54 protein-coding genes and 2 tRNA genes (1 of these 56 running past the window's edge) are annotated in these 57,671 nt (G+C 33.1%); 21 read left to right on the plus strand and 35 right to left on the minus strand.

Annotated features, from left to right (window positions below; genetic code table 11):
- The first annotated feature begins 44 nt into the window (after positions 1–44).
- Positions 45–890, plus strand: coding sequence for a DUF2911 domain-containing protein (locus tag ACXGSQ_RS09840; RefSeq protein WP_458626026.1), 846 nt, complete (start codon positions 45–47; stop codon positions 888–890).
- 144 nt (positions 891–1,034) lie between these two features.
- Here ACXGSQ_RS09840 and ACXGSQ_RS09845 read toward each other — a convergent pair whose 3' ends face one another.
- The 12 genes from ACXGSQ_RS09845 to ACXGSQ_RS09900 form a co-directional block, all read right to left on the minus strand.
- Positions 1,035–2,012, minus strand: a complete 978-nt coding sequence (locus ACXGSQ_RS09845; protein WP_458626027.1) for a Gfo/Idh/MocA family protein — start codon at positions 2,010–2,012, stop codon at positions 1,035–1,037.
- Complete coding sequence (locus ACXGSQ_RS09850; RefSeq protein ID WP_458626028.1) at positions 2,002–3,819, minus strand: sodium:solute symporter family protein; 1,818 nt, start codon at positions 3,817–3,819, stop codon at positions 2,002–2,004. Before ACXGSQ_RS09850 ends, ACXGSQ_RS09845 begins: the two co-directional genes overlap by 11 nt.
- 143 nt (positions 3,820–3,962) lie before the next feature.
- Positions 3,963–6,482 (minus strand): PIG-L family deacetylase, encoded by a 2,520-nt coding sequence (locus ACXGSQ_RS09855; protein WP_458626029.1) that lies wholly within the window; start codon positions 6,480–6,482, stop codon positions 3,963–3,965.
- Positions 6,483–6,633: 151 nt separating this feature from the next.
- Positions 6,634–7,857 (minus strand): DUF4272 domain-containing protein, encoded by a 1,224-nt coding sequence (locus tag ACXGSQ_RS09860; RefSeq protein ID WP_458626030.1) that lies wholly within the window; start codon positions 7,855–7,857, stop codon positions 6,634–6,636.
- A gap of 56 nt (positions 7,858–7,913) precedes the next feature.
- A complete protein-coding gene (corA, locus tag ACXGSQ_RS09865) occupies positions 7,914–8,993 on the minus strand; it encodes a magnesium/cobalt transporter CorA (RefSeq protein ID WP_458626031.1) in 1,080 nt (359 codons plus the stop codon).
- A 3-nt stretch (positions 8,994–8,996) separates the two neighbouring features.
- Positions 8,997–9,530: a mechanosensitive ion channel domain-containing protein gene (locus ACXGSQ_RS09870; protein ID WP_458626032.1), complete on the minus strand. Its 534-nt coding sequence runs from the start codon at positions 9,528–9,530 to the stop codon at positions 8,997–8,999.
- Between the two features lie 47 nt (positions 9,531–9,577).
- Complete coding sequence (locus ACXGSQ_RS09875; protein WP_458626033.1) at positions 9,578–10,522, minus strand: septum formation inhibitor Maf; 945 nt, start codon at positions 10,520–10,522, stop codon at positions 9,578–9,580.
- Positions 10,523–10,592: 70 nt separating this feature from the next.
- On the minus strand, positions 10,593–11,186 hold the full coding sequence (locus ACXGSQ_RS09880) for a Maf-like protein (RefSeq protein ID WP_458626034.1): 594 nt from the start codon (positions 11,184–11,186) through the stop codon (positions 10,593–10,595).
- Between the two features lie 2 nt (positions 11,187–11,188).
- A complete protein-coding gene (locus tag ACXGSQ_RS09885) occupies positions 11,189–12,115 on the minus strand; it encodes a geranylgeranylglycerol-phosphate geranylgeranyltransferase (protein ID WP_458626035.1) in 927 nt (308 codons plus the stop codon).
- Between the two features lie 7 nt (positions 12,116–12,122).
- Positions 12,123–12,434, minus strand: coding sequence for a hypothetical protein (locus ACXGSQ_RS09890; protein ID WP_458626036.1), 312 nt, complete (start codon positions 12,432–12,434; stop codon positions 12,123–12,125).
- A gap of 44 nt (positions 12,435–12,478) precedes the next feature.
- A complete protein-coding gene (locus tag ACXGSQ_RS09895; protein WP_458626037.1) occupies positions 12,479–13,012 on the minus strand; it encodes a KdsC family phosphatase in 534 nt (177 codons plus the stop codon).
- Between the two features lie 3 nt (positions 13,013–13,015).
- A complete protein-coding gene (locus ACXGSQ_RS09900) occupies positions 13,016–13,798 on the minus strand; it encodes a Rossmann-like and DUF2520 domain-containing protein (protein WP_458626038.1) in 783 nt (260 codons plus the stop codon).
- A 115-nt stretch (positions 13,799–13,913) separates the two neighbouring features.
- Between ACXGSQ_RS09900 and ACXGSQ_RS09905 the strand changes: the two genes are divergently transcribed.
- From ACXGSQ_RS09905 to ACXGSQ_RS09920, 4 genes are all read left to right on the plus strand, one after another.
- A complete protein-coding gene (locus ACXGSQ_RS09905; RefSeq protein ID WP_458626039.1) occupies positions 13,914–14,303 on the plus strand; it encodes a group III truncated hemoglobin in 390 nt (129 codons plus the stop codon).
- Positions 14,304–14,359: 56 nt separating this feature from the next.
- Positions 14,360–14,809: a large conductance mechanosensitive channel protein MscL gene (mscL, locus tag ACXGSQ_RS09910; protein ID WP_458626040.1), complete on the plus strand. Its 450-nt coding sequence runs from the start codon at positions 14,360–14,362 to the stop codon at positions 14,807–14,809.
- A 101-nt stretch (positions 14,810–14,910) separates the two neighbouring features.
- Entirely contained in the window at positions 14,911–18,105 is a 3,195-nt protein-coding gene (locus ACXGSQ_RS09915; RefSeq protein WP_458626041.1) for a cytochrome c biogenesis protein, read from the plus strand.
- A gap of 125 nt (positions 18,106–18,230) precedes the next feature.
- Positions 18,231–19,382, plus strand: coding sequence for a trans-sulfuration enzyme family protein (locus ACXGSQ_RS09920; RefSeq protein ID WP_458626042.1), 1,152 nt, complete (start codon positions 18,231–18,233; stop codon positions 19,380–19,382).
- 113 nt (positions 19,383–19,495) lie between these two features.
- On the opposite strand, the gene pckA is transcribed toward ACXGSQ_RS09920, so the two are convergent.
- Positions 19,496–21,106: a phosphoenolpyruvate carboxykinase (ATP) gene (gene pckA / locus ACXGSQ_RS09925; protein ID WP_458626043.1), complete on the minus strand. Its 1,611-nt coding sequence runs from the start codon at positions 21,104–21,106 to the stop codon at positions 19,496–19,498.
- A gap of 405 nt (positions 21,107–21,511) precedes the next feature.
- Here pckA and bshB1 point away from each other — a divergent pair, with 405 nt between their 5' ends.
- Both bshB1 and ACXGSQ_RS09935 read left to right on the plus strand, forming a co-directional pair.
- Complete coding sequence (gene bshB1, locus ACXGSQ_RS09930) at positions 21,512–22,234, plus strand: bacillithiol biosynthesis deacetylase BshB1 (RefSeq protein ID WP_458626044.1); 723 nt, start codon at positions 21,512–21,514, stop codon at positions 22,232–22,234.
- 59 nt (positions 22,235–22,293) lie between these two features.
- Positions 22,294–22,369: transfer RNA gene (locus tag ACXGSQ_RS09935), tRNA-His, on the plus strand.
- A gap of 221 nt (positions 22,370–22,590) precedes the next feature.
- Here the strand turns inward: ACXGSQ_RS09935 and ACXGSQ_RS09940 are convergent.
- From ACXGSQ_RS09940 to ACXGSQ_RS09955, 4 genes are all read right to left on the minus strand, one after another.
- Positions 22,591–24,171, minus strand: a complete 1,581-nt coding sequence (locus tag ACXGSQ_RS09940; protein WP_458626045.1) for a M28 family peptidase — start codon at positions 24,169–24,171, stop codon at positions 22,591–22,593.
- A 133-nt stretch (positions 24,172–24,304) separates the two neighbouring features.
- Positions 24,305–25,336 carry a M28 family metallopeptidase gene (locus tag ACXGSQ_RS09945; RefSeq protein WP_458626046.1) on the minus strand — a complete coding sequence of 344 codons (1,032 nt, stop codon included), beginning with the start codon at positions 25,334–25,336 and terminating at the stop codon, positions 24,305–24,307.
- A 68-nt stretch (positions 25,337–25,404) separates the two neighbouring features.
- Positions 25,405–25,740, minus strand: a complete 336-nt coding sequence (locus ACXGSQ_RS09950; RefSeq protein ID WP_458626047.1) for an FUSC family protein — start codon at positions 25,738–25,740, stop codon at positions 25,405–25,407.
- Positions 25,741–25,903: 163 nt separating this feature from the next.
- Positions 25,904–26,710, minus strand: a complete 807-nt coding sequence (locus ACXGSQ_RS09955; RefSeq protein ID WP_458626048.1) for an AraC family transcriptional regulator — start codon at positions 26,708–26,710, stop codon at positions 25,904–25,906.
- A 179-nt stretch (positions 26,711–26,889) separates the two neighbouring features.
- Here ACXGSQ_RS09955 and ACXGSQ_RS09960 point away from each other — a divergent pair, with 179 nt between their 5' ends.
- Together ACXGSQ_RS09960 and ACXGSQ_RS09965 are read left to right on the plus strand one after the other, a co-directional pair.
- The gene (locus ACXGSQ_RS09960) at positions 26,890–28,392 is read left to right on the plus strand and encodes a succinate CoA transferase (protein ID WP_458626049.1); all 1,503 of its coding nucleotides are present in this window, start codon (positions 26,890–26,892) and stop codon (positions 28,390–28,392) included.
- 125 nt (positions 28,393–28,517) lie between these two features.
- A tRNA-Ser gene (locus tag ACXGSQ_RS09965) sits at positions 28,518–28,602 on the plus strand.
- A gap of 149 nt (positions 28,603–28,751) precedes the next feature.
- On the opposite strand, the gene ACXGSQ_RS09970 is transcribed toward ACXGSQ_RS09965, so the two are convergent.
- From ACXGSQ_RS09970 to ACXGSQ_RS09985, 4 genes are read right to left on the minus strand one after another with little or no spacing between them, the layout of a single operon-like run.
- Positions 28,752–29,933 (minus strand): ABC transporter permease, encoded by a 1,182-nt coding sequence (locus tag ACXGSQ_RS09970; protein ID WP_458626050.1) that lies wholly within the window; start codon positions 29,931–29,933, stop codon positions 28,752–28,754.
- Positions 29,930–31,111 (minus strand): ABC transporter permease, encoded by a 1,182-nt coding sequence (locus ACXGSQ_RS09975; protein ID WP_458626051.1) that lies wholly within the window; start codon positions 31,109–31,111, stop codon positions 29,930–29,932. The genes ACXGSQ_RS09970 and ACXGSQ_RS09975 overlap by 4 nt, the downstream gene beginning before the upstream one ends.
- A 12-nt stretch (positions 31,112–31,123) precedes the next feature.
- Positions 31,124–32,098, minus strand: a complete 975-nt coding sequence (locus ACXGSQ_RS09980) for an HlyD family secretion protein (RefSeq protein WP_458626052.1) — start codon at positions 32,096–32,098, stop codon at positions 31,124–31,126.
- Positions 32,099–32,103: 5 nt separating this feature from the next.
- On the minus strand, positions 32,104–33,582 hold the full coding sequence (locus ACXGSQ_RS09985; RefSeq protein ID WP_458626053.1) for a TolC family protein: 1,479 nt from the start codon (positions 33,580–33,582) through the stop codon (positions 32,104–32,106).
- Positions 33,583–33,831: 249 nt separating this feature from the next.
- On the opposite strand from ACXGSQ_RS09985, the gene ACXGSQ_RS09990 reads away from it, so the two are divergent.
- The 7 genes from ACXGSQ_RS09990 to cls all read left to right on the plus strand — a co-directional run bounded on the left by ACXGSQ_RS09990 (position 33,832) and on the right by cls (position 42,390).
- The gene (locus ACXGSQ_RS09990; RefSeq protein ID WP_458626054.1) at positions 33,832–34,611 is read left to right on the plus strand and encodes a patatin-like phospholipase family protein; all 780 of its coding nucleotides are present in this window, start codon (positions 33,832–33,834) and stop codon (positions 34,609–34,611) included.
- A gap of 13 nt (positions 34,612–34,624) precedes the next feature.
- On the plus strand, positions 34,625–35,683 hold the full coding sequence (locus tag ACXGSQ_RS09995) for a mechanosensitive ion channel family protein (protein WP_458626055.1): 1,059 nt from the start codon (positions 34,625–34,627) through the stop codon (positions 35,681–35,683).
- Positions 35,684–35,728: 45 nt separating this feature from the next.
- A complete protein-coding gene (locus ACXGSQ_RS10000; RefSeq protein WP_458626056.1) occupies positions 35,729–38,584 on the plus strand; it encodes a PAS domain-containing protein in 2,856 nt (951 codons plus the stop codon).
- Between the two features lies 1 nt (position 38,585).
- Positions 38,586–39,650, plus strand: a complete 1,065-nt coding sequence (locus tag ACXGSQ_RS10005; protein ID WP_458626057.1) for a response regulator — start codon at positions 38,586–38,588, stop codon at positions 39,648–39,650.
- A 124-nt stretch (positions 39,651–39,774) separates the two neighbouring features.
- A complete protein-coding gene (locus tag ACXGSQ_RS10010; RefSeq protein ID WP_458626058.1) occupies positions 39,775–40,269 on the plus strand; it encodes a hypothetical protein in 495 nt (164 codons plus the stop codon).
- A 31-nt stretch (positions 40,270–40,300) separates the two neighbouring features.
- On the plus strand, positions 40,301–40,906 hold the full coding sequence (locus ACXGSQ_RS10015; RefSeq protein WP_458626059.1) for a DUF6134 family protein: 606 nt from the start codon (positions 40,301–40,303) through the stop codon (positions 40,904–40,906).
- Between the two features lie 41 nt (positions 40,907–40,947).
- A complete protein-coding gene (gene cls, locus ACXGSQ_RS10020; protein WP_458626060.1) occupies positions 40,948–42,390 on the plus strand; it encodes a cardiolipin synthase in 1,443 nt (480 codons plus the stop codon).
- Positions 42,391–42,428: 38 nt separating this feature from the next.
- Here the strand turns inward: cls and ACXGSQ_RS10025 are convergent, their stop codons facing one another.
- From ACXGSQ_RS10025 to ACXGSQ_RS10035, 3 genes are read right to left on the minus strand one after another with little or no spacing between them, the layout of a single operon-like run.
- Positions 42,429–42,662 carry a DUF6327 family protein gene (locus ACXGSQ_RS10025; RefSeq protein WP_458626061.1) on the minus strand — a complete coding sequence of 78 codons (234 nt, stop codon included), beginning with the start codon at positions 42,660–42,662 and terminating at the stop codon, positions 42,429–42,431.
- Positions 42,649–43,008 carry a hypothetical protein gene (locus ACXGSQ_RS10030; RefSeq protein WP_458626062.1) on the minus strand — a complete coding sequence of 120 codons (360 nt, stop codon included), beginning with the start codon at positions 43,006–43,008 and terminating at the stop codon, positions 42,649–42,651. The genes ACXGSQ_RS10025 and ACXGSQ_RS10030 overlap by 14 nt, the downstream gene beginning before the upstream one ends.
- A gap of 2 nt (positions 43,009–43,010) precedes the next feature.
- Complete coding sequence (locus ACXGSQ_RS10035) at positions 43,011–43,343, minus strand: YtxH domain-containing protein (RefSeq protein ID WP_458626063.1); 333 nt, start codon at positions 43,341–43,343, stop codon at positions 43,011–43,013.
- 405 nt (positions 43,344–43,748) lie between these two features.
- On the opposite strand from ACXGSQ_RS10035, the gene ACXGSQ_RS10040 reads away from it, so the two are divergent.
- The 5 genes from ACXGSQ_RS10040 (at position 43,749) to ACXGSQ_RS10060 (ending at position 45,799) form a co-directional block, all read left to right on the plus strand.
- A complete protein-coding gene (locus ACXGSQ_RS10040) occupies positions 43,749–44,195 on the plus strand; it encodes a hypothetical protein (RefSeq protein ID WP_458626064.1) in 447 nt (148 codons plus the stop codon).
- Positions 44,153–44,518 carry an RNA polymerase sigma factor gene (locus ACXGSQ_RS10045; RefSeq protein ID WP_458626065.1) on the plus strand — a complete coding sequence of 122 codons (366 nt, stop codon included), beginning with the start codon at positions 44,153–44,155 and terminating at the stop codon, positions 44,516–44,518. Before ACXGSQ_RS10040 ends, ACXGSQ_RS10045 begins: the two co-directional genes overlap by 43 nt.
- A 27-nt stretch (positions 44,519–44,545) precedes the next feature.
- Positions 44,546–44,953 carry a hypothetical protein gene (locus ACXGSQ_RS10050; protein ID WP_458626066.1) on the plus strand — a complete coding sequence of 136 codons (408 nt, stop codon included), beginning with the start codon at positions 44,546–44,548 and terminating at the stop codon, positions 44,951–44,953.
- Positions 44,954–45,105: 152 nt separating this feature from the next.
- Positions 45,106–45,405 carry a thioredoxin gene (gene trxA, locus ACXGSQ_RS10055; protein WP_458626067.1) on the plus strand — a complete coding sequence of 100 codons (300 nt, stop codon included), beginning with the start codon at positions 45,106–45,108 and terminating at the stop codon, positions 45,403–45,405.
- Positions 45,406–45,448: 43 nt separating this feature from the next.
- Positions 45,449–45,799: a hypothetical protein gene (locus tag ACXGSQ_RS10060; RefSeq protein WP_458626068.1), complete on the plus strand. Its 351-nt coding sequence runs from the start codon at positions 45,449–45,451 to the stop codon at positions 45,797–45,799.
- A gap of 18 nt (positions 45,800–45,817) precedes the next feature.
- Here the strand turns inward: ACXGSQ_RS10060 and ACXGSQ_RS10065 are convergent, their stop codons facing one another.
- The 11 genes from ACXGSQ_RS10065 to ACXGSQ_RS10115 all read right to left on the minus strand — a co-directional run.
- The gene (locus ACXGSQ_RS10065; protein WP_458626069.1) at positions 45,818–46,585 is read right to left on the minus strand and encodes an exodeoxyribonuclease III; all 768 of its coding nucleotides are present in this window, start codon (positions 46,583–46,585) and stop codon (positions 45,818–45,820) included.
- Positions 46,586–46,597: 12 nt separating this feature from the next.
- Complete coding sequence (locus tag ACXGSQ_RS10070; RefSeq protein WP_458626070.1) at positions 46,598–47,254, minus strand: BON domain-containing protein; 657 nt, start codon at positions 47,252–47,254, stop codon at positions 46,598–46,600.
- A gap of 59 nt (positions 47,255–47,313) precedes the next feature.
- Complete coding sequence (locus ACXGSQ_RS10075) at positions 47,314–49,842, minus strand: cation-translocating P-type ATPase (RefSeq protein ID WP_458626071.1); 2,529 nt, start codon at positions 49,840–49,842, stop codon at positions 47,314–47,316.
- Positions 49,843–49,910: 68 nt separating this feature from the next.
- Positions 49,911–51,671, minus strand: coding sequence for an APC family permease (locus tag ACXGSQ_RS10080; protein WP_458626072.1), 1,761 nt, complete (start codon positions 51,669–51,671; stop codon positions 49,911–49,913).
- A 90-nt stretch (positions 51,672–51,761) separates the two neighbouring features.
- On the minus strand, positions 51,762–52,658 hold the full coding sequence (locus tag ACXGSQ_RS10085) for a 3-hydroxyacyl-CoA dehydrogenase (protein WP_458626073.1): 897 nt from the start codon (positions 52,656–52,658) through the stop codon (positions 51,762–51,764).
- A 159-nt stretch (positions 52,659–52,817) separates the two neighbouring features.
- A complete protein-coding gene (locus ACXGSQ_RS10090; RefSeq protein WP_458626074.1) occupies positions 52,818–53,471 on the minus strand; it encodes a BON domain-containing protein in 654 nt (217 codons plus the stop codon).
- 193 nt (positions 53,472–53,664) lie between these two features.
- A complete protein-coding gene (locus ACXGSQ_RS10095) occupies positions 53,665–54,318 on the minus strand; it encodes a BON domain-containing protein (protein WP_458626075.1) in 654 nt (217 codons plus the stop codon).
- A gap of 117 nt (positions 54,319–54,435) precedes the next feature.
- The gene (locus tag ACXGSQ_RS10100) at positions 54,436–55,731 is read right to left on the minus strand and encodes an MgtC/SapB family protein (RefSeq protein ID WP_458626076.1); all 1,296 of its coding nucleotides are present in this window, start codon (positions 55,729–55,731) and stop codon (positions 54,436–54,438) included.
- Positions 55,728–56,345: a DUF2238 domain-containing protein gene (locus ACXGSQ_RS10105; protein ID WP_458626077.1), complete on the minus strand. Its 618-nt coding sequence runs from the start codon at positions 56,343–56,345 to the stop codon at positions 55,728–55,730. The genes ACXGSQ_RS10100 and ACXGSQ_RS10105 overlap by 4 nt, the downstream gene beginning before the upstream one ends.
- Positions 56,346–56,567: 222 nt before the next feature.
- Positions 56,568–57,044, minus strand: a complete 477-nt coding sequence (locus ACXGSQ_RS10110) for a Dps family protein (protein WP_458626078.1) — start codon at positions 57,042–57,044, stop codon at positions 56,568–56,570.
- A gap of 191 nt (positions 57,045–57,235) precedes the next feature.
- A protein-coding gene (locus ACXGSQ_RS10115) for an NAD(P)/FAD-dependent oxidoreductase (RefSeq protein ID WP_458626079.1) crosses the window boundary here: on the minus strand, positions 57,236–57,671 show its 3' portion. Its footprint extends 830 nt past the window's final position; 436 of the gene's 1,266 nt are visible here — the last part of the coding sequence; the start codon falls outside the window, past its right edge — the gene reads right to left on this strand; its stop codon occupies positions 57,236–57,238.

Raw genomic sequence — 57,671 nt, forward strand, 5'->3', positions numbered from 1 at the left:
TGTAATTTTACAACAGTTAAAAACAAACACTAACACTATAAAAAATGAAGAAATTAGTACTTTTTACATTTGCTTTAACTTTAATGTTTTCGGTAAATGCACAAATTGAAACACCACAACCTAGTCCTTTTACAAAAATTGAACAAGTCGTTGGTTTAACAGATGTTACTTTAGAATATTCTCGTCCAAGCATGAATGGGAGAACTATTTTTGGAGACCTAGTGCCTTATGGAAAATTATGGAGAGCAGGTGCCAATAAAAATACAATGATTACATTTAGTGATGATGTGGTTGTTGCTGGTAATACTTTAAAAGCAGGTGCTTATGCTATTTTTATTACACCTTCAGAAAAATCTTGGGAAGTTATCTTCTATAATGATACTAATAATTGGGGAGCACCAAAAATGATTGATGCGTCTAAAGTAGCTGCTAAAGTAAATGTTGAGACGATGGCATTACCAATGAATGTAGAAACGTTTACAATTACTTTTGACAATTTAAAAAGTGGTTCTGCAGAATTAGGTTTTATCTGGGAGAATACTATGGCTAATTTAAAATTTGAAGTCCCAACGGCTAAAAAAGTTACAGCTGCTATTGACAAAGTAATGGCAGGACCATCTGCTAACGATTATTACGCTGCAGCAGTTTATAACTTATCTGAAGGAAAAGATTTAGAACAAGCTAAAGAATGGATGGATAAGGCGATGGCTATGACTAAAGATCCTAAGTTTTACCAATTGAGAAAACAATCGTTATTGTATGCTGCTCTTGGAGATAAAAAGAAAGCGATTGCTACTGCTAAAGCATCATTGGCTAAATCAGAAAAAGCAGGTAATGCAGATTACGTAAAAATGAATAAAGATTCTCTAAAAGAATGGGGAGCTAAATAAAACAGAACTATCAGAATGTTTTGGTATTCTGATTTACAATAGAAAGCGCAACTCATTGAGTTGTGCTTTTTTTATGAATACATATTTAGTTTCGCATGAAGAATTACGTTTACTAAATCGATTGTAATTACAAACGTGTAGCTTTTAAAAATAGTTTAAACCAATCAATGCTCTTATGGCATCTAAAGTACGAATGAGTTGTTTGCTTTTTTCAAAAGTCATTAGGTCACTTTCTGTCTTTCCCTTTCTAATCAATTGATTAAAATGTTCAATCTCGTAACTGTAGCCAATGGTCTTATTATTGAAGGTTTTTAATTCTGAATGCCCATTATTATCTATTAATGTTACTGATGACGGTTCGTGAAAACGCCTATTAATCTTTATGATTCCATTTTCGCAATGGAAAATAGCTTCGGTATTAGTTTCCGCTAAGAGTGTGCTTTTTAGATGTGCTTTAGCTGAATTATAATGAAATGTAATATCGCATTTTGAATCAGCTCCAGAAGAAAAGAATTCAGCTGTCGCTTCTATAGATTCAGGTTGTCCTAATGTTGAGAGTGCCGCAAATACAGGATAAATTCCGATATCTAATAAGCTACCTCCTCCAACAGACTTATCAAACACTCTAGAGGTTTCGTTATATGGAGGGTGAAATCCAAAATCAGCTTCAAGTAGTAGTACCTCCCCAAAATGTTTGTTTTTAATCAGTTCTAAAACATACTGATAATGTGGAAGGAAAAGCGTCCACAAGGCTTCCATTAGAAGCGTGTTTTTTTCTTTTGAGAGTTGAATCATCTCTTCAACCTCTTGAAGATGCATTGCAAAAGGTTTTTCACATAACACCGCTTTATTGTGGTTTAAGCCTAAGATGGTATGTGCTTTATGAAAACTGTGAGGTGTCGCTATATAGATGGCATCAATGTTAGCATCATTGACTAAATCTTCATAACTTCCATAGGCGATATCAGCATTAAATTCTTTTCTAAAAAATTTTGCTTTTTCAAGATTTCTAGATGCAATGGCATAGAGGTTTGAATTTGTAACGGTATTTAAATCCGTTGCAAATTTCGAGGCGATTTTACCAGCCCCAATAACGCCCCAATTAATTATATTAGACTTCAATTTGCACTTTTTTAGGCAACACTAATTGTAATAGGTTAGCGATACAAATGACGACTACACAACCAAATAAATTCAGCCATAAGTAAGGCATCCAATCATACCACCAGCCAATAACAACAATGACTTGCGTGATGAGAGCTCCGATAAAAACGGCATTACCTTTTATGTATTTAAAGAAGAATGCAAGCAGAAAGATACCTAAAACATTTCCGTAGAAAATAGATCCTATAATATTTACCAGCTGAATTAAATTCTCGGCAAGGTCTGCAAAACAGGCAATAATTATAGCAATAATACCCCAACCAAACGTAAACCATTTAGTCATCTTTACCATATGTTGTTCTCCTTTATCTTCTTTTAAATTTCTACCATATAAATCGATGGACGTAATTGTTGCTAAAGCATTAATTTCTGATGCTGTTGAAGACATGGCAGCAGATAAAATGACAGCGAGTAATAAACCTATAAGTCCAGTGGGTAAATTGTTTAAAATAAACCTAATAAACATATAATCTCTGTCATTGGTCTGTGTGTCCTTTGCTGCATCTTTATATAATGAGGAGAGTGCTGCTGATTGCGTTAAATAAGCTTCACTTTCGGGGTTTGCTTTTAGGGTATCAACCTCATTTTTTAATTTAGTATATGCTTCTTTGTATTCTGCGTCAACAGCGTTTTTGATTAAAAATTTTGATTCTAAACGGTATGTTTTTTCAATACTATCTAGTGTGAAAAGCGCTTTTTTAGCATTAGGATCTTCACTTTTTGAATAGGCCAAACTGAGGCTTTGCTTTTCAGAGAATAGCTTACTTTGTTTGTCTTGTAGCATTCTGTATTCATCTCCATATTCTGAGGCTAAAACCGTTTGAGTTGAAGCATCTATAAAGTTTAATGGCGATGGATTAAATTGATAAAAGACAAATACCATAACACCAACAAGCAAAATGAAAAATTGCATAGGCACTTTTAATAAACCATTAAAGAGTAAGCCCATTTGCATTTCTTTCATGGATTTACCAGAAAGGTAGCGTTGTACTTGGCTTTGGTCTGTACCAAAATAAGAGAGCATTAAAAAGGTTCCGCCAATAAGACCTGTCCAAACGGTATATCGATTTTCTAAATCGAATGAAAAGTCTAAAACCTTCATTTTGCCAGTAGCACCAGCAATATCAATAGCATCGATAAAAGAAACTTCTTCTGGAATTAGGCTAATAATGATAAATAATGCAGCCAACATCCCTGCAAAAATGACAAACATTTGTTGTTTTTGTGTAACGGTCACAGCCTTTGTACCTCCAGAAACAGTGTAAATAATAACTAATACACCAATAACGATGTTGAGTGTTACAATGTTCCAACCTAGAACAACAGAAAGGATGATCGCTGGAGCGAAAATGGTAATTCCTGCGGCCAATCCACGCTGAATTAAAAAAAGTATGGCGGTTAAACTTCGGGTTTTAAGATCGAAACGATTTTCTAAAAATTCGTAGGCAGTATAAACTTTAAGTCGATGGTATAGTGGAATAAAAACCAAGCAAATAATAACCATGGCAATTGGAAGTCCAAAATAAAATTGAACAAAACCCATACCATCAGAAAATGCTTGACCTGTAGTAGAAAGAAAGGTTATAGCACTAGCTTGTGTTGCCATTACCGATAGACCAATGGTCCACCATTTTGTAGAGTTTCCCCCTTTAATATAATCTTCGGCGTTATTACGGCCTCTCGTTTTCCAAGTTCCGTAACCAACAATTACCGCGAGTGTTGCTATTAAAACGGTCCAGTCAATCCAATCTAAAGTTTGTGGCATGCTAAGCGAATATAGTAGTTATGAAATAAAACAAAATAATATAAATAGCATTGGCTACTAAAACAGCAGTATACATTTTGTTCCATTTTTGCTTAGGTTGCATCTGATTTTGGCTGTCCATGTTTATTCGTTTTTAGTTGTCGTTAGTTTTTTAACTGAGAAGGAGCTTCTTTACCTGCGGAAAGCAAATTAGCAAAGAGTCGGTATGCACCAGAGACTCCTGCCGGAAATTCTCTAAAGAAACTGAGACCTGTGTAAATATAGTTGCCTTTGCCGTATTTAGCGACGAGTAGGGCGCCTTCTTTTGAATTTTCACCTTTATCGTTTGAAGCGAGTAGTGGAGTAAACTCTTTAGACCATTTATTAGGAAAATATAAGCCGCGTTCTTGTACCCAACCTTCAAAATCTTTACTTTCAATTTTATTTGGGAAATTTAAGAGGGGATGATTTGGCTCTAAAATTCTTACAAGCGCATTTTCATCAGTCACTCTATCTCTAGATAGTTCTAATTTATAAGGGGCTAAATCATCGACTTTAATACCGCGATTGGTATTATATTGTATGACTAAATTCCCGCCATTTTTTACATAATCTAACAAGAATTTTTGTTTGAATTTTAAGTCTTCAACAATATTATAAGCTCTAATACCAACAACAATAGCATCAAAATTAGATAAGTTTTCTGGTGAAATTTGTTCAGGGTTAATAATGGTAACGTTATAGCCAATTTGTCTCAAACTTTCCGGAACAACATCTCCAGCACCTTCTATATAACCTATGTTATTACCTCGTTTTTCAATATTCAATCTAACCACCTTGCTTTCGCTTGGCATTAAAACGGTTTGAAAAGGAATGTGTGCATAATCGATTTCTATGAGTTCGTCGGTATAAAATTCACCATCAATATTCACCATTGGTGTAATTAATCCTTCGCTTTGGTTTTTTGGAGGTATAACTGTAAATACCACTTTTTGAATATCATCTTTATTAGCGATTTCAACTTTTTGCTTTTCTGGATAGACACTCCAACCTTTAGGATATGCCATTTGTACATAACCTTCAATATTATTCTTTCCAGCTTTAACAGTAACTTCAATTTCTTTTTGTTGGTCGTTTTCAAAGATGAAAACCTTATCACTTATACTTGCTGAAACTATTGGAATAATTTCGAAAGGTCTATATAATTCGCCTTTATCTGGTTTAGAATAACGATAAATTACAGGTTTTCTAATGCTTAAAGGTGTGCCTTCAATCATTAAGTTAAAATCAACAAAAACGGCTCTTGGTGTTTCTGGTAAACCGATTAAATTTTGGTTTTCCACATTATACATGCCTAAGGTGCTTTTTTTGTTTAGCCAATATGGTGTGGTGTAATTTTTGTTGTTTGAAATTGTTATGCTTTCTTCAAAGTTTAGCTTTTGGTTTGAAGCTAAAGTTATATTTTTAGTAATGCCTCTTTCTAATGTTGAAAGGCTATAAGAGACCAATTTAATATTGGCATTGCTTCGGTTTAAAACTTCCATATCTAACGTTACATTAGAATTTGGTGCTGCATTTGGGGTTTTAGCTGAAACTTCGAGGTACAATCCAGAGCAAGCTTCGATAATTGTTTTTAATTCTTTTGTTTTAACGGTTTTCCAGTGCTCGTCTTTTACATTTTGAAGCAATTTATAAGCTTCTAAAAGTTGTGGTAAATGCGATGATGGGTTTTTAAAATTAAAATTTTCTTCTACGGTTTTTAGAATTGCTCCTATAGCTTTTCCGCCTTCAATTCTATTCCAAGAAATATCAATACCAGCAAAAACATCATTACTATTATTTAAAGGTTCTCCTTTTAAAAATTCAATGTATTCTTGTTGAGAACCACGTTGTGATAAACGGCCAAAGCCCTGACATAAATGTTGACTACTTGCCAAAGCTGCCACTTCGTTATTAGACATGCCTTTGCTTGGGTAGTATACACCAACATCTAGGTTGAGCATATTACTCTTGTCTAATTTATCAAATTTTTCTTGACTACCATAACGCCACCAAGAGGTGTTGTAGAATAAGCGTTTAGGTTGCCACGTTTGGGTTAATTCTAATTGTGAGGTGTATTTAGAAGCATCATTTGCCATGTCAAAAGCTTCCATACTTAACATGGCCGATGTGGTATGATGGCCATGTGTTGTTCCTGGTGTTCTGTGGTCAAAGCGATTAATGATAACATCGGGTTTAAATTCACGAATAGCCCAAACAACATCAGCGAGGACTTCGTCTTTATTCCAGATTTCTAAAGTTTCGTCTGGATGTTTAGAATATCCAAAATCATTAGCTCTAGTAAAACGTTGTTCCCCACCATCAACACGTCTGGCAGCTAGTAATTCTTGAGTTCTTATAACTCCCAAAAGTTCTCGGATTTCTGGACCAATTAAGTTTTGTCCTCCATCTCCTCGAGTTAAGGATAAATAGGCTGTACGAGCTTTAACTTCATTAGACATGTACGAAATTAAACGCGTATTTTCATCATCAGGATGTGCTGCGATATACAAGACGGATCCTAGAACGTTGAGTTTTTGAACGGCTTCGTAAATTTCTGAAGAATTGTATTTTTTGGGTTGTTGCGCTTGTAGTGAAACAATGGAGCTTATAAAAAGCAATAGACAAAGTCTAAGTTGGTACATGAGGCTATTAGTTAGTTGTGTTTCAAATATAGAAAAGTTAGTAGGTTCTGAACTTTGTTTTAGATTTTTTTAACGTTGCGATTTAGATACTAACGCTTTTGATACAAACGGTGATAAATGTCTCAATAATGAATCCTGTAGACTTTAATTTTTAGGTGTCACATGTTACATCATCCCAATCAGAACTCATGTAGTTAATGAGCCAATTGAGTGCATAATGTCTTTCATAGACAATTCCGCTATGAATTTCTGTAATTTCTTTACCGTTTATTCTAGCATCTACACAAGCCCAATCCATTCTGTAGTAGAGGTCATTAGCGTTTAGTATTTCGGTTTTACTTCTAACCTCTGTTTGTGCATTAATAAAGTTGTTTGGATTTTTATCTGAACCAATTGGGTAGTTTTCGAATGGAATATTGTTTAAATCGGCCATCTGATTTGGGAAACCAAGATCGTCTACAATTTTTAATGCCCACATTAAGGTCCAAATGCACTCACATTTCCATGTTTCTTGGTTTTTCTTTTGGTCAGTAGGATTCTCTAGAAATGATTTTTCATCAGGAGTTACTATATCTAGTAAATCAAAATCAGTAATCATTTTTAGGGCGTCTTCACCTGAAATATTATTAAAAGCAACCAAATTGGTAATGGTTAAAATGGTTACTCTTTGCGCTATTTCTTTTGCCGTTCTTATGGTGGTGGCATTTTCATTTTCTATAAAAGGAAGGTTGGCGTTAATTTTTATGTGGTGATTTTTTAGGATGAGTTCACTTTCTTCTTTTCGAGATTTTTGATCTTCTGTGATTTCTTCTATTTCACCATCATAATATTTAGAATCTATGGCAACTTTAAGCTCTTTTATTTCACAATGTCCGTTTAAATCAATAATTAAGTTTAGGTGTTTGTCTAAAAAGTGTTGTCCATCTGCCTTAGAAATTATGGTTTGCGGTTGAGCAAAAACAATCGCGTCAAATTCATCTGCTAATTGACTAATGATGTCTTTAAGATTTTTGGTTTGACCTTTTTCTTGAAAAATTGAAAACTCAGAATTAAGGGTTTGGATTTTTCTTAAAAATAAACTTTTAATGTTTTCATTGGTTGTAGGAAGGGAAGACGCAAAGCCATAAAGTCCTTTTAAATTCTCATTTAGCGGACAGTGTTCTGTATCGCTAATTTGATAATCAGGTTGAAGCCGTTCTCTGTATGAAATTTTTACAATGTGGTCTGAAGAGAACAGGCCGCCTTTTGTTTGTATTTCTGCAATTTTAAAGCCATCTAATTCTGAAAAGGTGATTTGTCCTTTAGGAATATTAGTTTTTAAAATAGTTATGATTTTATCGAAGCCTAATTGGTGTGCGTATAATGTGCAGATCATTCTATTTAATTTTTAAAGATGCGTTTAAGTAAGAGGAATTTAATGGTGTAAAGCTTCTAGAGCCATTTTTTACGTTTAAAATAAAAGAGCAATCCAATAAATAGAATAAACATGACACCTAGAAGTATAAAATAACCGTTTTTATATTTTAGTTCAGGAATGTATTCAAAGTTCATTCCATATATGCCTGCAAGAAAGGTTAATGGGATAAAAATGGAAGACATTATGGTGAGTACTTTCATTACTTCGTTCATTCGATTGCTAATGGTTGTCATATACATGTCCATTAAACTCCAAATCATTTCACGATAAATATCGATGTTTTCAGAGACTTGGATTAAATGGTCGTAAATATCTCTATAGTAGGTAATTGTTTTTTGATAAATTAAGTGATGTTCTCCTTTCTCTATGCGGTTTATAATTTCACGTAGCGGGAAAATAGCACGGCGTACTTTTAATATTTCGCGCTTTAATTGTTGCACTTCAATATTGATGTTTTCTCTTGTGTTTCCGGCAAATAAATCGTTTTCTAAATCTTCAATTTTATTGCCTAAGGTTTCAATAATACTAAAATAATGATCTACAACAGCATCAATTAAGGCATACAATAAATAGTCCGATTTTAGACCGCGTATTCTACCGTTACCATGACGGAGGCGTTCTCTTACAGTATCAAAGACATCTCCTTCAGATTCTTGAAAAGAAAGGACGTAGTTTTTTCCTAAAACGAAGCTCACTTGTTCTATAACAATGTTTTCGTCGTTGTCATAGTATAACATTTTCAGTACAATAAAAAGATAGTCGTCATACTCATCAATTTTTGGACGTTGTGTGGTATTTACGATATCTTCGAGAACAAGTGGATGTAATTCGTACTGTTTACCTATGTTTTCAATCTCATTAATGGAGTTTAACCCATCAATATTTATCCAAGTTACCGAATCTGTATTCTTGTGTATTTTAGCATCTTCAATATTGGTTAGGATGCTTTCATCTAAGGTTTCTTTGGTGTAATCAAAGGATTCAATATGAAGTAGTTTTTCGGTTTTTACTCCCGTGTAGACTAAAGTGCCCGGAGCTTTTCCAATGTGTTTTTTATAATGATGTGTGCGTTTTTTTATTGGTGTTTTCTTCATACGTTATAAAATACTACTATCATCTAAGGCATCCTTTTGCAATAAAGTTACAGCTTTTTGAAGAATAAGGTTATTGGGGTAGGTGACTAAATCTCCATTATCTTCTCTAAGATGAATTTGAAATGCTCTAATATCTTCAATAATAGCTTCTACAGGATAGTCTTTATCGTGAATACGTATTTTATCTCCAACCTTATACGGAAATGAAAAAAACATAATTACACCAGAAGTGATATTACTTAAAATAGACCAAATAGCAAATAAGGCCACTCCAATAACGGCAAATACAGAAGAAAATACAAGGGTGACATCGCGTGTTTCTGCACCAAGAATAAAGGCTTCTATTAAAATGGCAATAAGCACAAGTGTTACGGTGGCGTAACGTCCAATTAATGCGGCACGCGCTTCAGTGGTACCACTTTTTTTACCAATTCTTTTTACGGTAATAACAATAATAGATCGAATTATTGATAGTACGATGAGTAGGATTATGGTATCAATAATCGGGTCTTTATAGTAATAAAATAGATTAGTCATTATTGGCTTTATTTAGCAGTGCAAATATAATTGAGAAACGCTAAGGTTTATTTTAATTTTAAAGTATCTCTAAGGTTTAAATCTGCATTACTTTTTTTATTCCAATAGTCAGATTTTAAGGTTTCTAATTTTGATGCTTTGGTGGTTAAAGGGTGTTCTGAACCATCGACTTCGTAGCTCGTCGTTTCTTCCCAACCTAGAATGTCATAAGGGAAATTAGGATTAAAATTTATTTTTAAAGTTCGGTTTAAGTCTTGATAGGCGAGGGTGTAACTATCGTTTTGTAAACGGGCAAAAGCCTTATAAGGCTTAAAGTCTTCATGATATAATCTAAGATATTCTAAAGCAGGAATTATTTCTATTTCGCCCACAGGAAGACGTGTTGGATCGATTCTTAATTTGGCCCACAATTCATTTTCTGTTAAGGCTTTTTCGATGTGAAATGATTGGTCTGCTTGACTCTGAAAATAGGAATGCGACTGTATTTCAAAATCATCACGATTGTTAAGTTGTGTATAGGTTTGTCCACACCATTCTTGTACCGAAACTGAAATTTTTAAAGCGTTTTGATTATCTGCAACAGGATAAAAGGTACTTTGCATAATAGAATATGGATAGATCCCTGTATTAAAATTTTTTGTGGCGTTCACTTTTAAAACCGGAATGTTTTTTTGATCATAATTATCGGCTTTAACTTGTTTTTCTGGTAAAAAATCTTCGGTAACAAAGACTAAAACAGCGGTCCCTTTTCGTAGTTCTCCGTAGCGTGCTTGTTCTAGTTTATAAGACGTGATTTCTGCCTCACCATCGTACCAATAGGCTTTAAAATCATTTGATAATGGTGTTTTTGGCTGTAGCGTTTCGGTTTTTGCCTCAGAAATGACTGGGGCTTTAGGTGGCGTTGTTGGGGTTTCTTTACAAGAATTGACAACTAAAAATAACAATGAACTTATAATGAGTAACTGCTTAGAGTTTAAAAAATATGGTACCATAATATCTTTATTTTATAGTCTTAAACACATGATAGTATATGTTTAATAACGTTGTAATAAAGATAAGGTTCTAAAAACCGTCTGCAATGATATTTAACGTTTCGTAAAGTAAATGTGTTGGTAAGCCAACGACATTATTATAAGAGCCTTCAATACTAGTGATACCAATAGCTCCAATCCATTCTTGTATGCCATAAGCGCCAGCTTTGTCTAAAGGTTTGTACGTGCTAACGTAATATTGAATTTCTGCGTCTGATAGCGATTTAAAGGTCACTTTAGTCGTGGTATTTACAATGCGTTGCTTATTGTTTTGAGTGAAGCAAATCGAGGTAACGACCTCGTGAGTTTTGTTGCTTAGTGATTTGATCATTTTAAAAGCATCTGCTTCATCTTTTGGTTTTCCAATGGCTTTATTATCGAGCCAAACAATGGTGTCGCTAGTAAGGAGAATATCTTTTTCTTGAAGCCCTTCTAAAAAGGGTTTTGCTTTTAGTTTTGCCAAAAAATCGGTGATTTCTTCTCGCTTTAAATGTTTTGGATAAATTTCTTCAACAGGTTTAAGTTCAATTGTAAAATCGAGATTTATCGCTTTTAAAAATGCATGACGACGAGGTGATGCCGAAGCCAAAATTATATGGTAATTTTTAAGACGGTCTTTTAGCATTTTTATTTTAGTATAAAATTATAAAGTAATAAGGATAGCATACCTGTTAGCATCACTAGTTTTAGAACGGTACTAATATGCTTGTACTGTGCTTTACTTTCGGCATTAAATAGTTTTATACTAACATAAATTAAAGGGGCAATCACAGCGATTAAAAAATAGCCAACGACTAATTGTTGTTTGTATAAATAGGTAATAACGTAGTATATAATAGAAAAGATTGGAATTAAAGACAATATAAAAACAATTTTATTGCTGCGTTCTCTTCCTAAAAGAATTGGTAGCGTTTGTATGCCAGCTTTGTAATCACCGTCAATATCTTCAATATCCTTTACAATTTCTCTAATGAGATTAATCATAAAAGCAAAAAGGGCATAATCTCTAATGATATTTAAAAATGTGGACTGAATGGCTTTGTTGTGTTCCGTCATTACAGGAATTAATTCCATAATACCCACTAATAAAACACTTAACGAAACCACTATTGAAATGACTATATTACCAACTAGGGCGATTTGTTTTAAAAATGAAGAATACATATAGAGTAATGCCGAAGTGACAAAAAAGATAACAAAAAATTCGGGTTTACCTATGCCATTAGATAGGTAGAAACCTAAACCAACTCCGATGATATTTAGTATAATAAATGCTGTTGTTGCATGCTTTTCGGTGATATAGTTATTAATTATGAGTTTGTTGGGTTTGTTAATTTTATCGGTTTCAACATCATAAATATCGTTAATTACATATCCTCCAGCAGCGATACAAATTGTAGCTAAAACTAAAAGGAAAAAATTGAAGTCATTCAAGGAAATCAATACTCCATGAGTTTCTTGAAATGGTAATAAAAGTGCATATTTTACTAAATATTGCATTAATGCAATCATTAATAAGTTTTTCCAACGAATTAAATTAAGAAAGTGAATCATTTGAGGCTTAACGGGATAATATTTTAGTGATGAGATAATAGAAAAGAAACGCAACGGCAATAAAAAGGACTGTACTAATTCCAACTGTCTTTTTTAAAATCTTCAGTTCTTGTTTTCTAATTTTATCTTTAATTTTTTGCTTATCTTCTTTACTTAAGTCTTTGTGCAAAAAATGCATTTTATAGTGCAGATGCGCCTCAAGGTCTAATTTTTCCTTGTATTTAGAAAACGGTGTGGCCGATTTTTGGTTAAATGTCGCTTGACTATTACCAAAACCAATGTATCCAAATCCTGTACTGTGTCTTCTACCGGCTGACATGTTTTTTGTTTACTATAAATATACGTTAGAATATACTTAAGACGTTAATCGTATTTTGCATTAAAATGACCATTCCATTTACCTTGTACTTTTAAAACTTGTTCAATCACATCTCTCACGGCTCCTTTTCCTCCATTTTTATGAGAAATATATTTTGAAATGGCTTTAATTTCAGGAACAGCATCTTGAGGACAACACGGTAAGCCCACAAGTTTCATAACAGGGAAATCTGGAATGTCATCTCCCATATACAACACTTCTGATTTTGAAATCTGATAGTGTTCTAAATACGAATTAAGTTGCTCAATTTTATTATGAGCCCCTAAAAAGATATCTCTTATACCCAAAGCTGCTAAACGTTTACGAACTCCTTCGTTAGAACCGCCTGAAATAATACAGAGATGAAAACCTGCATCAATAGCTGTTTTTAGAGCAAATCCGTCTTTAATATTCATAGTTCTTAGCATTTCACCATCAGTAGTTACAGTAATTGTACCATCGGTTAAAACACCATCAACATCAAATATAAAGGTTGTAATGTTAGCTAAATATTCTTTATAACTTTTATCGTCGTTCATGGTTTACGTTTTTGTTGCTGATTTTGTTGAGAGGTTATGGGTCTTTTTTATAGAAGACGTTAGCATTTTATAAATTGTTTCATGCTCGTCTTTTTCTATCAGCTTTAATTGCCGTTTAATTGTTTTTTCATCATTTCGTTTTGCAGGACCTGTTTGTGCCCTAAACGGAGACATTTGTTGAATTTTTTTTGCTGTTTCTTCAATTAAAGGATGCATAATTTTAAATTCAATATTCTTTGTTTCACATATTTCATGACCAATTCTATAAAGTTGATTTGTGAAATTATTTACAAATACAGCTGCTAAATGAAGTGTTTGGCGTTGTTCAGTGGTGATTTTATGAGATTTACAGCCAACTGCCTTAGCTAAATCTTTTAAAAGTTGTAGGTTTTCTTTTTCGAAAACTTCAATACAAATCGGAACTTCTGAAAAGTCTATTTCAGCTTCTTTTGAGAAGGTTTGCAAAGGATAAAACACCCCAATTTTATTTTTCTTGTCTAAATCGTGCATTGCCACACTTCCAGAAGTATGAACCACAAATCGGTTTGTAAATGGTAAATCGGTAGACAATTGTGCAATACTATCATCGCTTACAGCAATAATGTAGATGTCGGCTTCTTTTAGTTCTTCTAGTGAGTCTGTAATGGCAACCTCATTTGCATAAGACGAGATAGAAGCGCGTGTGCGATTATACCATTGGGTAATTACAATGTTTTCAGAATTTGAAAAGGCTTTATATAAATGCGTGGCTACATTGCCAGCGCCAAGTAGTACAATTGATTTCATGCTGTAAAAATAATAAGATTTCTTATTTTAGAATCACAAGAATGGGATTAAAAGAATAACTTTGGGTAACATTAAAAGAATGAGTCTATTTAATAGATTGTAAATGTTAATTTCTATGGGTAAATCAGACATAAAAAATAGAGAAGATGTTTTTTTATTGGTATCAAAATTTTACGAAAAAGTAAGAAAAGACGAAATATTAGGGCCATTCTTCAATGAAGTAATAAAAGACTGGGACGCACATTTAGAACGCCTTACGACCTTTTGGGAATCGAGTTTATTTCTAAAAACAAAATATTATGGAAATCCATTGGAAGTTCATAAAAAAGTAGATGCGGCATGTCATAATACTATCACAGAATTGCATTTTGGTTTGTGGCTAAACCTATGGTTTCAAACTATAGATGAATTATTTGAAGGTGATTATGCTGAAAATGCAAAGCGTAGAGCTCGTAAAATGGGGACCTATATGTATATGACTATTTTTGCTGCGAGAACTAGCTAAACATATATGAGCATATCATAAATTTGTAGTTTTAAAAATCTAAAATTAAAACACAGATGAAACTTCTCAAGGAATTTAAAGAATTTGCCGTCAAAGGAAATATGATGGATATGGCCATTGGTATTATCATTGGTGCGGCCTTTAATAAAGTGATTGATGTTTTAGCGAAGCAAGTCATTTTGCCTCCGATTTCATTATTAACCGACGGTGTTAATTTTGAAAACAGAAAGTGGGTTTTAAGAGAAGCCATTCAAGATGCAGCAGGTAATGTAACTACAAGTGAAGTAGCTATCGCTTATGGAAAGTTATCTGAAGTGTTTTTAGATTTTTTGATTATAGGATTTACAGTTTTTATTATTGTAAAGTTTATGAATAGACTTCGTAATAAATCACACGATTCTAAAGATAAAACAGTTGTGACACCAAAGGATATTCAATTGCTTTCTGATTTAAAGGATTTGATGGAAGAGCAAAATAGAATACTGCAATTAAGTACAAAAAAATAAGCGATTTTACATTTGTAACTTTAACATGTTTTAGGAGTAAAACTGAAACTGAGAATAATTAAAAAGTCATATCTTTGCGCGAGCTTAAAACGCCTATAGCTATGCAAAAGAAAATCGCTAATTTCCTATTCTCTACAAAACTTACTGCTTTCTTATTTATTGCCTTTGCCATTGCCATGGCTGCTGGTACTATTTTAGATCGTAACATGGACACTTCTCCAACGCCTTACACCAGAACATTAATTTATAATGCATGGTGGTTTGAAGCGATAATGGTGTTTTTTGTTATCAATTTTGCAGGTAATATTTTTAGATACCGTTTGTATAAAAAAGAAAAATGGGCAACACTCATTTTACACTTATCCTTTGTGCTAATATTGTTAGGAGCTTTTGTAACCCGTTACATTGGTTTTGAGGGTATGATGCCTATAAGAGAAGGAGCTACAGAAAGTGAGTTCTTTTCTCAAAAAACATATATTGGTGGACGCATAGTTGGTGATTATAAAGTTAATGGTCAATTACAACAGCGTAGAATAGAAGAGGAGGTTGATTTTTCTCCACGTTTAGATAACAAATTTGATAAAACCTTTGATTACGGTGATACCAAAGTCACGATTAAGCTCGAAGAATTTATACAAGGAGCTGAACAAGATATTATTCCAAATGAGAATGGTAAACGTTATTTAAAGATTGTAGAAGCTGGAGAAAGCGGACCGCACAATCACTTTTTAGAAGATGGTAAAACCGCCAATTTGCACAATGTCTTATTCTCATTAAATAAGTTTCAAGAGGGGGCAATTAATATCATGGAAACCGAAGAAGGGTTATTTATAAACTCTCCTTACGATGGCGAATATATGACCATGGCAACGCGTGCTATGGGGAAATTGGTAAAAGATAGTTTACAACCTTTAATTCTTAGATCGAGATATATTATTGGTAATATGCAGTTGGTATTACCAAAACCGATTGTGAAAGGTGAATTTGGTGTTGTAAAAAAAGCACAATTTTTAAAGAACGATACAGATGGACTTGTTTTAAGTGTTTCGGCAAATGGAGAAACAAAAAAAGTTGGTCTTTTAGGTGGTCCTGGCAACTATACGGCTATGGAAGAATTTAATATAGGAGGCTTAGATATAGCATTGCAGTATGGACCTAAGGTTCTAAAACTGCCATTTCAAGTTAAATTAAATGATTTTATTGCTGAAAAATATCCTGGCACAGAAAAGGCCTATTCGTCTTACGAAAGTAAAATTACCGTTTTAGATAAGGAAGAAGGAGATTTTGATTATCGTGTTTATATGAATCATGTTTTAGATCATAGAGGTTATCGTTTTTTTCAGGCGAGTTTTCATCCCGATGAAAAAGGAACGATTCTTTCTGTTAATCACGATTTTTGGGGAACTTACATTACCTACGCAGGTTATATGCTATTGTATTTTGGTTTAATGGCGATTTTGTTTGCTAAGCATACACGGTTTGATGATATAAGAAGCAAACTTGGCAAATTGAAAAAGAAAAAAGCAAAAATGATGACTATGATTTTGCTTTTAGTCAGTTTTTCAGGTGTTGCACAAGTGCACTCGGAAGATGATGGGCATAATCACCAAAAGAAAACGAGTAAAGAACAAATAGATTCTATACTTAGAGTTCACATTACACCAAAAGAGCATGCTAGGAAGTTTTCTAAAATGGTGATTCAAGATTATAGTGGTCGTATGATGCCAATGCATACATATGCTTCTGAAATGCTTCGAAAAATTAGTAAAAATGATGTTTATGAGGATTTTAATGCCGATCAAATATTTTTATCAATTCAAGAGAGTCCAATGCTTTGGTATAACGTGCCAATTATTTACTTAAAACCTAGAAAAGCAGATTCTATAAGATCTATAATTGGTTTAGATACCTCTGTTAAATATGCGAGTTTACTCGATTTCTTTACAGAAGATGGACGTAATAAATTAGGCCCTTATATTGAAGAATCTTTTAAAGCGCAAGTGCCAAGTGGATTTCAAAAAGAAGTTAAGGAAACTTATAATCGTCTAAGTCTTTTGTCAGACGCTATTGAAGGCCGTAATATTAAAATTTTCCCAGTCCCTAACGACGAGAATAATAAATGGATTTCTTCCAAAGAATTTAGAGATGAAGGTTATAGAGAGAAAATAAAAGACACCTTATACGGTAACTTTATTAACAATGGTTTTGTCGCTTATTTAGTAACGTTAAATAATGCAAAACAAACCGGAGATTATTCTAAAGCCGAAGATTTATTAAACGGAATTAAAAAGACGCAGCAAAAGTTTGGTAGTGAAGTGATGATTTCGGACGATAAAATAAACGCCGAAATTCTTTATAACGATTATGATATTTTTAAACGCTTATTCAGCTGGTATATGTATGCCAGTACTGTATTGTTTATTCTAATTATTATTCAGATTTTTAAATATAGAAGCAAATGGATTAATGTTGCCATTAATAGTTTAATTGGTGTCATTATAGGGTTGTTTGCTCTTCATTTAGGAGGTTTAATATTACGTTGGTATTTATCTGGACATGCTCCATGGAGTGATGCTTATGAATCTATGATTTATGTGGCATGGTCTGTTATGCTCTTTGGATTATTGTTAGGAGTAAAGAAAAGTACCTTAACGGTGGCCGCATCGGCTTTTGTATGTTCTATGATTTTAATGGTTGCTCATTGGAATTGGATGGATCCTGCTATTGCCAATCTACAACCTGTACTGCAAGGCTATTGGTTAATGATTCATGTTTCTGTTATCGTTGCTAGTTATGGTCCTTTTGCTATTGGAATGATTTTAGGAGTTGTCTCATTATTACTGATGATTCTTACCAATAAGGAGAATAAAGAACGTATGCTCATTAATATTAAAGAATTAACGATCATCAACGAAATGGCTCTAACTGTTGGTTTAGTAATGCTTACCATCGGAAACTTCCTGGGAGGCATGTGGGCTAATGAAAGTTGGGGACGTTATTGGGGTTGGGATCCAAAAGAAACTTGGGCGCTAATTAGTATTATGATTTATGCCTTTGTTATTCACATGCGTTTAGTGCCTGGTTTGAGAAGCCGTTGGATTTATAATCTCATGTCTATTATAGCTTTTGGTAGTATTCTTATGACCTATTTTGGAGTTAATTTTTACTTGTCAGGACTGCATTCTTATGCGAGTGGAGATCAAATATTAAGTTTTAAATTTATCGCTATAACATTAGGTGTAATTGCTGTACTTGGGGTTTTATCTTATAGACAGTATAAGAAGTATTATAAGTAATTATAATAGCTTTAATGTATTAAATGGGTTGATAATCGTGAGAGTTGTCAACCCTTTTTTTTGTTGAAGGATATCAGAAGACTTGTTTTCTTTTTCATTAAATTTATAGCTTATAATTATATGCTATGTCTAAAAAGAAATTAGGTTTAAATACCATTTGTACCCACGTGGGTGAGGTTAAGGATGAACAATTTAAAGGAGCCGTGTCACCAATGTATTTAAGCTCGTCTTACGAGTTTTTAGATGTTGATGTTAAACGTTATCCACGCTATTTTAACACACCAAATCAAGAATTTTTAGCAAAGAAAATTGCAGCTTTAGAACATACTGAAACGGCATTGGTTTTTGGATCTGGTATGGCTGCCATTAGCACGATGTTTTTAGCTTTTTTGAAACAAGGGGATCATCTAGTAGTTCAGAATACAATTTATGGAGGGACGGTTAATTTTATAAAAGAAGAATTCCCAAAGTACGGTATTACATATACATTTACCGATGGGTATACTGTTGAAGATTTTGAAGGGGCTATTCAACCCAATACTAAATTGATTCATATTGAAACGCCTTCAAATCCTTTATTAACGATTACAGATATTAAGGCTATTGCTAAGCTTGGAAAGACTAAAGGAATTTTAACATCTATTGATAATACATTTGCTTCACCAGTAAATCAGAACCCAATGGATTTAGGAGTTGATATGGTTATGCATTCGGCAACGAAATATTTTGGTGGACATAGTGATATTTTGGCAGGAGCAGTAGCAAGTTCCGAAGCGCATATTGAGCGTATTTGGAATGTGGGTAAAAATCTTGGAGGTAACCTTAGTGATATGACCGTTTGGATGCTAGAGCGTAGCATGAAGACTTTAGGATTGCGCGTAAAAGCGCAAACAAAGAATGCTATGAAATTAGCCAAATGGTTAGAAAAGCATCCTAAAATAGCTAAAGTAAATTATCCTGGCTTAAAATCGCATCCAGAATATAAATTAGCGAAATCTCAAATGAGTGGATTTGGTGCTATGCTATCCTTTGAGTTAAGTGATGGTTTGGATGCACTTTTATTTCAAAAGGAATTAAAACTTATAAAATCATCGATGAGTTTAGCCGGAGTAGAAAGTACCATGTTGTCTCCTTATTTAACATCTCATGCGCTGTTAACCCAAGAAGAACGCGATAAGGTTGGTATTAGTGATCAGTTGATTCGTTTTTCTGTGGGGATTGAAGAAACTAAAGATTTAAAGCGTGATATCAATCAAGCTATAGCGGCATTGAAATAGTTTGGGATGTATCGTCCGTTCAGTTGTTATCTGGTTTAGTCTGATTGTTATGAATCGATTATAATATAAAAAAAGAGCCTATTTCTAGGCTCTTTTTAGTCATGGAACTATTATTAAATATGGTCGTTTAAGTGATGGTGTTCATCAATTAATGGGCCACCTTCAATGATTTGTTGTGAAGCTTCACTAGCAAATTTCTCAAAATTCAAGTGAAAAGAGTGTGCTAGTTGTATAGACTTACTAATGTAAGCTCCTTTTTTATCCCAAGTATTAATTGGGTCTAAAATTTCGTCAGGTACATTAGGACACGTTTTTGGCATAAATAAACCAAATATTGGGTGTTGTTCGTAAGTTACATGTTCTAATTCACCTTTAAGAATAGCTGTGATCATAGCTCTTGTATATTTTAATTTTATACGCGAACCTACACCATAAGGACCAGCACTCCAGCCTGTATTGATTAACCAAACATTTACGCCTGCATCTTGCATTTTTTTACTTAACATCTCAGCATAAACTGTAGGGTGTAAAGGCATAAATGGTTCTCCGAAACAAGCAGAAAATGATGGTACAGGTTCTGTTATTCCTGCTTCTGTACCTGCAACTTTAGCAGTGTAACCAGAGATGAAATGGTAGGCTGCTTGTCCTGGGGTTAATTTTGATACCGGAGGTAATACACCAAAAGCATCAGCAGTTAAGAAGAAAATATTGGTTGGGTTACCAGCATAAGAAGGCTTTTGAATATTATCGATATGATAGATAGGATAACTTACACGTGTGTTTTGTGTGATACTACTATCCATATAATCTACTTCGCCTTTGTCTTTAAAAACTACATTTTCGAGAATAGCACCTGGTCTGATAGCTCTAAAAATGTCTGGTTCTTTTTCTTCAGATAAGTCAATAACTTTTGCATAACAACCGCCTTCAAAATTAAAAATATTGTTATTTGCGGTCCAACCATGTTCATCGTCACCAATTAATTTACGTGATGGGTCGGCAGATAAGGTGGTTTTTCCTGTACCAGATAAACCAAAGAAAATCGCTGTATCACCATCCTCACCAACATTTGCTGAACAGTGCATCGGTAAGACATCTCTTTCAACAGGAAGAATAAAGTTTAATGAAGAGAAAATACCTTTTTTAATTTCGCCAGTATAGCCAGATCCTCCAATTAAAGCAATTTTCTTTGTGAAATTTAAGATAGAGAAATTGCCCTGACGTAAGCCAACAGCTTTTGGGTCTGGTGCTAAATATCCCGGCGCACAAAGAACTAACCACTCTTCTTTAAAATTTTCTAATTCAGATTCATCACATCTTAAAAACATATTATAAGTAAACATGCTAGACCATGGGTATTCGGCAATAGTTCTTACGTTTGTTTTATATTCTGGATCAGCACATACATAAGCATCTCTTACATAGATTTCTTTTCCACTCAAGTAGTTGGTAACTTCAGTTTGTAATTTATCAAAATTGTCTTGAGAAATAGCTTTATTGGTTTTGCCCCACCAAACTTTATCTGCGGTATAATCATCTTTTACTATAAAACGATCCTGAGGTGAACGTCCTGTGAATTTACCTGTATTGACAGCTAAAGTTCCATTGGCTGTTTCTTTTCCCATGCCTTTTTCAATAGTAATGGCTTGTAATTTTTCAGGCGAAAGATTCCAATGTGCGTTAGTGTCTTTAAGTCCATACTTTGTAAGGTCTCTTGTTTTCATAATTGAGTTGTTTTGTAAAGTTTCCATGATATAAAATTATTAATTCCTTATTCTTTTTAATGCGACCATATTGATAGTACTTGTATTAAAGACCTATTATAAAAGGTGTTGTTTTCTAAGCTAAATGTCTTATAAATAAGTAAAGAAATAGTAATAAATAATAACGTTAACATTAAGGTCATAAGGCCGTTGTCGTTTAATAATAGTGTAAAGGTAGAGTCAATCTCAGGGATTATTTATGACGAATGTCATACTTTTATGGTATTACGAATTTTTCAATATTGACTAGATAATTTTGATAAAACCATAAAATTTATTTACCGAGAACGATTGCGAATTAAAAAGAAAGCTATTATCTACCTTCTTTTTAATATTTTTGACGTTTAAGAAACCATAAAATAAGAGATGAAACTAGATATATTAGCAATTGGCGCACATCCTGATGATGTTGAATTAAGTTGTGGAGCCACCTTAGCAAAAGAAGTTTCTAAGGGCAAAAAAGTAGGAATAATAGATTTAACTAGGGGCGAACTAGGTACAAGAGGTACTGCAGAAACTCGAGATGAAGAAGCATTTAATGCGGCTAAGATTCTTGGTGTACACGCTAGGATTAATATGCGATTTGCAGATGGGTTTTTCTTAAATGATAAAACGCATCAATTAGAGCTTATTAAAATGATTCGTTATTACAAACCAGAAATTGTAATTTGTAATGCAATTGATGATAGGCATATAGATCACCCTAAAGGTAGCCAACTGGTTAGTGATGCTTGTTTTTTAAGTGGTTTAAAAAAGATTGAAACTACTTTTAAGGATGAAAGTTCGGTACAAGAACCTTGGAGACCAAAAGCTGTCTATCATTATATACAATGGAAAGATTTAGAGCCCGATGTTGTTGTTGATGTCTCTGGTTTTATAGAAAAAAAGGTGGCATCTGTTTTGGCTTATAAAACACAATTCTTTGATCCTGAGAGTAAAGAGCCTCAAACTCCAATTTCTAGCAAGAATTTCACGGACAGTGTTGAATATAGAGCAAGAAATTTAGGGCGATTAATTGGCGCGGAACATGCTGAGGGTTATACAGTTGAGAAATATGTTGCTGTAGAATCGTTATTTGATCTAAAATAATTTCAAAAACTATTTGCAAGAGATTACAAATAAATTATCTTTGCAATCCAATTTAAAATGGTGGTTGTAGCTCAGCTGGTTAGAGCGTCGGTTTGTGGTACCGAAAGTCGCCGGTTCGAACCCGGTCTTCCACCCAAATTACAAAGCTTCTCTGAAAAGAGAAGCTTTTTTTGTAGATGACTATTTTGAAACTATAACGTTGCATTTTAAGGCTGTAGCCAAAGTAAATGAGGTTTTTCTCGTTTTAACGAATGGGAATATCAGAAATAAATAGTTTTAACTACTGTGGATTAAGAAATACAAAAAAGGCTTTCAAATTAATGAAAGCCTTTTTTTGGGTATATATATGCTATGCTTTATTCGGTAGCTTTATCTACAACAAGTCGTTCGTTTCTGTTAGCGACTTCCCAAGCAGTATAAAAAACTAATCGAGCTCTAGTTTCTAATAAGTCGTATTCTATCTTATCTGGTGTATCTGATGGTCTATGGTAGTCATCATGGGTTCCGTTAAAATAAAATATCACAGGAATATTGTTTTTTGCAAAGTTGTAATGATCCGATCTGTAATAGAAGCGGTTTGGATCGTTGTCATCGTTAAAGGTATAATCCAATTCCATGTTTATATACTTTGTGTTTACGTCTTCCGAAATGTTATGTAACTCGGTACTTAGCTTATCACTTCCTATTAAGTAAATGTAATTTCTAGTTCCTGTTTCGCGTTTAGGATCAACTCGACCTATCATATCAATATTTAAGTCAGCAACAGTATCTTCTAAAGGGAATATAGGATCATTATCGGTGTAATGTCTAGATCCTAAAAGCCCTTTTTCTTCGCCTGTTACATGTAAAAATAAAATAGAGCGTTTTGGTCCATGACCAGCTTTCTCTGCCATCTTAAAGGCTTGCGCAATTTCTAAAACAGCTACAGTACCAGAACCATCATCGTCTGCACCATTATAAATTTCACCATTTTTAATACCTTCGTGATCTAAATGTGCAGAAATCACTACGATCTCATCTGGCTTTTCAGAACCTTTAATGTAGGCCACAACGTTTTCAGAAGTAATCGATTCAGAATTGTTTTTAATTTCTAAATTAATATCGACCTTGATGTCTTTTGGAGTTGCATCTTCTGCGATAGTAGGATTTAGTGCTTTACCTAAATTGTCATTGATCATTAACATTGTAAGGCCTTCCTCATTACTTTTTAATGATAAGCGACCTGTAACACCAGATTCAGCACGGTTTTGATAAAAGCTTGCATACCTAGAAAATAAATCATTATCCATAAATAAGAGACCTTGAGCTCCATGGTTTAAAGCAGCTTCTCTTTTACTAGATATTGATTGACGACCATTGGTCCATTTAGTTGCATCTGTAGTTCCTGAAGTGATAAAGTTTCCTTCTCGGTCTTTAGGTTCGCCAGCTTTTGCTAAAACAAATTTACCTTTTACATCTATGTCTTTATAATCCGAATAGTTAGCATCATCAATACCATAACCAACATAAACTATAGTATCTAATTTGATGTTAAGGTTTTTAGAAACGGCTAATACAATCTGATCTTCAAAGCTTTTATATGATTTTCCATTAATCGTAACGTTGGCTTCAGCAACCTTTTGTTTCTCTAATGGGACTTCTTGAAAATAATCATCACCACCTAATGGAGTCGGAATGTCCATAGTAATATACTTTTGTTTTAAGTATTCTACAGCCATTTTTTGTCCTTTTTCACCTGTGTTTCTACCTTCAAATTCATCGGAAGCATACTTGTAGAGCATGGTTTCTAATTCCTCAGAAGTTATGGTTGAAGCATATTGAGTAGGATCAATGTTTTCAAGTTGATTTGATGGTGTTGTGTTAGCACTACTTTTTGAAGACGTGCCACAGCTAGTTACAATTGCAAAAGCAACGCCTAGGAATAGTGTTTTTTTCATTTAATATGTGTGATTGGATTGTTTGTGTAAATCGAAGAGACTTATAAAAGTAACTTCGAATAAAATCAGCTTTAAAATTACGAAAATTGAGCAGGGTTTGTAACTGGTCTAGCGCTTTTAACAAATTTTAACATCAAAGAATTTCATTCTTTAAGCGGGTTTTAGAGTTTGCTAAATACCAAGCGGTTGCAAATACGAGTTTTGCACGTTTCTCTAACAATGGATAATTAATTTTATCGGCAGTGTCTGTTGGTTTTGTATAATCTTCATGTTCGCCATTAAAAAAGAAAATTACAGGAACGTCTTTTAAAGCAAAATTATAATGATCTGAACGATAGTAGTAGTGGTTTGAGTCACTTTCATCGTTATACTGATAATCGAGATTAATATTGGTAAAGGTGGAATTGGCTTTTTGAGTAATATAGTGAAGCTCAGAACTCTTTCGGTCTGATCCAATAATATAAATGTAGTTTTCATCATCCTTGTGCCGATCGTCAACACGACCAATCATATCCATATTTAATGTAGCTATAGCATTTTCTATAGGGAATATGGGATTTTCAGAATAGAACTTAGATCCATATAATCCCACTTCTTCACCTGTAACATGAAGAAAAACAACACTTCGTTTAGGACGGTGGCCTTCTTTAGTCGCTTGGTTAAAAGCTTCAGAAATTTCTAAAAGAGCAGAAGTGCCAGATCCATTATCGTCTGCACCATTAAAAATCTCACCATTTACAATACCTTCGTGATCAGAATGTGCCATGATATAGACATATTCTTCTGGAAATTCAGCGCCTTCAATAAAAGCGATTACATTTTGTGAAGCGTTAAGATTATTTGGTAAGGCTGTTCGAGGTACTTTTTGAAAATAATCGGGATACGATTCAGGTGCAATTATATGATTGTTTTTATAGTGGTTTCTAATGTAATTACAAACCAAATTATGACCTTCTTCTCCTGTCATTCTACCATTGTATTTATCTGAAGACACTTCTACAAGATGTACTTTTAATTCTTCAGATGTAATGGTGTTTAAGTATTTGTGAACAATGGATTCATCACTGTAAGAGATGCTGTTTTTTAAGTTGTTAATTTTCTCACTATGCCTAATTGTAGCACAAGACCCAACAAAAAGGAGTGCAGAAGCAATAAGTACTTTCATCTAACTAACTGATTTAAGCAAAAATAAGATAATTAGATTTAAAATATTCTTAAGATATGAGAGAAATTTTATAAATTTTTATTGGTTTTAATCGTTTTAGGAGTTTCTTTTGAGTCGCTAGCATTCTCATTGGTTTGCGTATCTAACTGTTTGGTATGATCTATTTCAGGCGGGTGAATGACTCCTTTATAGATGGTTAAACTCAAGGAGATAATCACTAATATAAAGATATATTGAATAACTTTTGGTTTGGTATTTTGTTTTTTAGAACTGTTTAAAATGAGTAAACCACAGACAAAAGCTAAAACAATTGGTGTAAAAGCAAATTTATATAATGGTGTTGTAGCAAGAATGGTTCCTATAATTGCTGCTGTAAAACCTAAAACGATATATGTTTTTTTCATGTGTTGTTTGTTTTTTTTGGTGCTGTTAAAGCTATAATTTTCTAAATCTATTTCAAATTTAGGGCATATTGTATGAAGTGGTTATTAAATAATAAAAGCGTATTATAAATAGATGTTTGTAATCTGTCTGCATTTAAAGATTCTGTTTTACACAAGGTTTCTTTTAAGGTTCTAAATAAATTTTATTAGGTTTTCTGTATTCTGAAGGCCTTCTTCCCATCACTTTAGTAAAGGTATTACTGAATGTAGGTAAACTACTATAACCAACCATATTTGCTATTTCTGAAATATTATAGTCGGAATTTATTAAATATTCTAAAGACTTAAATATTCGTAATTGGGTGTAATACTTAATAAATGACATTCCTAAGTCTTTTTTAAATAACCGGTAGAGTGACTTGTCAGTCATACTAAAATTCGATGCTAATTGAGGAAGTAAATGTTCCTTATGAATTTGATCTGTAAGGTATTTAGTGATGTTTATTAGTCTTCCATCTGTAGGATGTGGTAATTCCAGATGTAACGGTTTAAAAACGGTTTGTGCTAAAAGCGCCTTAAAAGCATGGACAATAGCATATTTATTTTCTTGTGATTTGGTAATGTCTCCATGCCAATTTTTAGTAAATAGAAGCAATTCAATTAATAAGTTATTAATAGGGTATATGCCTTCTTTTGTATAAAATTCAGCAGAATTGGATGCTATAGGGAAATAGAGGTTTTTCATGACGACTTTAGGAGAACTAGGGTATATCGCATGCCTTACTTCTGATGGAATCCACATATAATGTCTTGCTGGCAAATAATACATTCTAGTGTTGGTCTTAACATGAACGACTCCTCCTTCGGTGTATAAAAATTGACCTTTAGTATGGCTATGAGGTTCAACAAATGTTTCTCCTATTAAATTAAGATGACAAAATATGCTTTCAGGATTCTTGTCAACTTCGGTTAAATAGTACTTACTATTCATAAAATTTATAATCACACAGGTTTTGCACTAAATTAATAAAATATTGTCTTATTTTAATAAATAGACATTAAATATCTTGCATAAATTGCAAGGCACTATTTATTAAAAACTCATTTTAAAGAGTTATAATAATGAAATAGGAAATTTTTTAACCCAAAAATTATAAAATATATAATAGTATGGATAGGATTAAGTATTCCCCTTATTTAGATAGAATTCAGACACCAGAAAAGGCCGCTTTGCTTATAAAAAATCACGATGTTTTAGGTGTTAGTGGTTTTACCAAAGCAGGAGATAGTAAGACTGTTCTGCCTAAAGTTGCAGAAAGAGCAATGCACGAAGATTTAAAAGTAACGGTATTGAGTGGGGCATCTTTGGGATATGATACGGATGCTGATTTAGCAAAAAGTGGTGCTTTGTATAAAAGAATGCCATTTCAGGCAGATCCTACTTTAAGGAAAAGTATTAATAATCACGAGGTGCTTTATGTCGATCAACACTTAGGGCAAACGGCAGATATGCTTCAAAATATTGATATATTTAAAATTGATATCGCTATTATTGAAGCCGTGTCTATAACAGAAGACGGAAATATTATACCTACAACATCAGTAGGGAACTCTCCTATATTTGTTGATAAAGCGGATAAAGTAATTATTGAAATTAATACTACGTTTCCAGAGAGCTTAAAGGGTATTCACGATATTAAACTTTTAAAAAAACAACCACATCGCGATATTATTCCTGTGCTTCATTCGGATACAAGAATAGGTGATGATTATATTAAAGTCGATCCAGAAAAAGTAGCGGCTATAGTTTTTACTCAGGTTCCAGACAGTCCTGCTGTGATTTCTGCCCCTGATGAAAAAACCAAAGCCATATCAAATCATATTCTTAAATTTTTAGAAAAAGAAGTTGATGAAGGACGATTAACGGAGTCACTACTCCCTTTACAAGCTGGTATTGGTAAGACGGCTAATGCTATTTTATCTGGTTTTACTAAGAGTAGGTTTAAAGATTTAACCATGTATTCTGAAGTGCTTCAGGATAGTACTTTTGAGCTTTTTGATTCTGGAAAGTTATTGTTTGCTTCGGCGTCATCTATAACGGTTACCGAGGAATGTTCGCATAACATATTTAGTAATTTTGAAAAGTACAAGGATAAACTCTTGTTACGTCCACAGAATATTAGTAACGCAGCAGAAGTTATAAGTCGTTTAGGTGTGATAGGTATTAATACGGCCATTGAATTTGACATTTATGGGAATGTTAATTCCACACATATTGGAGGAACTAAAATGATGAATGGTATTGGGGGCTCTGGAGATTTTGCTAGGAACGGTTACTTTAGCATTTTTGCGTGTCCTTCAATTTCTAAGGAAGGTCGTATTTCTCATATCGTACCAATGGTTTCGCATACCGATCATACAGAGCACGACGTTGATATTTTAGTTACTGAAGAAGGTTTAGCGGATATTAGAGGTTTAGCACCAGTAGAACGGGCTAAAGTGATTATAGAAAATTGTGTGCATCCAGATTATAAAGCACAATTACTAGCGTACTTTGAAAAAGCATATAACTTAGGTGGCCATACTCCACACATGCTTAAAGAGGCATTTAGTTGGCATACCCAACTCAAAACTCAAGGGACAATGAAAATGAACGAACCTGCTAAAAATTAATTGTTTTTATTAAAAATAAGTTTTTGTAAATCAGTATTTTAAAAATAAATAATTTTTATTGTGACTTTTTTTTTCAAAAAATCATTTTTTTTTAAAGAATAGTTTATATATTTGCACCCGCTAACGGAGAGTTGGCAGAGTGGTCGAATGCGGCAGTCTTGAAAACTGTTGAGGGTCACACCTCCAGGGGTTCGAATCCCTTACTCTCCGCAAGGAATGTTTAAGTTCCTGTAAAAGCCCATAAACGTAATGTTTATGGGCTTTTTTCATTAATTATATTAAAACGGATCAAGACTAAAAGGGATCAATCTCAAAAGTTGTGTGTGAATTATCTATAGTCGTTTATAAATTTCAATACGTTAAACGACTTCTATATTTCTTTTTAAGAGCTGCTTTTTTAGGTAATAAAAGCGTAATAATGCTGCAATATAGCCTAGTAATAGTAATAGAAGTAAATGAATAATTTCATTGCTATACAGATTGCCCTCAACCCCCATAATCGTTTGTTTCTTTAAGAAGCTGAAATAAGGCTTTAAAGGAATTAGGTTAGACATAAACTGTAATACTAATGGCATGTCTTTAAAAGACCATGTGATTCCAGTAATTAAGAACACCGGATAGGATGTAAAGGCCATAATTTCCATCGCTCTAGCTTGAGATTTAAAGAATGAAGATATAAACCATCCATAAAATATAGTGGCTATAAAAAAGAGGAAGGATACGGTAATTAAGGTAACCATAGAGCCATTAAGCGGTAAATCAAAAATTGGAAATGCTACAAAATAGGTAAGAATGATATAGGCCGCATACAATAGAAAATAGAAGCCTGTTTTTCCAAAAAAATAATTGAGAAAACTAAGCTGAACATTATTAAAAATAAATGGAATTAGGTTGTTTTTACGATCTAAAGCTACACTTTCAGAAAGACCAATAAGTAATGTTTGATGCAGAATAAGTATAAATAGTGCTGGTAATAAAAAATTACCGTAATTGTTAGTGGAGTTATAAACCGCATGAATTTGGGCAGTAATAGGTAGGGCTTTTTTTGCAGCTAAAGACGGATTTATTTCTTTAGACTTAAAAAAATTCTCGCGTGATTCTACGGCATAGTCCATCGCTACTAAGTTAACCGCTTTGTTAATATCGTTAGAAGATAGGAATTTAGAATTATTAAGTATTAAGCCAATTGGAGTACTTTCATGAGCTTTAAGTTTGTTTTCAAACCCACTTGGAATATGAATTAATCCTTGTACATCAAACCTATATAGTCCATTTTTAGCTTCATTGAGATCTAAATAAGTATGTGTAATATCCACTTTCTGCGTGGCATTAATTTTATTTATAAAGGCCCGACTACTATCTGAATGATCTAAATCAACAATACCAACACTAACGTTTTCTTCATCTTTATTAAAATAGGTTGAACCCATTAATGCAAAATAAAGTAGAGGGGCTGCTAATAAGGCCAATAGAATACTATGGTCGTTGTAAATTTGCGTGGCTTCCTTTTTGAGTAATTGCCAAATTAATTTCAGGTTCATATGGTGCTCATTTTTGGTTGCAGAAAAATATGTTTTCTGTTAACGATTAAACCTATAATGATTATGATTACTGCAATACAAAGGAATATAGCGAGTTGCTGTAGTTCGGGTATTATAAATTTGAAGGGTGTATTTAACTGATAAATTTTAAGAAATCCGGTTAAAAAGTGAGTATAAGGAATCACTTCAGCATACCAACGGTTAAACCAAGGCATCGCCCAAATAGGAAAGGTAAAACCACTAAATACAAATGCAGGTGAATTGTAAAAAATAGCGATATCTAGAGCAATTATTTCATCTTTAAAAAGTAATGAAATTCCGAAACCAAGGGCTATATTAACGGTAAGGAAGAGTAACATTAAGACCAAAAGTGAGCCTATATTTCCATAAATCGGAATACTGAAAATAGGAAATACAATTGCAAATAAAAATCCGCACAAACTGAGTCCAAAGACTAAATGAGCCAAATACTTACCTAATAGCATGGTTACCACGCTTCCATGGGCTGCAGTGAATAAATCCGGGTAAGTATCTTGTTTCCATTCATTATTAAAGGCTCTAGAGGCCGCAAAAAATAGGATCATTTGAATTAATACTGTAGCGAGTCCAGGTAGTAGATAATATACATAATTGTATTGAGGATTAGCTAAAACTTTCGTGTTTATAGCAATAGGCATGACAGTCCCTTGAATTTTATCAGGGTTAATGCCTAAAGGCGCTATGTTTTTAACCACGATTCCAGCACTGAGTAATTGTGTAACTTCTTGTGCATATTTATAAAGTAGATTCCCAAATACAATATTGGTAGAATTTGTATAAATCTTTATTTGTACAGGAATACTTTTAAGAACATTTTTATGAAAATCTTTTGGAATATAGAATATGCCATTAACATTGTTTGAAACAAATATATGCTCTAGTTTGTCTTCTGAAGAGCTATAATAGGTAACATTTAAATTTGGAGATGCTTCTAATGATTTAATATAGGCTCTGCTCAACGCACTATTATCATTATCGTAAACCGCAATGGGAATTTCTCTGAGTGCACCTTTATAATATATTAAGCCTAATAAAATGAATACAATGACGGGAATAATTAAGTATAAATTCCTCGTGGATTTCTGCCGTGCTAAGCGTTGCATTTCCCTTTTAAAAATATGGTATACAGGCCAATTCATGGATAGCGTTGCTTATTTAATAATTTGAATGGACATTCCTGGTCGTAAATCCGCTATACGATCTTGTGGTTTTAGGTGAATCTCGAAAGATTTGAGTTCATATTCCCCTTTGGCTTTGATAGGAACCCAAGTCGCGAAATTAGCCATAGGTGCAATGTACGTTACTTTAAAATCGACAGTTGCATAATCTAAGCCAGGTACTTTAGCCTTATGCATCGTTCCGATTTTAAATTCAGATAAATTATCTTCTCTGATATTTAAGATTGCATATATTTTTTCAGGAATTTGTATGGTTAGTATCGGATAACCAGAAGCCATAACTTCTCCTTCTTCAGCAATTTGATTACTAATGATGCCCGATGTTGGTGCAACTATATTTAATTCGTCATAGAAAGCTTCAACTTCATTGTAAGCACCTTGTGCGCTTTCAAAACTCCCTTGTGCTGCTTTGATATCTTCCTTTCGCGTGCCTTTTTTACCCATTTCCCACATGGATTTAGCAGCATTCATTTGTTCTTTTGCGGCATCAAATTTAAATTGAATTTCATCCATTTCTTGTTTAGAGATAATACTATCAGCATAGAGTGCTTGATATCTTTTATAGGTTTTTTCGGCGAAATCAAATTGACTTTTAGCCATTAAGTATTGATTTTGAAGTGCGTTAATTTCTTCTTTACGTGCCCCTGTTTTGGCTTTTTCAATTAACGAACGTGCTGCTTTGACCATACCTTCTGCTTGGCCTTTTCTGGCCTCTAAAACATCGGGTTCTAAGGTTGCTAAAACTTGTCCTTTTTCAACGGTGTTTCCTTTTTCAATTAAAATAGACATAACGCGTCCTGGGATTTCAGAGGATACGTTTACTTCAGTCGTTTCTAGCATTCCAACATATATTTCTTCCTCGGTTGAAGGCGATCTAACTATAAAATATACAATAGAGAACACAATTATTAATATAGGAATGGATAATATAATGTGCGATTTTTTCATGATAATTATTGGTTACTTATAATTGGTATTATCTTTTCGGGTTGTCCTATTGAAGTATAAAGACTAGCGATGGCTTTGTAATAACCATCTAAAGCAACGAGTTGTTCTATTTTAGATTTTTCATAGAGTAAAGTAGCGTCTATCACATCAATAGATTTACCTAAACCTTCTTCAAAACGTCTGGTATTAATTCTAAGATTTTCTTTAGCAAGTTTTACAGTTGCTAATTGACTGTTGTATAATTTTTGTTGATTAAGAGTGTTCATGTAATTACTCTCAACAAGCAATTTTATTTGTTGTGTTGCGTATGCTTTTGCATTTTTTACTTCTTCTTGTAAATGTTTACTCGCTTTTAATTTGTTGACATCCTTAAAGCCGTTAAAAATATTAAGCTGTGCTTGTAAGCCTATCATAAATTTAGGTGGTACTATAGGAAGGTCTTCACGAAACATATTATACGTACCAAATGCGGCAATATTGGGCATAAACTTAGATTTCTCTAGGGCATGAGATTGTTTTGCCATAATCTCTTTTTGATTGATTAATTCTAAAATAGGTTGGTTTGCATTTGCAGTGTTGAGAAGCTCATTAAAATCAAAATACAAATCTTGATACCTAATGCTATCCATAACCTTAAAGTCTACAGCATCGGATAAATTCATGGTAGTCCGTAATGCCATTTTAGCCAGTTGTAATTTGTTTTTGTCATTGTTAAGATCCTTTTCGGCATCGGCAACGGCTACTTGTGCTCTTAATAAAATATGTTTTGGAAGCATCTCTAATTCAATGGCACGTTCGGTTTGTGCTTTGTGGGTTAACATGCCTTCGTAAACTTGCTGACGCGTATTTATAATTTGTTTTAGAAGAATAACCGTTAGGTATCTATTGATGAGCTCATTGGCAATGTCATCTTTAATTTGTTTAAGCTCTATTTCAGAGGTTTCAAGTTCTGCTTTTGCATATTTTTTTGCAGCAATAATTTTACCTCCAGTATAGATGGGTTGAGTGGCTGTTAATGCAGCTGTAGGAATTTGTTGATTATCAATAACTAGGTTATATGCGGGCAATTGCCCTAAGGCATTAACGATGGTGCCATATGCCGCTTCAGGAGTTAAATCTAATCCTAAACTTTCACCATAGCTACCAATAAAAGCAGCACCATACTTGCCTGCTAAATCATCTATAGAACCTTTAACTTGTGAGGTGTTTACTTCCATGTTGTCACTTAAGTAAGTGTAGCCTCCTAATAGATTAATAGAAGGTAGAAAATTACCGTTTGCAGCCTTGTCTTCATATACTTTTTGCTGAACACGCTCGGTATAGCGTTTTATTTTTTCATTATGAGCGTAGCTTATTTCTAAAGCTTCAGAGAGGCTTATTTGTCTGTCTTGCCCGTAAATACTAGTACTACAGAGCAATATGAGTATGCTAATAGCAATGCTGTTTACGATGTTACTTAAAATTATATTAATCCAATTTTTCATTTGTACGAAGAAAGATGAGTAATCCAATTTTGATGTAAAATTACAACTCAAGACTAAAACCGAATATGACCAAAGTCAGTCTTTCTGTTGAATTCGGTTTTTAGTAAGTAGGGATAATTGCAGAACAAATAAGTCGATTGCGAATTAGAACTGTTCTTTGTTTTAACATTTATTAACGCTTATAGATGATATAAATCATTTAAAAATTAAGGTGTAGCAAATATCTTTGTTAGAACGAAAATTGAGATTATGAAATTAGGGTTAGTGTTATCTGGAGGAGGTGCAAGAGGAGCTGCTCATATTGGAGTTATAAAAGCATTAGAAGAACATGGCATTGTTGCTACTCATATAGCAGGAACAAGTTCTGGTGCTATTGTTGGTGCGTTGTATGCAAATGGCGTGCCCTGGGATGAGATACTCACGTTTTTTAAAACGATAACGCTGTTTCAAACCAAGAAGTATGCCTACAATAAACCTGGTTTTTTAGATAGTATTAAATTTTATGACGATCTTAAAAAGTATCTTCCAGATGATGATTTTTCTTCTTTAAAGAAATCCCTTTACATTACAGCAACTGATGTTATAAAAGGAACCTTAAAAATCTTTAATAAAGGTCAACTGATAAAACCCGTAATAGCATCGGCTTCGTTTCCGGGTGTTTTTACACCTACAGAAATTAATGGTTCGTATTATATAGATGGAGGAACACTTAACAATTTTCCTACCGAGCCATTAACACCTCTCTGTGATAAAATTATTGGAGTCTACGTTAATCCATTAAAAAAAATAAGGGTAAACGACTTGAAGCATTCCTATACGATTGTAGAGCGTGCCTACAAAATTAAGGTGGCAGCTGAGTCTATCAATAAGTTTGGCTTATGTGATTTTGTGATCTCACCAGAAGAACTCAATAAGTATGGAACTTTTGATATGAATAATATAGATGCCATTTTTAGTTTAGGGTATACGACAACAAAGACAGTATTAGAAGCGCGAGGAATTACAGATGGCATGGTAGATTTAAAATAACTAAATAAGATTTATGGATTCTATAGTATCAAAATTGCATTTGTCTGATCTTTGGTTAAAAACAATGCTTACAATTTTAGTATTCATAGTAATGGGTCTTTTTGTTCAGTGGGTTGCTTTTTTAGTATTAAAAGTCATAAATAAAAAAAGACCAACAGTCCTCAAATCACAAATTTTAAACCATCTTAAAACACCGTCTAAGTTTTTAATCCCGCTTTTATTTATTTATGGTTCAATAGGATTGTTAGATCTAACGGAATTTTGGAAAAAGGCTATTGAGATACTAATCATCTTAAGTTTTACTTGGAATTTAATTGCATTTTTACAAGCACTTGAAGTGGTTGTAAAAACTAAATTTGAGATAGAAGGGAATCATAAAGCTAAAGATCGTAAAGTACTCACGCAGTTGCGGTTTTTAAAAAGCCTAGCTTTTATAATAATTATAACCCTTGCCATTGCGTCTATACTGTGGAATATTCCGAGTGTTAGAAAAGTAGGGACTACAATTTTAACGTCCGCTGGGGTTATAGGGATTATTGTAGGTGTTGCAGCTCAAAAGTCTATAGCAAATCTTATTACTGGTTTTCAAATTGCGTTTACACAACCCATTAAGATTGATGATGAAGTTGAAATCGAAGGGGAGTTTGGTGTTGTTGAAGATATTACATTAACTTATGTTATTGTTAAAATATGGGATTGGCGCAGATTGGTGCTGCCTTTAAGTTATTTTAATGATAAGCCATTTGTTAATTGGACTTTTAATTCTAAAGATATTATAGGAACTGTTTTTTTTTATGTCGATTATACCTTTCCTGTAGAGGAATTAAGAAAAGAATTTAAAACTATTTTAATTAACCACCCTAAATGGGATAATAATATTGCTAAATTATTAGTAACCAAAACAGATCAAAAAACAATGGAACTTAGAGCGACATTTAGTGCAAAAGATGCTTCAGATATTTGGGATTTACGTTGTGATGTAAGAGAAAAATTAATCTCATTTATCCAAGAGAATTATCAAGATTGTTTGCCTAACGTAAGACTCAATAAGGGCTTAAGAACAAAATTGTAACGTTAGTTGAAGTGAAATAAAAATTGATTTTCAAGACGCCATCAAATGAATGATAAATTAGAAGAGATAGCCTTATTACAGAGTATTGCTCATATAGGTAGTTGGTATTGGAATCTGCAAACGGGTGTTACAAATTGGTCTGATGAGTTTTACCGAATTTTAGGACTTAAACCTGGAGATGAGCGATTAACCAATACCTCATTTGTCAATTTTATCCATCCAGATGATAGGGAAAAGGTTATTAAAATTAGAGATACTGCAATTCAAAACAAACACTCTTATAATTACGAAACCCGGATTCTTAGATTAGACGGAACTGTAAAATATATTTCTGCCAGAGGAAAATTTAAGACTAATGATGATGGTATACCAATGTGCTTTTTGGGGACTATACAAGATATTTCAGCGTTTAAAAAAACAGAAGAAAAATTATTGAATTCTAAAATACGGAATAAGGCTATTCTAAAAGCTTTACCAGATATTATATATGTATTTAATAGTGATGGTATTTATGTAGAAGTATATGCCGAAGATTTTTTTCTTACAAATCTGTCGCGTAATGAGTTGATTGGTAAACCTATTAACGAGGTTTTGCCAGAGGATCTTTCGATACAAATATTATCAGCTTTTAAGCGTGCAGAAATGTCAAAGGAAATCCAAATTATAAATTATTCATTTTCCACAAATAAGCAATTAAAGCATATTGAAATACGTGTAGTTGTTAAAGAAAATGGAAACTTTTTAACGATTATTAGAGATATTACTAGCACTAAAAATAATGAATTACGAGTGAAAGAAAGCGAAGAACGTTTTCGTTTATCCATGCTGGCAACACACGATGGGTTTTATGATTTTAATCCAGCAACCAATAAAGGTTGGTATAGTCAGAAATATAAAGATTTGTTTAAACCTACAAATGAGCCCGATTGGTGGGAAAGTCACATTCATCCCAATGATAAAGATGCCGTTTTTAAAACTATTAGATTAGCGCTTAATAGTAATTATAAATATTGGACAACAGAATATAGATTCATCCATAACGATTCGTCATGGTCTTATGTTGAGGATCGTGGTTATATTGTTAGAGATGAACAAGGAAGAGCAACTCGGGTTCTAGGAGCTGTATCGGATATTACAAAACAGAAAAAAGAAGAAATTCTAAAAGAGAAGGTTAATCGTATTCTAGAAATGATAACCCTAGATAAACCTATAAAAGCCATTGGAAATTGTATTGTAAAGACCATTGAAAATCATATCGATAACTGTATGGCTTCTATATTCGTCTTAAATGAGGATCATAAAACCTTGCATAAATTGGCCGCTTTAAATTTGCCAAAGAAATTTTGCGATAATTTTGAGGGCGTTTTAATTGGCGATAATGTTGCGGCCTGTGGTACAGCAGCCTTTGAGAAAAATAAAGTCATCGTTTCTGATATTGCCAATGATCCACGTTGGGAAAAGTATAAAACATTAGCCTTAGTATATGGCTTAAATTCTTGTTGGTCTTTTCCTATTTTATCATCTTCAGAACGCGTATTGGGAACATTTTCGGTGTATTGTAAAACAAAACGCCTGCCTACTAAATCTGAAAATGAAAGCATAACAGATATGGTTCAACTGGCTAGTGTTGCTATAGAACAGCATAATGATAAAATAAAATTAGAAGCCAATAAAAGGGAATTAAAAAAATATGCCGAAAGTTTAGAGGCCAAAGTCGAAGAGCGTACCCACGAACTAAAAGCAACGGTGCAACAGCTGGTAGAGAGTAATATAAACCTTGAAGACCAAATTCTAATCACTAAATTGGCGGAAAATAAAACATTAGAAAGTCAACTGATGTTTTCTACTATTGCAAAGAATTTCCCTAAAGGTTTTGTGGCTGTTTTCGATTCAAATTTTACTATAGCTTTTATTGAAGGGGAAGAATTGGATGTTTTAGGAATGAGAAATTTTGCCAAAGGAAGCACTATCGATGAAATTAAGGTCTTTCCTAAAGATGTTAGAGATAAAGTAAAATCAAAAATTATAAACACATTTAAAGGTGAACATTGCTCTTTTGAAATAGAATTTGAAGGCCGAGTGTATTTAATTAATTCCACTCCTTTATTTAATAAGGATAAACATATTCAACAAGTCTTATTGGTACATAATAATATTTCTGACCAAAAAGAAGTAGAACAAAATATTCAAAATGCATTAAAAAAAGAACAAGAGTTAAATCAATTGAAATCTCAATTTATTTCTACAGCATCACATGAGTTTAGGACGCCTTTAAGTGTTATTTTATCATCTTCAATTTTAATCGAAAAATTAAATACTGTCGGAAATGAAGAAAAGCGGTTAAAACATGTAGATAAAATAAAAGTCAATGTTAGAAATTTAGTAGGTATTCTTAACGATTTTCTGTCGCTAAGCAAATTAGAAGAAGGCAAAGTAGCAAGTCAACCCGAGTTTTTTGATATGCTCAGTTTTTCTAATTCTATAATTCAAGATATTAATTTAAATAAGAAAAAAGGTCAAAAGATCAAATTGATAAAAGAGGTTTCAGAATTGACAGTGTATTTAGATCCTAAATTAATGCGTCATATTTTATTCAATTTATTATCTAATGCGGTTAAGTATTCACCCGAGAATACAGACATAACTCTTATAATAAATAGTGATAAAACCTATGTCATTTTAGAAATTTTAGATGAAGGTATCGGCATCCCAAAATCTGAGCATAAAAATATCTTTCACCGCTTTTTTAGAGCCTCAAATGCCACGGATATTCAAGGTACAGGCTTAGGATTAAATATTGTAAAACAATACACTGAATTAATGGATGGAGTCATCCATTTTAAAAGTGAACTCAATAAAGGAACTTCTTTTAAAATAAAACTTCCATTAAATAACAAATAAAATGAAAACGATACTCATTATAGAAGATAATCAGGATGTAAGAGAAAATACAGCTGACATTTTAGAACTCGCAAATTATGATATTCAAACCGCTGAGGATGGTATTGTTGGAGTAAAAAAGGCAAGGCAATATAAGCCAGATATTATTTTATGCGATATAATGATGCCTAAATTAGATGGTTATGGTGTTTTAGAAGCTTTAAGCTTAGATAAGAGCACAAGAGGCATTCCTTTTATATTTTTAACCGCTAAAACCGAGAAAAGAGATATTAGAAAAGGAATGAACTTAGGTGCCGATGATTACTTAACGAAACCTTTTGAGGAAGATGAATTGTTAGACGCTATACATAGTCGATTAAAAAAAAATAGTTTCTTTAAAAAAGAATTTTCAAAAGATGTAGAGGGTTTAAATCAGTTTTTAGAAGAAGCTTCAAGTTATATCGATATTGAGAGTCTGTCTAAAGATTTTGAAGGTAAAATCTATAAGGTTAAAGACCACGTCTTTAGAGAAGGTTCTGCTGCAAATACCTTGTTTTTTATAGAACGAGGAACTGTCAAAACCTATAGAACTACGGAGTCTGGAAAAGAATTTGTTACCGGTTTATATAAGGCAGGCGATTTTATTGGACAATTAGCATTGGTTACAAATAAAGGTACGTATACAGAGTCTGCAATGGTTATTGATGAAGCAGAAGTTCATGGGATACCTAAATCTAATTTTATGGCACTTTTACATGAAAATCAAGACGTTTCTGAGAAATTTATTGCTTTGATCTCTAACAACTTAATTGAAATGCAAGAGCAATTGGTTAGTATGGCATTTTCTTCGGTGCGACAAAAAGTAGCAAAAGCATTATTAGATTTAGATAATAAAGGAATTTTAACTAATAAAGACGACGATTCTATTGGTATCGCAAGAGAGGATTTTGCGGGTCTAATAGGTACAGCAACAGAAACAGCAATTAGAATGTTAACTGAATTTAAAGAGGAAGGTATTATTTCTATCGGAGCTGGGAGACGAATTCATATTGAAAATAGAAATGCGTTAGAACAGATTGTTAATTAGTGCCATAGTTACTCTAGGTAAAAGCGTTAGCCTGCTATCTAGATTGACTTAAGTCATTCCTGTCGTAGTGAGGTGTTTGTAACTTTGTGTTATTGGAAGATTGTAAAATTTCCATACATCGTTAATGAAATCGAAAGGCGTCAATACAAGTAAAAAACAGTTTTTTATCACTATCTATAAAGATTTATTGCATTTAGAAAACGCAGTAGAACTTTTACAAGTAGCGGATAAAACTAAACTAGAATTATCTATTCTAGGGACCTTAATTATAGAGGATTCTAATGCGATTGCGTTAAGAAAAACTGTACTTAAAAGTATAAAAGGCTTTTGCAAGTCGTTATTGGGGCACAAGGCGAGTTTTGGTGGTTTTTACAATTCAGAATTAGGGGTTACTTTTATTTCTGGTACACTAACATCTACGTTTTTACACGATGTAGGAGGTAAACCTTTAGCGGTATTATCTACTGGGCTGTATGAAATTTTTAGAGCGCTTGGTTCTAGTGAAAAGGATGCTTCTCAATATCTAAATGCGTTGAGAACTGGTCAGTATTTGTTAATTGTTAGAGGATTAGAAGACGATATCAATACCGTAAAACGAATCATTTCGTCTCAAATATAAACGAACGTGTTTTATAATTAAATATACGAGAATGAGAAGGTTTTGGAACATAATATGGCTTAGTGGTTTGATGCTTATAGGTAATGCTATAAGCTCTTCAGAAGACCAATTGTATTTTGATATCGTATTACACAATAACAAAGTAATCGGAAGTTTAAAGGCGACAAAATCAAAACAAAAAGAGAGGACGCATTATTATAGTTTTACCAAAATTAAAACGCGTTTAATAAAAGAGATTCAAGTTGATTATGAATACGATGTTATGTTTGAAAATGCGCAATTAAAAGAAGCTGATGTTGCTATTACTGTAAATGAAAAACCACATGCCAAAACAAATACCACAAGAGAAAACGACTATTATCGCGTAGAAATTAATGAAGAGGATGAAAAAACGGTTAATGAAGCAATTTCGTATGCTACCATTCAATTATATTTTAAAGAACCCATCAATATAAGGCGTTGCTATTCTGAACAAGATGGAAGTTTTAATACTATTATGCCTTTAGGAAATCACCGCTATAAAAAAGTAAATTCTAAAGGGAAAGAAAATATATACCACTATAAAAACGGAATTTTAAAAAGTGCAACTATAGATGGAGGCCTCGTTAAATTTAAGATGATTGCCAGAGAAAAATAATACCTCATCTCATATAAAATGAGTTAATAACCTTATGTTTTATGACTACGACACTTGTCACTATTTTATATTTTTTATTTGCAATTGCTATAATTGTAAGACTCTTGTTGTATGGTGTTCGTCCTACTAAAACATTAGCATGGTTGTTAGCCATTTTTACGATTCCTATTGGTGGAATGCTGTTCTATTTTATGCTCGGTCGTAATAGGAAAATCAATAAATTTTATAAGCTAAAAAAGACGAAAGAAATTTCAGACTATCTCTCTATGGTTGATAATTATTACAATGCTATAGAAGATAACCATCTAATCATTCCAAAATCGGTAAAAAAACATATAAAGTTAGCAAAACTCATTGCTAAAAGCGCGAAATTTTTGCCAAGTGAAGGGAATAAATTGACCCCTCTAAAAGATGGGCCTTCAACATTCGAAGCTATGTTTAAGGCTATTGAAAATGCAACACATTTTATTCATATTCAGTATTATATTTATGAAGATGGTGATATCGCTAAACACTTTTTAAAGGTGTTAGAGAAAAAAATAAAGGAAGGTGTTGAGGTGCGTTTTATTTATGATGGACTAGGAAGTAGAGCACTGAGTAAAACCTATATTAAAGCCCTTAAGAAAATCGGTGTAGAGGTTTATCCATTTTTACCCATACGATTTGGTAAGTTATTAGCATCAGTAAATTATCGGAATCATAGAAAAATAGTGATTGTTGATGGAATGGTCGCTTTTATAGGAGGTATAAATATATCCGATAAATATATTAAAGGAGATGGGGTCTTGGGGATATGGCACGATTTGCATTTAGAATTAAGAGGTACAATTGTTAATAGTCTACAGGTTGTTTTTGCTAAAGATTGGAGTTTTGCAAGCGGAAAAGAAGATCTGTTAAAAACGCTCTATTTTTCAGAACATACAATAGCACCTGGAAAATCTACGGTTCAAGCTGTTGAAAGTGGTCCAGATTCAGATTTTTCGTCGATACATCAACTTTACCTATCAATAATAAACAGTTCTAAAAAGTACGTTTATATCACTAATCCTTATATCATTCCAGGTGAAGCTTTAATGAAAGCCTTGCAAATTGCGGCTTTAAGTGGAGTAGATGTTCGGTTGTTATTATCAGCAAAATCCGATAATGTTTTGGTGAAGTATACCGTACAATCTTATTTTGAAGATTTTATGGAAGCAGGAGTGAAAATTTATCAATATCCAGATGGATTTTTACACAGTAAAGTCATTATATCCGATGACGAATTGACTACAATTGGAACAGCCAACTTAGATATTAGGAGTTTCGAACAAAATTACGAAGTCAATGTTTTAATCTATGAAAAAGAAATCACTGAAGAATTAAAAAACGATTTCTTTAAACGCTGCGAAATAAGTACGCAAATTAGCTATAAAGAATTCATTAAAAGATCAAAGATTGAACGTTTAAAGGAAGGCTTTGCTAAGGTGTTTAGTCCTGTGTTATAATAGGGAAGGTATTATAGATTAAGACTAATAAAAGTGGCCTAAATCGTCTCTTTTATTAGTCTTAATTTTTTCAACACTGTTTGGGTTAAAAATGTTAAAAGCTGATCTTGTAGCATGCTTTTAAATTCAAACTTCAAATTATTGGCACTAAAATTAGCTTTAGAATTTTTTAAATTCAGTTTTATACGTTCTTTATAAATCTGTTTTTGAAGACTTAAAATCTGTAACTGATCATCTATGTCTTCAAATGAATTATATTTATTTGCTTTCATCTTCTGTAAAATAATAATTTGAAAATTTTCTTATTAGTGGACTGTTGAGTTTATCTCTAAAGACATAGACAAGCACGACCACCACCACATAAAATAAGCCTACAATTAAAAAGCCATAAAATGTATCTTGTAAAACTTGAGATAACTTAAAAGCTATTGCAAATGACACAATTAATAATGTCATACATGTTAAAGCACCTATGATTAGTGTTTTAGCAATAAATGTTATGCTTATCATAAGTGCTTTAAAACTTCTTAGTTTAATGTATTCTTCACTGCTATTAATATAACCATGAATGTTTACATCAGTCTCTAATACGTTTTCTTTTAATTTCTCAAAAGCCATAATTAGTTTTTTTGAGCGTCTGCATTTCTGTGTTTCAGTTCTTCTAACTTATGTTCTAAACTTGAAATAATGTCTTCAGCTTTTCCACTCATATGAGAAATGGTCTCATCTAATTTTTGTTCAAATTCATGCTTTTTATCATTTACAGTCTTCGTAAGATCTGCTTTGGCATGAGACACTCGTTCTGAAATTTCGTGTTTAGTTTCTTCAGCTTTTTGTTTAATTTTTTTTCTGGTTTTTGTGCCTTTATCAGGGGCATATAAAATTCCAATTCCTGCTCCTATTGCAGCTCCAGTTAATAAAGCTAATAGTGTATTTCCGCTATTGTTGTTCATGATGTTATGATTTTAGTACCTGCTAAAAAACAGGTGGGTTAGTAAATCTATTTCTATAACACAAAATTAGATCATAATGTCCTCGTTAAAAATGATCTAGGTCATTCAAGTGAAGATTTATAAAATTTTATAATAGACTGTATTCCGGAATAAAGATTTTAAAGCCTTTTACGACTGTAAATCTCAATTGTTAATAAGGATTTCTTAGATTCTAATTCAACAATACCAATGGTTCTAATATTAGTTTAGTTTTTAACTATTTGAAAATGAATGGTGTTGTAGCGAATAAGTTTAACATTTTTTTAAAAAAAATACCGATTTTTAAATGTCTTGAATGACCCAGGTCATTTTTTTATAACCATCATATTTGCACCTTTACATTGTAAAACCGTAAAGCAAAAACTAATGAAAACTCAAACCACATATTACCAAGAACAAAAAGCGTATCGTATAGAGGTTAATAACTCTTATCCTGAACTTATACGATTAAAAAAAGAAGAGGATTCAACTTCATTTAATGCATTACTGCTAAAGATTATACCTCAAGTAGAAAAATATATTAACGGACGATTAAATACGGCGATTAAAAAAGGAAACTTCTCAAAAGGAAAATATAAAGCAGACGAGTTTATAGATCAACTATTCATAGAAGTTTATAATAACATTGAAGAGGTTAAAAAACAAGATGATTTCTATCTATGGTTATTTAAGAAAACAAATGAGTTGTTAGAAGATACCATTGTAGAAGAAGAGTTTGATGAGTTTTTTTCAAAAACATTGATGATTATAGCAAACCAGAATGGGATGCCATGGAAGAAAATTTTAGTACAGATGGAGGAGGTGATTATGTGATGATTGAAGACTTAGAAGACCGATCTTATAATCATAATGATTATACGCTAAATCACGTTTTTATTGAAGATGATGAGAAAAAGCTAACCGAAAAAATTGATAGCGATTTAAGTGAAGAGCAAATTCAAAATCATATTAAAATGGTGTTACATAATTTACCATTACCAATGCGATCTGTATTTGAATTGTCTACACAACAGCATTTTGAATTAGAAGAGATTGCAAAGATTCAAAATACAACGATTGAAGAGGTCAAAGAACTTTTAAAATCGGCTAAAAAGGCGCTTCAAGTGAGTTTGTTTAATAGATATGCAACAAAATAGAAAACGTTTAATTAAAAATAATGAATTATGAATGCAGCAATTTCAAACCCGAAAGCAGATTTACTATTGGGTGCAGGACTCAATGTCTTACACTTTGAAAGTGGTGAATGGATTGAGACTTTAAAATTATGGAAAGATGAAGTCCGATTTTTTGAAGATTTATTAAAACGAAAAGAGCCTATAGATAAAGATAAGCAAGAGTTTTCGGTGGTGTTGAAGACCTTGGATAAAATTCACAATAATCTTTTTAATGATTTTGAAGAAGAAATAATGGCTCACGAACGCGTGCTCTCTCAATTAGAATTAAACACAAACGGAGTGTCTGATGGAGCATACAGAGATGTTCATCGCCGACTTTCAGAAAGAATGGAGACCTTTAAAAAAGACTTTACGCAATTTAAAAGCATTGTATTTAATTATGCCAAGCATTTATAAATGCGTTCATAAACGTTAGCTATTTTCTGTTTAATGGAGATAGTACTAAGGTTTATTTAAATAAATATCCTGATAAATGATAACCTATTAGTGGTTGCTAATAGCATTATTTAGTGGCTAGTTGCATACAATAATTAAACATATACAAAGAGATGAAAGGAGATTTTAATGCTTTAATAAATGGAGATAAACCTGTGCTTGTAGATTTTCATGCGGAATGGTGTGGTCCTTGTAAAGCACAGGGACCCATTATAAGCGATTTAGCCAAAGCTGTGGATGGCAAAATACGTATCATCAAAATAGATATCGATAAAAACCAAGCTGTAGCGCAACGTTATCAGGTTAGAGGTGTGCCAACATTAGCTTTATTTAAAGCAGGGAAGATTGTTTGGAGACAATCTGGAGTGCAGTCAAAATCCCAACTTATGACTGTAATTAATCAAAATACATAATAGAATTAAACCGAAGACATACAAACATTAAATAGCAATTATTATGGACATTATACTTTATAAAAAGGAATATAACTTGGCAGATTCTATAGATAATTTTTTGGATTTTTATTACGGAATTCATATGACCTATCTTGCCAGCGATTTATTGAAAAAAGGCTTATCGCCCAAACAAATTTCTGAAGCGGTTTTTAAAGCAATCAAAGTAGGGAAATCGTCTGGACTTGTAATCCGCGAACATTTTATGCCATTATTTACCAGATTAGGATCTGGGGTAATTAGTGATTGCAAGTTGTCTAAAATGGGGTATGGTTTGGTGTTGTTAAATGCAAATCCAGATTTAGCGATTGTAGGGAAGTGGCAAGTGAATGTTATGAAAGCAAAATTGAACTAAAAGTATTGTGAGTCTTAATTATAAATCGATTTTGAGCCCAATAGGACAATGGTCAGATCCATAATATTCAGAAAGAATGGTCGCAGTTTTAATGTGATCTACCAATGTTGTGCTCAGTAAAAAATAATCAATTCTCCAGCCTGTATTGCGTTCTCTAGATTTAAAACGATAACTCCAAAAGGTATAGGCTATGTCATGGGCATGCAGATGTCTAAAGGAATCAGTAAAACCAGCATCAATTAAGTGTGTCATGCCATCAATTTCAATTTGAGTATATCCAGCCGTTTTATTATAGTTTGATTTATCATTTTTTAAATCAATAGCCTGATGCGCCACATTAAAATCACCACAAATAATCACCGGTTTTTCCTTTTCTAGGTGTTTTACATATTTTAAAAAATCGGCATCCCATTGCTTTCTGTAGTCTAAACGTTTTAAAGCTTGTCCAGAATTTGGGGTATAAACATTAACTAAATAAAAATTTAGGTATTCGGCACATTGTACTCTACCTTCTGCATCATGTGCAACAATGCCAATATCATTGTTGATCGCCATAGGCTTTATTTTAGAAAGTATAGCCGTACCAGAATACCCTTTTTTTTCTGCTGAATTACAATAGATATGATACGTCTCAGATAGTGTGACTAAAGCTTTTTCAACCTCATGATCTTGAGCTTTTGTTTCCTGAAGACAAAGGATGTCTGGATTTAAAGTCTCAATAGTTTCAAAGAAATCTTTTTTAATAATTGCTCTTATGCCATTTACATTCCAAGAAATAATTTGCATTCTATATCCTTTTTAATATTCAACTTCTAATTCATTTTTCACAACATAGACACCTGGTGCATTAAAGGTAACGCTTTCTGCTTGATTTTTTTCTGCAAGAGAGTGTACTTTACCACTTAATATAACTTTGTGGTCATCAATAGCGACAGCGATATTTTTAGCATCGATAAACGCAGAACGTTCAAAAGCCTTTTTAATTTTTTGTTGAATATCTTGAGTTTTAATTAGCGGTTGTTTCAATTTAATATTGTTTGTAACGCCTTTTACGCCTTCTAAATATTCAACAGTTCGCTTAGCAGCATCTCTTTGATACGCCCACTCTAACTCGCCCAAAAGGGTAATCCAGCCGTTATCGACTTCTACAATGACTTTGTTATTGGGCACAGAAGCATTCCATTCTAACGCATCTAGTGTTACAGTTGCTATTTTAGAATCTGATCGCTGATGATCTGTAGGATACCCAATTTTAATGTCTTCTGCTATGGCTTTAACGCCTGCAATCTTTTCAACAGTTTTTACAATAGCAATTTTTATGGCATAAGTAAAAACCATTCCTGTTAAGGTAACTACACCATCTTTTACTATAACACCAATTTGAGTTTCATCAATATGAGGTTGCCATTTAAGTTCCTCGAGTATGTCATCTTTTATTTCTAAATCTGTTCTCATGATACTAGTTTATTTAATTAATAGATATAAAATAAGAACAAAGTTACTTTGGTAAGACGTTAATTGAAATGACCTGTATCAGCTTGATGTTTAGCTTTTTTACGTTTGTTCCACTTTACGATTTCATACCAAATTACAGCTAAAAAACCAGTTATTACACTCATCAATAATTGAGTGATATTTAAGGTTTCAAACTTAAAGAAATTAGCAAATGGTGTTATAAACAGTAAAGCTGCTGTAATGGTAATGGTGATACCAATAATCAAGGGCACTAGCTTGTTTTTATATTTTAAAGTCGTTAAAATAGAATAATAAAACGATCGGTTAATTAAGGTTAGAAAAATATTAGCTGAAATTAAGGTGGTAAAAACCATACTACGGGTAAGTGCTTCGCTATAATTGTGCTGAATGGCATATTGATATACTAAGAGTACACCTAAGGTTATCATTAAACCTTGTATGATACTTGTGGTTAATTCTTTTCCGTTAAAAAAGGTAACTGAAAACGGACGCGGTTTTTGAAGCATGCTATTTTTTTCTATCGGTTCATTTTCATAAATGATAGAGCATGTTGGTCCCATAATTAATTCTAAAAATATAATATGTACCGGATAAAAGATATTTGGAAATTCCCAACCTAAGGCTAAAGGAATAAAAACGGTTAAAATAATAGGTATATGAATAGATATAATATATTGAATTGCTTTTTTTAGATTAGCGTAAATGCGTCTACCCATAGCAATAGCATCTACCATTTTGGATAGGTCATCTTCCAATAGAATGAGCGATGCCGCTTGTTTTGCAATTTCAGTTCCTTTTTTACCCATAGCAATGCCAATATGGGCAGCTTTTAGAGCCGGACCATCATTAACGCCATCACCTGTCATGGCTACGATTTCATTGTTAGCTTTTAAGGCATTGATAATTCTTAGTTTCGCTTGCGGGAACATCCGAGTAAAAATGGTGGTGTCTTCTACTTTTTTTTGTAATTCGGCAGGGCTAAGTTGCATTAATTCATCGCCAGACATGCTTTTTTCATAATTGTTAAATCCAATTTCTTTGGCAATGGCTTTAGTGGTTAACGCATTGTCACCAGTAATAATTTTAACCTTTATGCCAGCTAAATTAAAATCGTCTAGCACTGCTGCTATATTTTTTTTTGGTGGGTCATAAAATGCGACAATTCCTTTAAAACTAAATTGAAAATCTTGCTGTTTTTCGGGATAATTATCACCTTCAAAATGAGTTTCAGCAACACCCAATACACGAAACCCTTGTGCAGTTATTGTTTTAATCGCATTATTTATATGTTCCTCTTCAACCGTTGAGAGGTTTGAAATTGCCATTAAGGCTTCCGGTGCTCCTTTTGCTGCAATGATTCTGTTTCCTTGTTTGTTTTCAAAAACATGTGTCATCATTGGTGGTTTTCCACCTAAAGGATATTCATGTACAAGGTTAAATTCTGGGCGTTCATCTACCTTACTTATGGTTTTATAAGCCTTATGTAATGCTATTTCCATAGGATCAAAAGGAATGGGTTCGCTGGCCCACATGGCTATTCTAATGAGGTTATGCTCACCAGATCCGAGACGATCGTCTATTTTGAATATTTTATTGGAGGCTACCGTGTAAAGTCTAGAGAGACTCATTCTATTTTCCGTAAGTGTGCCTGTTTTGTCGGTACAAATAACAGTCGCACTTCCTAAAGTTTCAACCGTTTTTGTTTGTTTTACAATCACACCTAACTTCATCAATCTCCATGCACCCATAGCCATGAACGTGGCAAAAGCGACAGGGATTTCTTCGGGTAAAATACTCATTGCTAGGGTTAAGGCTTTGAGTAAACTGTCTAATACATTATAAGAATGAAAATAGTTAATGGCCCAAACAATTATAAACACAACAGCACCAATAATGGCCATTTTCTTTACAAAGTTGTTAATCTGTAATTCTAGTGGTGTTTTTTCCTTTTGTATGCCTTCTAAACTTTTTCCTATTTTACCTAATTGTGTGTCGTTACCTATGGCAGTAACCGTAACAATTGCCAATCCTCCTGAAACTAATGTGCCTTGATAGACCTGATGGTCTGCTTTTGTTTTGTCTTTGTAAACAGATAAAGATTCTCCAGTTAGGATGGATTCGTTTACAGAAAAATCATTGGAATGTACTATAATACCGTCAGCAGCGATAGTACCTCCTTCTTCAACGATAAGACTATCTCCAACAACTAATAACTCACTTTTTATGTCTTCGGTTTTACCATTTCGAATGACTTTACATTTGGGCTCTGAAAATGTTTTTAGTTTTTCTAAAGCATTCCGACTTTTGGAATCTTGGTATAAAGAAATAGCGGCAACAAGAACAGTTGCCGAGGTAAGAAAAATACCATCTCCTATATTACCACTAACAAAGTAAATGGAAGAGGCTACCAATAATAGAATAACCATAGGTTCTTTTACCAAACTTATAATGGCGTCTAAAAAGAAATTCTCTTTTTTAGCTTCTAGTTTGTTATAACCGTATTTTGACCTTGCTTTTAGCACGTCTTTATCGGTTAATCCTTTTATATTAAAGTTGTTGGATGGCATTAAGTCAGCTTATAGAATCGTCGTATTTTTATTAAATATAGTGAATTTATGGTGCGCGAAACCTTCGATCAAATGATTAGGCGAACTCCTCCTAATTCTTCAATTTTATAAGGAAAACGATTGCCAGGGGAACCAATGAACATAAAATTAATTGGGATATTCCATTCTTTTGAAAGTTTAGTGATGAGTTCTGGTCCAAAATTGGTATCCAATTCAATAAACTCAATATCAATTAAAGGATATTCTCTATCGACAACATTGATATCATTTCTAAATTGTGTGGTAATAAGGTTACCATTTTTAGTTGCAGTAACTACTTTTAATTTCTTAGTATGTTCATTTTTTTGGATATATAAAAGGACTTTATTTAGGGTTTCTACATCGTCATCCTTAGTAAAATAAACAAATTCCTGAGAATTAATATCATCAATTACTGACAGGATTTTATCATCTGTTTTCAGCACAAAGCTTCGAACAGGATCAAAAACCGAGTGAATTATTGTTAATAGCAGTTTTAATAATACAGTTCTGTTAAGCATAACCGTTGTAAAAATAATAGCAGGAATAAAATAATCTAGAAAGACGGTGAAATTACTAGACGTACCTTCTATTGCAGGCATTGTAATATTACCTATTAAAGCCATAATAACAGCTGCTATTGCAATGATTATAGCCATCCAACTTGCTTTTTCAGGACGGGGTAAACTATTTCGTTTCACCTTTAAAAGAATATTACCGATGCCGAATAACGCCATTACAGATAAAAATGAAATAGTGTAAACGCCAGCTAATAATTTCACATTGCCTTTTGTCATAAGTAAAACAGAAATGGTTAAGAATAAGAAAACAAGAATAATGCGATAAGAGCTTCCTCGTTTGTTTTTCTTTAGGAAAAATTGAGGTAAAATCCGATCTAAAGCCATTCGTTCTAACAATCCGGAAACACCAACAAAACTCGTTAATACGGCTCCACTAAGTACCAAAAACGCATCAATGCTTATTAATATGGCTAACCAGTTACCACCAACATGAGATGCCATTTCTACTAAAAGGGTGTTTTGATAAGCATCACTTTGTAATAGTGGTATAGCAAATAAGGAAAGTGCGAAAATGGCTGTCAATGGGTTAAGTACACTCACTACAATCCACATGTTTTTTAATGTTTTAGGAAATACTCCTTTTTGCTGTTCTTCTACAAAATTCGCAGAGCTTTCAAAACCAGAAACGCCTAACATAGAGGCTGCAAAACCTAGAAAAATAGCTTTGGTTATACTTCCTGATGTTGTAGGGGAATGCCAGTTTTCTAGAAATAAGTCAATACCATTATTAATTAAGAAGAAAATAATAAAGCCACTCAACACAACAAATGAAAGTAAATGGAAAAGAAAAATTCCAATAGCAACTTTAGATGATTCTGATACTCCTACAATGGTTAGTGCTCCAAAAAATCCTAGAAGTATTATGGTTGCAATTAGTATTGAAATGCCTGGAATTATATGATGAAGATAATGAATAGCTTCGTTTGCTGAAATAACCGCAGTAGCCATATAAGACAACAAGGTTAAAGTAGCTGCAAATGAAGCCATAAATTTACTGGTGGTGTTGAGTAAGGCATTATAGGCACCACCGTTTAAAGGTAATGCACCAACGACTTCTCCGTATATTTTTCTAAATAAAAAAAGAACTAAAGACACTATAAGTAAGGTAATCCAAGCATATTGACCAGCAAAAGCGATGGCTAAAGCAGATACATATAATACTGATGAGCTTATATCGTTTCCGCTTATAGCTGTAGCAGCTAGTTCGTTTAATTTTTTATGCGTTTTCATAATTATCCATACTTACAATGCCATAGGATTGTTTTAGTGTTCATTAAAATTAAATGGTCTTCCTAAAAGGAATTATAAATGGTTTCAGGGTTACTTTAAGAATTCGGGAGATTCAAATGCAGGATTGGGATAGTTATAAAACCCTTCTCCAGTAGATACTCCTAATTTATGTTTATCTATATAATTCTCTTTTAAATAGTTTACAGTTTTTATTTTTAACTCATCTTGGGTTTTTTCAGCGGTCATTTTGTTGATATTATAAGCTGTAGTGATGCCAACGACATCGAGAATACCAAAAGGTCCTAACGGAGCTCCGGTGGCTTTCATCCAAGTTTTATCTATGGTTTGCACATCGGCCACTTTATTGACTAATAAATCTGTTGCAGCCCTTAATAATGGTACCAATAACGAGTTAAGGATATATCCTGGTTGCTCTTTGTGTAATGGCAAGGCTAACATGCCAATAGCTTTAGCGAAGGCTACCACATCTTTAAAAACGTTTGGGTCTGTTTTGGAATGCCCCATGATTTCAGCAGTGTTGTGCACCCAAATAGTATTGGCAAAATGTAAGGCTAGAAACTTTGAAGGTCTCCCGGTTGCATCTGCAAATTGACTTGGTAATAATGTAGAAGAGTTGGTCGCAAAAACAGTTTTTTCTGGTGCTACTTTAGCCAGTTTTTTATAAAAATTTATTTTTATATTTGGATTTTCGGGCACGGCTTCAATGAGTAAATCGGCATCTTTTAAAGCCGCAGCTAAATCAGAAGTGTAGTTTAAATTTTGGTGCGTTTTCTCTAATTGTTCGTCGGTTGCGTTTACGTCTTTTTTATAAGCTTCGCTTAGGGTTTTGAATTTCGTTTTTGCTTGGTCTAAAACGGTATCGTTTATATCGTAAACGGTAACATGAAATCCATGAAATGCGGTTTGAAATGCAATTTGGTATCCTAAAACTCCACTTCCGGCTATGGTTACATTTTTATAATTCATTGTTGTAGTTTTTATGTTTAACTTTTTTTATCTGTTATTTTAACAGGATGCTAATACAAAATTAGACCATCGTAAGATGTTTCGTAATGACCTAAGTCAGTGGATAAAAAAAGCCCTAATTTAACTCAGTAAACTAGGGCTGTTTTAAATACATTTTGATTAATAGACAACGTCTAATTCATTTTCTACCGTCCATACACCTGGTGCATAGTAAGCTGTTTTACGAGCTTCATCTTTTTCTTTTAATGAATGTACTTGTCCTGTTAATTTTACAGTGTGTCCATTAGCATTTACTACTATGTTTTTGGCATCAAGGTCCGCAGCACGTTCAAAAGCTTTAGTAATTTTTTGTTTAATGTCTACAGGGTTTATTTGTTGTTTAAGTGAAATGTTATTCACTACATATTTGACCCCTATGAGGTTTTCTACTGCTTTTTTAGCGGCATTTCGCTCGTATTCCCAAGTCACTTCACCACTAAGATAAACCCAACCATTTTCGACCTTAATTTCAATTTTATTTTCTGGCACTGAAATGTTCCATTTTAAGGCATTAACCGCAGATTCGGCTATTTCTGCATCCGTTCTTTTAGAACTTGTTCCATAATTCACTTCAATTTCTTCAGCAACGGCTTTTACTCCTGCAACACTTTTAGCGGCTTTTTCAGCTTCTACTTTCTTAGTATAGCTATCAACCGTACCAGTAAGTGTTACAATGCCGTTTTTAACAACAACTCCAATTTGAGTTTCATCAATTGTTGGTTGCCATTCTAATTCGTCTAATACGTCAACTTTAATTTCTGCATCTGTTCTCATGATTTTATAATTTTTAATTCAACTTTTCTTATTTCTTATCAAAGGTATTTGCAATAAGCGTGTTTTAAAATGATGTAGATCAGAAGGCTAGGCTTTAACATAAGTTTAATGTTATTGATTTTTGATAAAAAAAAAGCCCTAATTAAATACCATCTAATTAGGGCTTAAAATAAATACTTAAGATAATCACATCTTAACCCATCACAACCAATTCGTTTTCTACTTTATTTACACCAGGTGCGTAATATGCTGTTTTTTGAGCGGTTCTCTTTTGGTTTAGAGAGTCTACTTTTCCTTCTAACTTTACAACATCACCATAAACTTTAATGATTATTTTGGAAGCTTCGAGGTCAGCAGAACGCTTTAGTGCTTTTATAATGTTTTCCTTAATAACTTCAGGTTTTATAGTGGGTTCTATCTCAATGGCATTATTTATTCCTTTAACTCCTATGATTTGCTCGGTAATACGTTTGGCGGCCTCTTTTTCGTATGGAAATTCTACGTCCCCAGAGAGGGTAATCCAACCGTTGCAAACCTCAACCTTGATTTTGTTTTCGGGTATTGCTGTATTCCATTCAAAGGCATGAACTATGGCTTTGGCAATTTCGATATCCGTTTTTTGATATGCTGTTCCGTATTTTACTTCTATATCTTCCGCAACAGCTTTAACTCCTTTTACTTTACTAACGGCTTCTTTTGCTGCAACTTTTATAGAAAAATCATCAACAACTCCAGTTAGCATTACCACACCATCCTCAACGACTACACCAATGAGGTTTTCTTCAATATTAGGTTGAAATACAAATTCATCTAAGATGTCTTGTTTTATTTGACTATCAGTTCTCATATCTAATTTATTTTGGATGTCATATTAATTTAATGATAGTAAAGGTATTGGGTTAGATTAATATTGAAAATGACTTAGATCAGATTTGAAAAAAGACCGAAAGAAATCGTTTTGATATTAGTAGTTTAGAATAATGAAACCTATAATCCCAGCTAGAAAAATAATACCATATCCTATAAGGACATATTTTTTTAGTTGTTGACTTCCAGAATAAAGTGAAATTCCAATTTTAACAATAGTATTGGCTAAGGTGGCTAATAAAATGGCATTTTGTGCGGTTAAAAAGTTGATGGTTGTTCCACCGAGTTTTGAAACTGAAATAGAAATTGCATCAATATCGGTTAAGGCACTAATGGCACTAGAGAGGTAAATACCTTTTGAACCATATTCGGTGCTAGCATAGCTAACCAAAATTAAAATTCCTGTATACAGAAGTCCAAAAAGAATGGCATCCTTAATATTTAGCGGTTCTCCTAAAGGTAAGTTTCCATTATAATGTTTTTCGCCTTTTTGTTTTTTGAAAAAATAGATTGTGATTGCTAAACCTGCCCCAAAAATAATAACCAAAGGAAGGGCAAGATCGTGTAGCATTGCGATGTTAAAAATATAGACCCAAGCCACTACTCTTAAAATCATTATACTAGCGGCAGCAAAAATGGCAACGGCATAATTTGCAGAAAGTTCTGGTGTCTCCTTGCTTTTTTTTGAAAACGTCCAAGTGACCACTGTGCTAGACACCATGCCCCCAAAAATACCCGTGAGAAGAATACCTCTGTTGGTACCTAAAAATTTCATTAAAATATAACCAATGAAGCCAATCCCTGAGGTTAATACAATAATCCAACCTATTTCACTTGGATTGACAACGTTATATGGTCCAAAATTTTTGTCTGGTAAAAATGGTAAAATGAGTAAGGCAATAACAACAAATCGAATAAAGGCAGAGAGTTCATTGTGATTAATTTGACCTACAATATTTTGAAATTTAATTTTTAAGGATAAAAGGACCACAAGAATGACGGTAAGTGCTAAACTGAGTTCTACATAACCTAAAAAGGTCAACCCTCCGAGTAAATACGTAAATATGGTGGCAAACTCTGTGGTACTACCAATCTCTCCTTTGTTTGCTGTAACCCAATAGGAAATGGCAACAATAATAAATAAACCTATTAAACCCATAATGAAAAGCCATGGGTGAATCAAATAATTGAGTAGGGCAAAGGTAAAGCCCATAGCTGCAACTATAGAAAGCGTTCTAAGACCTGCGAAAATTTCCTTTTGATCTACTTTTGAAAATTCGCGCTCTAAGCCTATAACGAGTCCAATACCTACAGAAATAAGCATTCTAATTAAAAAATCAGATTGTGTAAGTTGAAAACTGTCGGTTTGTATGATAAAAATATCTTCCATCATTCTGAAGGTTTAGTTTGTCTTGAAATCATACGGAATAAAACAAATGATAATACCACTCCGATAAAAGCCATGGCCATATCTTTTTGCGAATCCCAAACATCTCCTTGGGTTCCTAAATATGACATTCCTTGTTCTACAAAAAAAATATCAGCGACTAACCATTCTATTATTTCATATAGACTACTTGTTGATGAAATTATTAAAATGGGTATAAATGATGCTATGTTTTTAGGGTAGTGTAACCATTTGCTAAAACATTCTTGAAGTGGATAATATAATAGTAAGCCAAAAGCGAAATGAACGATTCTGTCGTATGGATTCCTTGAAGTATGAAAGAGGTCTTGAAGCCAATACCCAAATAAATTATTAGCATAAGTATATTTAGAGCCATAGACATGTAAGCATAAAAACAAGCAAATGAGAAAATAACTAAAATCACTAAACCGATACCGTTTATAAGTCAGTATAAAAAATAGCAATGCGATAACCGTTAGTGTGTTTTCTATTAACCAATTGGCTAGGTCTGTAGTTCCTATTAAAGAATTTAGCCAAACAGCAACGAATAAAAAAACAAACACAAGCTGTTTAACAGTTATTGTATTGTTGATTATCATTTATCAATATTTTAAACCTTTTTTATTTAGAGAACATTCATTTACCAAAGCAGAAAGGTTGTATTAAGGCAGTACAATGTATTTAATTATTAATTGGTTTGTACCACCGGAATAGATGTTAGATTGGGAATCTCAACTTATCAAGACGACCTCTTCAAGAACGTACTCTATTTTAACTTTAGGAGTCTGCTCTAATATTTTGAATTCCTATAACAGACTACGTTATTTTAAATGAGATCGTAGCATCCAAGCTGTTTTTTCATGTTGTTCCATGAGTCCTGTAATATAGTCACTGATTCCTGCGGCTTCCCATTTTTCTGCGATAGGTTGTATTTCTTCTCTGATGAAAATAATAATGCTTTCGTGGTCTGCTAATAATTCAGCAAAAATGCTTTGACTGTCATTAGCTCCTTTAGTTTTTTCAGTAAGATGTGTTAATTCTAAATACTTTTGTAGCGTCGCAGGAACAAAATGGCCTAGTGCTCTTATTTTTTCTGCGACAGTATCAACAACTTCTTGTTGTTCTTCGTATAATGTTTCGAGATACAGGTGCACGGAATGGAAATCAGGCCCTTCAATATTCCAATGGAAATTTAAAGTTTTTGAATATAGAATAAATTCGTCTGCCAATATTTTTGATAATTGGTCTGCTATGGCTTGTCTGTTTTCTGCTGTAATTCCGATGTTAGGAGTTTTCATTTTTTCAAATTTTAAATTAACAATTACTCAAAGGTATTGGAATTACCAACCAATTTCACTGACCTATATCAGTATCGACTATTTTTTGAAAACGTTAAGCTGTAGCCTTTTATCAGTTAAAATACAAAAAGCATTAACAATACCTTTTCAGAGGATGGTATCGTTAATGCAGATCGTAAGAGGACTAAATGTTATATTATTGAATGATCTCCCACGATTTCAGATATAGGTAATCCCCAACTTGGTACTTTTCCTCCTAAAGTTTGATACATGGTTTTGAAGCCCATTTTTAAAATATACGGGGTATATCCCATTTTTAATATACTTGTTTTTCCTCCCCACCATTCATCGGTATGCATATAAAACCCTTTGTGATTTCCCATATCTCCATAGCATAAAAGCATAGGATGGAGCGGCTTAATCTGCTCATCGGTTTTAAGAATGTCTTTTGCGATAACTTTAGATGCAATTTCGCATTCCATGTGTCCTAAAGATCCTAGTTTTGGTATGGTAACACTTGCGGCATCACCTACGGCAAAAATTTCAGGATAATCAGGGTTTCTCATAAATAAATCGGTTATCACAAATCCTTGATCATCTACAAAAGGAAGTCCCTTCATAAATTGA

It is taken from the genome of Winogradskyella sp. PC D3.3 (assembly GCF_054366245.1).

Excerpts from the sequence above, each read along its gene's own strand:
- ACXGSQ_RS09840 (WP_458626026.1), top strand. The coding sequence starts at position 45 with ATGAAGAAATTAGTACTTTTTACATTTGCTTTAACTTTAATGTTTTCG.
- ACXGSQ_RS09850 (WP_458626028.1), bottom strand. The coding sequence starts at position 3,819 with ATGCCACAAACTTTAGATTGGATTGACTGGACCGTTTTAATAGCAACA.
- ACXGSQ_RS09855 (WP_458626029.1), bottom strand. The coding sequence starts at position 6,482 with ATGTACCAACTTAGACTTTGTCTATTGCTTTTTATAAGCTCCATTGTT.
- ACXGSQ_RS09860 (WP_458626030.1), bottom strand. The coding sequence starts at position 7,857 with ATGATCTGCACATTATACGCACACCAATTAGGCTTCGATAAAATCATA.
- corA (WP_458626031.1), bottom strand. The coding sequence starts at position 8,993 with ATGAAGAAAACACCAATAAAAAAACGCACACATCATTATAAAAAACAC.
- ACXGSQ_RS09870 (WP_458626032.1), bottom strand. The coding sequence starts at position 9,530 with ATGACTAATCTATTTTATTACTATAAAGACCCGATTATTGATACCATA.
- ACXGSQ_RS09875 (WP_458626033.1), bottom strand. The coding sequence starts at position 10,522 with ATGGTACCATATTTTTTAAACTCTAAGCAGTTACTCATTATAAGTTCA.
- ACXGSQ_RS09880 (WP_458626034.1), bottom strand. The coding sequence starts at position 11,186 with ATGCTAAAAGACCGTCTTAAAAATTACCATATAATTTTGGCTTCGGCA.
- ACXGSQ_RS09885 (WP_458626035.1), bottom strand. The coding sequence starts at position 12,115 with ATGATTCACTTTCTTAATTTAATTCGTTGGAAAAACTTATTAATGATT.
- ACXGSQ_RS09890 (WP_458626036.1), bottom strand. The coding sequence starts at position 12,434 with ATGTCAGCCGGTAGAAGACACAGTACAGGATTTGGATACATTGGTTTT.
- ACXGSQ_RS09895 (WP_458626037.1), bottom strand. The coding sequence starts at position 13,012 with ATGAACGACGATAAAAGTTATAAAGAATATTTAGCTAACATTACAACC.
- ACXGSQ_RS09900 (WP_458626038.1), bottom strand. The coding sequence starts at position 13,798 with ATGAAATCAATTGTACTACTTGGCGCTGGCAATGTAGCCACGCATTTA.
- ACXGSQ_RS09905 (WP_458626039.1), top strand. The coding sequence starts at position 13,914 with ATGGGTAAATCAGACATAAAAAATAGAGAAGATGTTTTTTTATTGGTA.
- mscL (WP_458626040.1), top strand. The coding sequence starts at position 14,360 with ATGAAACTTCTCAAGGAATTTAAAGAATTTGCCGTCAAAGGAAATATG.
- ACXGSQ_RS09915 (WP_458626041.1), top strand. The coding sequence starts at position 14,911 with ATGCAAAAGAAAATCGCTAATTTCCTATTCTCTACAAAACTTACTGCT.
- ACXGSQ_RS09920 (WP_458626042.1), top strand. The coding sequence starts at position 18,231 with ATGTCTAAAAAGAAATTAGGTTTAAATACCATTTGTACCCACGTGGGT.
- pckA (WP_458626043.1), bottom strand. The coding sequence starts at position 21,106 with ATGAAAACAAGAGACCTTACAAAGTATGGACTTAAAGACACTAACGCA.
- bshB1 (WP_458626044.1), top strand. The coding sequence starts at position 21,512 with ATGAAACTAGATATATTAGCAATTGGCGCACATCCTGATGATGTTGAA.
- ACXGSQ_RS09940 (WP_458626045.1), bottom strand. The coding sequence starts at position 24,171 with ATGAAAAAAACACTATTCCTAGGCGTTGCTTTTGCAATTGTAACTAGC.
- ACXGSQ_RS09945 (WP_458626046.1), bottom strand. The coding sequence starts at position 25,336 with ATGAAAGTACTTATTGCTTCTGCACTCCTTTTTGTTGGGTCTTGTGCT.
- ACXGSQ_RS09950 (WP_458626047.1), bottom strand. The coding sequence starts at position 25,740 with ATGAAAAAAACATATATCGTTTTAGGTTTTACAGCAGCAATTATAGGA.
- ACXGSQ_RS09955 (WP_458626048.1), bottom strand. The coding sequence starts at position 26,710 with ATGAATAGTAAGTACTATTTAACCGAAGTTGACAAGAATCCTGAAAGC.
- ACXGSQ_RS09960 (WP_458626049.1), top strand. The coding sequence starts at position 26,890 with ATGGATAGGATTAAGTATTCCCCTTATTTAGATAGAATTCAGACACCA.
- ACXGSQ_RS09970 (WP_458626050.1), bottom strand. The coding sequence starts at position 29,933 with ATGAACCTGAAATTAATTTGGCAATTACTCAAAAAGGAAGCCACGCAA.
- ACXGSQ_RS09975 (WP_458626051.1), bottom strand. The coding sequence starts at position 31,111 with ATGAATTGGCCTGTATACCATATTTTTAAAAGGGAAATGCAACGCTTA.
- ACXGSQ_RS09980 (WP_458626052.1), bottom strand. The coding sequence starts at position 32,098 with ATGAAAAAATCGCACATTATATTATCCATTCCTATATTAATAATTGTG.
- ACXGSQ_RS09985 (WP_458626053.1), bottom strand. The coding sequence starts at position 33,582 with ATGAAAAATTGGATTAATATAATTTTAAGTAACATCGTAAACAGCATT.
- ACXGSQ_RS09990 (WP_458626054.1), top strand. The coding sequence starts at position 33,832 with ATGAAATTAGGGTTAGTGTTATCTGGAGGAGGTGCAAGAGGAGCTGCT.
- ACXGSQ_RS09995 (WP_458626055.1), top strand. The coding sequence starts at position 34,625 with ATGGATTCTATAGTATCAAAATTGCATTTGTCTGATCTTTGGTTAAAA.
- ACXGSQ_RS10000 (WP_458626056.1), top strand. The coding sequence starts at position 35,729 with ATGAATGATAAATTAGAAGAGATAGCCTTATTACAGAGTATTGCTCAT.
- ACXGSQ_RS10005 (WP_458626057.1), top strand. The coding sequence starts at position 38,586 with ATGAAAACGATACTCATTATAGAAGATAATCAGGATGTAAGAGAAAAT.
- ACXGSQ_RS10010 (WP_458626058.1), top strand. The coding sequence starts at position 39,775 with ATGAAATCGAAAGGCGTCAATACAAGTAAAAAACAGTTTTTTATCACT.
- ACXGSQ_RS10015 (WP_458626059.1), top strand. The coding sequence starts at position 40,301 with ATGAGAAGGTTTTGGAACATAATATGGCTTAGTGGTTTGATGCTTATA.
- cls (WP_458626060.1), top strand. The coding sequence starts at position 40,948 with ATGACTACGACACTTGTCACTATTTTATATTTTTTATTTGCAATTGCT.
- ACXGSQ_RS10025 (WP_458626061.1), bottom strand. The coding sequence starts at position 42,662 with ATGAAAGCAAATAAATATAATTCATTTGAAGACATAGATGATCAGTTA.
- ACXGSQ_RS10030 (WP_458626062.1), bottom strand. The coding sequence starts at position 43,008 with ATGGCTTTTGAGAAATTAAAAGAAAACGTATTAGAGACTGATGTAAAC.
- ACXGSQ_RS10035 (WP_458626063.1), bottom strand. The coding sequence starts at position 43,343 with ATGAACAACAATAGCGGAAATACACTATTAGCTTTATTAACTGGAGCT.
- ACXGSQ_RS10040 (WP_458626064.1), top strand. The coding sequence starts at position 43,749 with ATGAAAACTCAAACCACATATTACCAAGAACAAAAAGCGTATCGTATA.
- ACXGSQ_RS10045 (WP_458626065.1), top strand. The coding sequence starts at position 44,153 with ATGGAAGAAAATTTTAGTACAGATGGAGGAGGTGATTATGTGATGATT.
- ACXGSQ_RS10050 (WP_458626066.1), top strand. The coding sequence starts at position 44,546 with ATGAATGCAGCAATTTCAAACCCGAAAGCAGATTTACTATTGGGTGCA.
- trxA (WP_458626067.1), top strand. The coding sequence starts at position 45,106 with ATGAAAGGAGATTTTAATGCTTTAATAAATGGAGATAAACCTGTGCTT.
- ACXGSQ_RS10060 (WP_458626068.1), top strand. The coding sequence starts at position 45,449 with ATGGACATTATACTTTATAAAAAGGAATATAACTTGGCAGATTCTATA.
- ACXGSQ_RS10065 (WP_458626069.1), bottom strand. The coding sequence starts at position 46,585 with ATGCAAATTATTTCTTGGAATGTAAATGGCATAAGAGCAATTATTAAA.
- ACXGSQ_RS10070 (WP_458626070.1), bottom strand. The coding sequence starts at position 47,254 with ATGAGAACAGATTTAGAAATAAAAGATGACATACTCGAGGAACTTAAA.
- ACXGSQ_RS10075 (WP_458626071.1), bottom strand. The coding sequence starts at position 49,842 with ATGCCATCCAACAACTTTAATATAAAAGGATTAACCGATAAAGACGTG.
- ACXGSQ_RS10080 (WP_458626072.1), bottom strand. The coding sequence starts at position 51,671 with ATGAAAACGCATAAAAAATTAAACGAACTAGCTGCTACAGCTATAAGC.
- ACXGSQ_RS10085 (WP_458626073.1), bottom strand. The coding sequence starts at position 52,658 with ATGAATTATAAAAATGTAACCATAGCCGGAAGTGGAGTTTTAGGATAC.
- ACXGSQ_RS10090 (WP_458626074.1), bottom strand. The coding sequence starts at position 53,471 with ATGAGAACAGATGCAGAAATTAAAGTTGACGTATTAGACGAATTAGAA.
- ACXGSQ_RS10095 (WP_458626075.1), bottom strand. The coding sequence starts at position 54,318 with ATGAGAACTGATAGTCAAATAAAACAAGACATCTTAGATGAATTTGTA.
- ACXGSQ_RS10100 (WP_458626076.1), bottom strand. The coding sequence starts at position 55,731 with ATGATGGAAGATATTTTTATCATACAAACCGACAGTTTTCAACTTACA.
- ACXGSQ_RS10105 (WP_458626077.1), bottom strand. The coding sequence starts at position 56,345 with ATGATAATCAACAATACAATAACTGTTAAACAGCTTGTGTTTGTTTTT.
- ACXGSQ_RS10110 (WP_458626078.1), bottom strand. The coding sequence starts at position 57,044 with ATGAAAACTCCTAACATCGGAATTACAGCAGAAAACAGACAAGCCATA.